We start from the raw sequence: 57,671 nt of genomic DNA on the forward strand, positions 1-57,671 counted from the left end.
GGGCACTGTTTATCGCCCTGCACCTTGGCATTCAGGCTCAGTGCTACGCTGTGCCCTCGCCGAAAAATATGCTGACGGTGCGCATGCGTGAGGTCGGTGCACGTCTTGGCGCGCTGGTAGATTTGTACCTCCTCAAGCGTGAACCGCGCTTCCTCGGGCCTCTGGTGCCCATTCCCGCCGTACATGATGTGCCGGAGGATGCGCAAAGCTATCCTGCTGTCACCCCTGAGCAACTGCTGGAACTGGAACAAAAGCGCCATCAGTAAGCCGCCTTTGTCTGGCTGACAGCCCGCTGACCCTGGCGTGAAGATAGACTGTGAGAACGGATGATAACGCCGGCGCGGCAGGCTCCGCCTTTCTGACAGGAGTGCATCGCCGACGCGTAGCATCCTTGCTATGGCGAAACAAGGCTTAGCGCGGGACTTTGCGATGGCGACAGGGCTTATCACGCATCGTTACCAAGGATGACGGTCAGTCCAGCGCGGCGGATTTGCTGCTTCTTTACCTTACTGACCTGCTGACCTGCTGACCTGCTGACCTGCTGACCTGCTGACCTGCTGACCTGCTGACCTGCTGACTCAGGATTTTGCGTCCACAGGACAGCTTTCTGTTCCTGATTAAAGTCAATTCGAACGCGCACTCTCATAGCGGGCATCCTGCTGGCTCGCCGTGAATCCGCGTTCTTTCCTGCTTCCGGGCGCAGGCTGGCGGCTTCCGTGCCATAAAAAAAGCGGCCCGCAGGACGCTTAGCTTACATGATGACTTCTGCCGTTATTTTTTACGTGCGTACTTCAGCGAGTCGAGCGCCACAGCAAAAATAATGATGCCGCCCTTGATTATGTACTGCCAGTAAGGGTTAATGCCGATATAGGTCAAGCCGTAGTTGATGACGGTGAAGATCAACACACCGGTCACGACACCGGCCACCGTCCCCACACCACCGGCAAAAGACACACCACCGACGACGCAGGCCGCGATAGCATCCAGCTCGTACATAAAGCCAAGGTTGTTCGTTGCCGAGCCGATACGGCCCGCTTCCAACATACCGCCGAAAGCATAGAACACGCCTGAAAGGGCATAAATCAGAATCAGGTTCAGGTTGACGTTTACGCCGGAGACTTTTGCCGCTTCCGGGTTACCGCCGATGGCAAAAATGTTTTTACCGAAACGCGTTTTGTTCCACAGAATCCAGACGAACACGATCGCAATCACCGCATAGAAGGTGATGTAGGACAGCTTAAAATCCCCGAAACGCAGGAAGCCTTGCGTAAAGGTTGAGAAGCCGTCATAGAAGCCTGCAATCGGTGATGCGCCTACGAAGTCGTAATACAGCGAGTTGATACCGTAAACGATAATCATGGTACCCAACGTAGTGATAAACGGCGTCACTTTCAGGTAAGCAATAATCACGCCGTTCACCAGGCCAATAACGGCACCAATCGCACAAACAATCAGGATCACCACAGGAATCGGTACGGTTTCCAGATGTGGGAACACTTTGTTTGGGTTATCCATAGCCTGCAGCAGCGAAGCGGCCACGATAGCGGCGAGGCCAACCTGACGACCGGCTGACAGGTCTGTCCCCTGAGTCACAATCAGTCCCGCAACGCCCAGCGCAATGATAATACGCACCGAGGATTGGGTCAGAATGTTACTCAGATTCATTAAACTTAAGAACGTCGGATCCTGGAAAATAATAATCGCCAGCAGTACCAGTAGCACGACATAAATGCCACCCTCTTTCAGCCAGGTTAGCGCATTCTTTTTTGTAGTCGCTTTCATGTTAACAGCCCTTACTTCATTAAAGGTGTAATGACGCTAAACGCAATATTTCGTTCTGCGTAGTCGTTTTTGTATCAACAATGCCAGCGACCAGACCGTTACTCATGACCAGAATACGATCGGTGATGCCTAACAGCTCTGGCATTTCGGAAGAGATAATAATGATGCCCTTTTCTTTTTTTGCCAGCTCAGCCATCAGCTGGTAAATCTCGAATTTGGCCCCCACATCAATACCGCGAGTGGGTTCATCAAGCATCAATATTTCGGGCTGCGTCAGCAACCAGCGTCCAATAATCACCTTCTGTTGGTTACCACCTGAAAGCGAACCAATTTGGGTGTGGTGGCCTGGCGTTTTTACCCGCATGGAGTCGATAACCCATTGGGTATCACTCTTCATACGCTTATTATCCAGCAGACCAATGTTGTTCTTATATTTTTTGATATTGGAGATGAGAGAATTAAAACCAATATCCAGAAACGCATAAATACCGGTAGAGCGACGTTCTTCCGTCACAAGAGCAAAGCCATGATTGATGGCTTCGTTCGCCGTGTGATTATTAATCGTTTTACCGTGCAGTTTAATTGTGCCGCCCGATTTTTCGCGAATGCCAAACAGCGTTTCGACGATATCCGTACGTTTTGCACCGACCAACCCGGCAATACCGAGTATCTCCCCTTTACGCAAATCAAACGAAATATCACGAATAGAGGGCTGACGCAGAGAGGTTAAATTGCGCACCTCAAGAATGGTCTCGCCCGGCACATTTACGCGATCCGGGAAGCGCTGGCTTAATGAACGCCCCACCATCATGGCGATGATCTTATCCATGTCCAGCCCTTCGAGCGGCTGGGTTGCAATCCACTGACCGTCACGCAGAACCGTAATTTCATCACACAACTGGAAGATCTCTTCCATTTTGTGTGAAATATAAACAATGCCGCAGCCGCGATCTTTCAGCTTACGGATAATCGTGAACAGATGATTCACTTCTTTTTCCGTCAACGAGGATGTCGGTTCATCCATGATCACGATTTTGGCGTCATAAGAAAACGCTTTGGCAATCTCAATCATCTGCATTTGCGAGACGGAGAGATGCGCGACTTTGTCACGGGGATCGATGTTAATATCCAGCTCGTCAAAAATCGCTTTGGTATCACGGTACATTTTTTCCTGATCGACAAAGAAGCCTTTGCGTGGATAACGCCCAAGCCACATGTTGTCCATCACGGTACGCTGTAATACCAGGTTTAATTCCTGGTGAACCATTGACACGCCATTTTCCAGCGCCTCTTTGGAGCTTTTAAAATCTATTTCCTGCCCTTGAAAAAGAATACTTCCGGTATCTTTTTTGTAGATACCAAATAAACATTTTAACAACGTTGATTTACCAGCGCCGTTTTCACCCATCAGTGCATGAACGGAGTGAGGCCGCACTTTTAAATTTACGTTGTCGAGAGCTTTAACGCCGGGAAATGATTTACTGACGTTGGTCATTTCCAGCAGATATTCGCGCTGCGCGGTCGTATTATCACTGGCCATAATTTACCTGGCTAAAAAACGGTGATGACATAAAAAAGGCGCAGCAGCCGCCGCGCCCGTTTGCACATAATTATTTCTGGAACTGAGACAGGTTTTCCTGATCAACCGGTACATAGGGTACGCGTACGATCTTATCGACCATCTTGAAGTTGGTGCCTTCGGTGGCCGGTTTACCATCGGCAAGGTTCTTCGCCATATCGATGGTGGCTTTCGCCTGGTTTTCCGCATCGTTCAGCACCGTACCGGCCATCGCGCCAGATTTAACCAGCGCCAGCGCCTCAGGTAAGGCATCCACACCAAATACCGGGATAGAAGACATGTTGTGTGCCTTCAGCGCTTCAACAGCCCCCATCGCCATCGCATCGTTGTTCGCGATTACCACTTCGATTTTCTTGGCGTTAGGGCCTGACAGCCAGGCGTCCATTTTGTCTTTAGCCTGTGCGGTATCCCACATCGCCGTATCCATCGCTAACTGCTGGGTTTTCACACCATCTTTGTTCAGCGTATCGATAACATATTTGGTACGCGCTTCAGCATCAGGATGGCCTGGTTCGCCTTTCAGCAGCACATACTGGATCACACCGTCTTTGTTCAGATCCCAGGCCGGGGTCGCTTTCCAGTGTTTCTCAATCAGTTTGCCCTGAATCACGCCAGACTCTTTCGAATCGGTACCGACGTAGTAGGCTTTATCGTAGCTGGCCAGCACTTTGGCGTTAGGTTCTTTGTTGAAGAACACAACCGGGATATCGTTCGCACGGGCTTTCTGTACCACGACAGCCGCTGCAGCCGGGTCGACCAGGTTGATGGCTAACGCTTTCACGCCTTTTGCCATCAGCACGTCAATTTGATCGTTTTGTTTTGACTGATCGTTCTGTGAGTCATTCATCAGCAGTTGGATGCCGCCCAGCGTTTTGGCTTCTTTCTCGATGTCTTTACGTACCATCGACATAAAGTTGTCGTCGTACTTATAAATAGTCACGCCGATACGGGTATCAGCGGCGTGGGCTACTGCACCAAACATCATGCTGGCAACCAGTGCTGTGAGCGTGAAAACCTTCTTATTCATGGTATCTCCGGTTTTTCTGTAGGGTCTTTTTATGTTCTGCTGCGTCAAGCCGCGGAAGAACATCGGGTAAGAATTATCCGGCGAGGCAAGATGCGCTCTAAATCAGACTGAGCCACTGCTGTGCCGTGCCAAACTCGACTTCCATGTAGGTCAATGCGTCCGTAAAGCGTGTGTTATAAGCCTGAACCAACGATGCTGTCGGTGCCCTCAACGGGAGAGTGGCGTTACATAATGTTTCAGTACTGTAAGACGTTGCCATCATAGTGATAGCAATGTTAATTAACTGTGAATACAATCACAGATTGAAAACGGTTACATCGCGGAATCGCCTGAATTAGTGACGGACTCCACACTTTGCTTTTGCGCGACGGAATGGCGGCGAACGAGGGTGGGCATAAAGATATGTTTCGCCGTAGTGTCAAGACAGCCTGCCGCGCCCTGCAGGGCCAGTTCAGTGGCAAGTTTTGCCATAGAAACAATAGGATAACGGACTGTGGTAAGTTGAGGATCGGTGTACCGCGAAACCGGAATATCATCGAAGCCGACGACAGAAAAATGGTGCGGCACCTGAATGCCATTGTCTTTCAGAGCGGTAAGGGCACCGGCCGCCATACCATCGTTATAGGCGAAAATGGCGCTGAGATTCAGATTGCGTCCCAGCAGTTCCACCATTGCGGCTTCGCCCCCTTGCATATCCGGCTCTGCGCTGGCTATCCAGCTTTCCTGTGGGCGGATTCCCTGCTCTGCCATCGCCTGTAACCAGCCTTCACGCCGTTGATCCACATCTTCAATGGGATGACTGGAACAGAGATAGCCGATGCGGGAATGCCCCTGTTGCAGCAGCATGCGTGAGGCCATTAAGGCCCCGGTCACATTATCCAGACTGACGCAACGGGCCTCATAACCCGGTATACTGCGGTTGATAACCACCATACCTGGCACCTGACTCATAAAGCCCGCCAGCTCTGCGTCTGAAAGCGTTTTCGCATGGACCACCAGCGCATTGCACCGTTGCCGTATCAACACTTCGATAGCGTGACGCTCTTTTTCTTCCTGATGCCAGGAGTTGCTGATCAGTACATGTTTCTGGACGCGCTGTGCCACGGTATCCACCGCTTTGACCAGCGCGCCAAAAAAGGGATCGGAGACATCCATGACGACGACGCCGATCGTATCGCTCACCTGGGTTGCCAGCGCCTGAGCATTGGCATTTGGGCGATAGCCCAGAGCGTCAACCGCCTGTAACACGACGTCACGTGTTTCAGCGGTGACCGCGCTGCTGTTATTTAGTACGCGCGAGACAGTCGCTACGGACACGCCCGCCTGACGCGCAACATCTCGAATGGTTATCATGCAGCACTTCCAGAGAAAAGGCATTACGCCGGTTATGGCACCGGCGCTATTCTGTCAGGGAAGTGCATGGGACAGCGTGAATTGCGTCACATCAATGAAAACGGTTACATACAATTCTGCAACCTTTGTGATGACCGTCATTATCTTTCTGAGGATGACGTGGGGTGCGGCGTGGCAAGAAAGCGTGTCAGACGACGCCAGATCCATTCCACCGGCCCCTGCGGGAAATAGCGTAGCCACAGCACGGAAAACAGCAGGTTAATACACCATATGCCTGGCACCATCATGACCAGTTGCCAGCGCGTAAAGTGCATAAAAAGCCCGAAGCGGTAGAACAGCGTAGTGCCGATCAGGGACTGCAGCAGATAGTTACTGAGCGCCATACGGCCCACGCACTGGATAGCATAACTCATCCGCCAGCGCTGAATGGCTGGCCAAAATCCAAAGCACAGTGCGGCATAGCCGATACTGATTAACGGGCTGGCAAGATCACGCGGCAGTTGTAAATAGAACGCACTCCAGCGTGCATCCCAGTCCACAAACCATTGCGCGGCCACACCTGCCGTCGCTATCCCCAGCCCAATCGGCAGTAACATCCGCGCAACGCGCCGGTAATGGGACACGGGAAACGTTCCTTTCAGCCAGCCGCTACGTAACAAGGCCGCGCCCAGCAGCATCAGTCCGGCCAGTTGCCAGCCATACTGCGCCACTAGTGCCATTAAACTGGAGGAGAGGTTATCCAGGCGGATGCGTACCGCCGCCAGCCCGCCGTTGACCTTCCAGAACTGTTCATACTGAATGTCTGCGGCGCCGGGCAACCACGAGCGTGACGGCTCGGCGCTGCTAATCAGGGCAAAGATCAGCAACAGCGCACAGCCCACCAGATAAAGTAAAATCCCGGTATTGATTAGCCCACGCGTGGACGGCGCATCGCGCAGCATCCGCCAGACGATCAGGCCGATAATGCCGTAATCCAGCAGGATATCGCCTTCCCAGATAAAAATGCTGTGAAGAAACCCCAGCAGCACCAGTAATGACAGACGGGCGGACAGCCAGCGACTTCCGCGCGGCAGCTGCAGTTGCAACCCCGCGCCAAACAGCAGCGCAAAGAGCGTCAGAAATTTAAGCTGCGCGAAGATATCGGACAGCGCCCATGTCCACGCATCAGACAAGGTGACGCTGCCCTGCCAGGCAGGATTGAGATAGGCCGCAGAAGGTAAGCCAAAACCAATAATATTCAGCAACAGGATGCCGAGAATGGCACAGCCGCGAATAAAATCCAGCGCAAGGTAGCGTTGCATAGCGGCTCCTGACGGACCCGGCAGGCGCATCTGCGCCCACCTGTCGATATTAACTGTGACGCACCGCGCGCAGAAATTCCTGACGGGTATTCTGGCTGGATTTAAACAGACCGCCCAGGGAAGTGGTCGTGGTGGCACTGGTGGCATCCTTCACACCGCGTGCTTTTACACAGTAGTGGACGGCATCAATGGAAACAGCAACGTTATTGGTGCCTAACAATGTTTGCAGCGCCAGCAGCACCTGCTGGGTCAGACGCTCCTGCACCTGAGGTCGCTGGGCAAAAAACTGCACGATGCGGTTAATTTTGGATAAACCAATCACTTTGTCTTTGGGAATATAGGCGACGGTGGCTTTACCATCGATAATCACAAAGTGATGTTCACAGGTGCTGGTCAGCGTAATGTCGCGTACCGTGACCATCTCGTCCACCTTCATCTTGTTTTCGATAAGGGTGATTTTGGGGAAATTGGCGTAATCGAGACCGGAAAAGACCTCATCGACATACATTTTAGCGATGCGGTGCGGGGTTTCCATCAGGCTGTCATCTTCAAGATCCAGATTCAGCAACTGCATGATTTCCGTCATATGGCCTGCAATCAGGCTTTTGCGCGTTTCATCGTCCATTTCACGCGTAGGTGCACGCAGCGGCGTTTCCAGCCCACGCGCCAGCAGCGCTTCGTGAACCAGTGCAGCTTCCTGACTTAAGGTACTCATCTTACTCTTCTCCGGCAGGTGTTGCGCCCGCAGTCTGTTACCTGCGGGTCATATTACTGAGCGCGTATTGTGAAACTTTCTGTGCAGGGAATCCAGCAATCAATCTGATTGGAGATGAAAGCTTTTCACGCGGCCCGCCGCCACACTAACAGGCCCGCCCAGACCAGGCTGGCGCCTGCTACCCATAACGCAGGCTCAAGGTGGTGCAGAAACAGGGTTGAAAGCGAGGAAAGTAAGGGGCCAGCCAGTTGCCCAATCGCATAGCCGGTGGTCAGTAAGCCCGCCATATAGCGCGTATGCTGCGGAGCCAGTTCACGCGCGCAAAGCAGCGACAACTGCACGACACTCAAAAAGCCCCCGCCCACCAGCAGCGCACCGAGTAACAAACCACCGAACCCCGGCAACAAGGCGGCCGCCAGCACGCCCAGCGCCTGGGCCCAGAGCGTGATGGCCAGGCGGGCATGCGCCTGCCCCATTCGACGCGTCACAATACCGATGACGATGCCCAGCATCGCCGCCCCGCCAAATACCGGCCAGACCAGCTGCGCCAGCGCACTGCCCGGAAAACGGGCTGCCGCCATTTGCGACAAAAAGGTGGCAGGCAAAATATAGCCAAACCCCGCCAGGCTGTAGCTCAGGACCAGCCGCCGCAGGTTGGGCGTCAGCGTCAGCGGCGCTGGTACCTGCCCTGCCCGGTGCAGCGCCCCCGTACGCGGCAGGTTGCGGCAGATGGCCGCCACCAGCACGGCGGCCAGCACAGCGTAAATGCCCCACGCCAGCGTCACAGAGACCTGTAAACTGTGTAAGATGACCGCCAGCAGGCCGCTGATGAAAATGCCAGCGCCGGGACCGGCAAAGACCGCCGCCGACAGACCAGGACGACCGTAGTGATGCAGTTGCTCATTGCTCCACGCGGCCACCAGCACCATGGCCCAGCCGCTGGCCCAGCCAATCACAAAGCGAATGATCCCGTGCAGCCAGGGGCCCCCGGCACAGGCTGACAACGCGGTTAACACCACCGCGCCCCAAACCCCCAGATGCAGGCGCCACTCCACACGCTGCTGCGCGCGCATCGCGTCAAAGGAACCGCACAGGTAACCCAGATAGTTTAATGCTGCGACCACACTGGCACTGGTCAGGGTTAACTGATCAGCCTGAATCAGTAAAGGCACCTGGGGCGTAAACGCAAAACGGCCGATGCCCATGACGACAAACAAGGTCAAAAACGCACTTATCGCGACGCGAAATGCCATTGGGCACCTCAGTTTTTTTAAATTGAAACTTGCGTACAGCATGAACGATGCTTAGAATCACGAAAAGTGAATAATATTAACCAACTTGTTTACAGGAAGAGAACACATGGATTTAGTCCAGCTACGTATGTTCTGTTCCGTGGCAGAGAGCGGTTCTCTTGCCCGTGCTGCGGAACAACTGCATCGGGTGCCTTCTAACCTCACCACGCGCCTGCGCCAGTTGGAAGAGGAACTGGGTGCCGATCTGTTCATTCGGGAAAAACAGCGTATTCGCTTATCCCCGATGGGCCATAACTTTCTTAACTATGCGCAGCGCATTCTGGCCCTGAGCGATGAAGCCTTAAGTATGGCGCGCACCGGTAAGCCTGGCGGGAATTTTGCGCTGGGCTCGATGGAAAGTACGGCGGCAACGCGCCTGCCTGGTCTGCTGGCTGCCTATCATCAGCGTTTTCCGGCGGTCGCCTTATCGCTGATCACCGGCACCTCCGGTGAAATTATCGATCGGGTTCGCGAAGGAACACTGGCCGCGGCGTTGGTCGACGGGCCGGTTCAGCATGACGATCTGAATGGCTGTATTGCGTTCCGTGAAGAGATGGTGCTCATCACTGACCTTGACCATATCCCGGTGACGAGCGCACGCGATACTCAGGAAGATACGTTGTTTGCGTTCCGCAACAGCTGCTCTTACCGGGTGAAACTGGAAGCCTGGTATCGCGACAGCCAGGCCGCGCCAAACAGCGTCATGGAGATTCAGTCTTATCATGCCATGCTGGCCTGTGTCGCAGGCGGTGCAGGCGTGGCGATGATTCCGGCGTCGGTCCTGAAACAGATGCCAGAGCGCGCACGGGTTCAGGTACACAGCCTGCCGGCGAAGTATCGTGATACTGCGACCTGGCTGATGTGGCGACGGGACGCCTTTACGCCCAATGTTGAGGCACTCAAGTACCTTATTATCGAACAGTTTCACGATCGTCCGCTCAACGATGAGCTGATGCATCCTTTACAGGCGGCGGAATAAGATTTCCGCGCTATTTTTAATGAATCACGACCATCCAGACGCCATAACGCGTCACAATCTGACTGGAAGAGGGATTGCATGAACATGATCAAAACCCGTGCCGCTGTCGCCTGGGCCGCTGGCGAACCACTGAAAATTGAAGAAGTGGATTTAATGCCGCCGCAAAAAGGGGAAGTGCTGGTCCGTATCGTTGCCACTGGCGTTTGTCATACGGATGCTTATACGCTGTCAGGTAGCGATCCGGAAGGCGTGTTCCCGGCGATTCTGGGTCACGAAGGCGGCGGTATCGTTGAAGCGGTCGGCGAAGGCGTCACCAGCGTGGAAGTGGGCGATCATGTTATCCCGCTTTACACGCCGGAATGTGGTAAATGTAAGTTCTGTCTGTCAGGCAAAACCAATCTGTGCCAGGCCATCCGCACCACACAAGGTAAAGGCCTGATGCCTGACGGCACGACGCGTTTCTTTAAAGACGGTAAACCCATTTTTCACTATATGGGCACGTCAACCTTCTCCGAATACACCGTCGTCCCGGAAATCTCTCTGGCGAAAATCAGTAAAGAAGCGCCACTGGAAGAAGTGTGCCTGCTGGGCTGCGGCGTAACCACCGGTATGGGCGCGGTGATGAACACCGCTAAAGTTAAAGAAGGCGATACCGTTGCCATCTTTGGTCTGGGCGGCATTGGTTTGTCAGCGATTATCGGCGCGAAAATGGCGAAGGCCGGCCGCATCATTGGTATTGATATCAATACCAGCAAATTCGACCTGGCCCGTAAACTTGGTGCGACCGATCTGATCAACCCTAAGGATTACGATAAACCTATCCAGGACGTGATTGTTGAACTCACCGACGGCGGCGTGGATTTCTCCTTTGAATGTATCGGTAACGTCAACGTGATGCGTTCTGCCCTGGAGTGCTGCCATAAAGGCTGGGGCGAGTCGGTGATCATTGGTGTCGCCGGTGCAGGCCAGGAAATCTCTACGCGTCCGTTCCAGTTAGTCACAGGGCGCGTCTGGCGTGGCTCTGCGTTTGGTGGCGTGAAAGGTCGCTCGCAGCTGCCTGGGATTGTGCAGGATTACCTCGATGGTAAATTTGCGTTGAACGACTTCATTACGCATACCATGCCGCTGGAAGAGATAAACGACGCCTTTGATTTGATGCACGAAGGGAAGTCGATCCGCTCCGTCGTTCACTTCAATAAGTAATCGGGGGCGCTATGACATCTTCTCTTGAGTTACTGGAAGAACACCGTATTTTTGGCGGCTGGCAGCAGCGCTGGCGTCATCCCTCCCAGGTGCTGAACTGCCCGATGACGTTCAGCATCTATTTGCCCCGTCCGCGCGGGGATTCGCCCCCACCGGTGGTGTGGTTTCTGGCAGGCCTGACCTGCAATGATGAAAACTTTACCACCAAAGCGGGTGCGCAGCGCGTCGCCGCTGAACTGGGGCTGGTGCTGATCATGCCCGATACCAGCCCGCGCGGTGAGGCGGTGGCCAATGACGAGGGCTATGATCTGGGCCAGGGCGCGGGCTTTTATCTCAATGCGACGCAGCAGCCCTGGGCGAGCCACTATCGGATGTTCGACTACCTTAGTGAGGAGCTGCCTGCGCTGATTGCCGATAACTTTAAGGTCAGTGAACGTCAGTCGATCATGGGGCACTCTATGGGCGGACACGGCGCGCTGATGCTGGCGTTACGCCTGGCAAACCGCTTTGCCTCCGCCTCCGCCTTTGCGCCGATTGTGAATCCCGCCGATGTGCCCTGGGGACAAAAGGCGTTCACCGCTTATCTGGGAGAGGATCGCCAGGCCTGGCGGGCATACGACAGCTGTCAGCTGATGCGCGAGGTTCAGCATCGCCTGCCGTTATTGATCGATCAGGGCGACAGCGATCAGTTTTTGGCGGATCAGCTTCAGCCGGAGCGATTAGAGGCAGTGGCGCAGGAGATGGATTTCCCGTTAACTCTGCGTATTCAGCCAGGCTACGATCACAGTTACTTCTTTATCGCCAGCTTCGTGGAAGATCATCTGCGCTTTCATGCGCAGCACTTGTTGGTGGGATAACACAACCGGGGATGGCGTGCGCCATCCCCGTTTTTTTACATCAGCCCTTCCCGGACTAATCCGTCAATCATGACCTGCGGCATTCCGCGGGAACAGTGCTCAATGCGGCCCTGCACGCCATAAACCTGCGCCAGCGTAGTGGGCGTGATCACGCTATCCGGTGCGCCTTCTGCGATTAACTGTCCCGCTTTGAGCATCAGCGCATGCTGCGCGTGACGTAAAGCGATATTGATATCGTGGACCACGACCACCGTCACCATATTGCGCAGCGCCGTCTCACGCCGCACTAAATCCATAACGTGAAACTGGTAGTTTAAATCCAGCGCACTCAGCGGTTCATCCAGCAGTAACAGCGCAGGCCGGCGAATCAACGACTGGGCCAGGCCAACAAGCTGCTTTTGTCCACCCGAGAGCTGATCCAGATACCGCATTGCCAGATGGGCAATGCCCAGTTGATCCAGCAGTTTCATGACATCGGCTTCACTGGCGGGACTGTGCAGGCCCGATGACGCACGCTGCGCGACAATAATGGACTCCAGCACATGCATATGCACCCCCGCAGGCAACGATTGCGGCAGGTACACAACCTGTCTGGCCCGGCGGGCAAACGGCTGAGTCATCAGATCTTCGCCGTTTAACCACAGTTCGCCCTGCCCTTTATTCAGCCCGGCCAGCGCACGCAGTAAGGTGGATTTACCGCAGCCGTTCGGTCCCAGCAGGACCGTGATTTCGCCACGCGGTAACGGCTCGACGTGAAGGTTATCAATGACCTGACGTTTAGGATAACCGGTGGTGAAGCCGCGCAGGCGTAATCCCTGTTCCATTACACATGCCCTCGGTGACGCAAAATGATACTCAGGAAAAACGGCACCCCAATGAGCGAGGTCACAATCCCGACCGGGATAATGGCTCCGGGAATCAGGTTTTTGGAAGCCACTGAAGCCAGCGACAGCACAAGGGCACCGGTCAGCGCACTGGCCGGTAGATAGAAGCGATGATCTTCGCCGAACATCATACGGGCGATGTGCGGTGCGACCAGGCCAATAAAACCAATCGGGCCGACAAAGGCGACCGCTAAGGCGGATAGCACACTAATACGCAGCAAAGTCGCCAGGCGCAGACGGCGCACGTCGATACCAAAACTCACGGCCCGGTCTTCCCCCAGGCGCAGTGCGGTCAGTTTCCAGCTACTGAGCAGGGAAAACGGCACCAACAGCACAAAAGCCGCGCTCAGTACGCCCAGTTTTTCCCAGGACGCACGCGCCAGGCTGCCCATGGTCCAGAACACCAGCCCCTGTAACGTATCTTCACTGGCGATAAACTGCATCATCGACACCAGCGCATTAAAGGTAAACACCAGGGCAATACCAAATAACACCACGCCAGATGACGAGACCTGCGTCCAGCGCGTAATGCCGTCCAGCATTAAGGCGGCCAGCAGAGCAAAGATAAACGCATTGGCTGAGATAAACCACTGACCGGAGATCCCCGGAATCCCTACGCCTAAAATAATGGCCAGTGCGGCGCCGAACGCCGCCGCCGAGGAAACGCCCAGCGTAAACGGACTGGCAAGCGGGTTATTAAGGATGGTTTGCATTTCTGCACCGGCAAGGCCCAGTGCAAGGCCGACCACGATGGCCATGAGCGCATAAGGCAGGCGGATATCCCAGACAATGACGCGCGTGCCTGCATCAACGCTCTCGGGTGAGAGCAGCGTGTGCCACAACGTCGATAGCGAAAGTCCGGCCGGGCCGAGCGTAAAGTCCAGAACCAGTGACGCAAGGATCGCCACCAGCAACGCCCCTATCCAGAACAGGCGGCGGCGCAAAACCTGATGATAATTTTTCAGTATGGGCTGATGGCCTGCTTCAGCACCAATCAACGAGGATTCCGTTGTCATGGTTCAATCCAGTAATGGCTCCAAAATTAAAAACGCAGCCACAATAGTGCAGGTGATAATAATTATCAATTCATGGAATGTTAATAGTGATGACGTAACGTAAAAGCGCACGGCGTTTACCGTGCGCTTTTAACCCGTTATGAGCGGGGAAATTCCATCTCACTGTATTTCACAATGCGTCCGCCCCGCACCAGCCTGTAACCCAGCCAGATCAGCAGGAACAAAGGCAGGCCAATATAGGTCGCTGCAACGCTGTACCAGTCAATGGTGTCCTGCAGGAAGGCCTGGTAATTCTGACCGAGCGTAATAATCAGACAGAGTACAAAGGCAAAAATGGGCCCCAGTGGGAAGAAGCCTGAGCGGTACGGCAAGTCGCTCAGATCGCGCCCCTGAGCCACATAACCGCGACGGAAACGATAGTGACTGATGGCAATCCCTAACCAGGCGATAAAGCCTGTCATCCCGGAGGTATTCAGCAGCCAGAGATAGACTTCCTGATTACCAAATTTTGAGGTTAAAAAGCACAAACCCGCGACGACGGTGGTGGCCCATAACGCATTACGCGGTACGCCGCCTTTTGACAGTCGGGCAAAAATGCGCGGCGCTTTACCTTCACACGCCAGGTTATACAACATGCGCGTTGAGGCATACATCCCGGAGTTACCGGCCGACAGTACCGCCGTTAAAATCACCGCGTTCATGACCGCCGCCGCAGACAGCAGGCCGGCATTCTGGAACACCAGGGTAAACGGACTCACGCTGATATCTTTAATATCATTGTGCAGCAGTTGCGGATCGGTATAGGGCAGAATCAGACTGATAATCAGAATGGCCAGCACATAAAACAGCAGGATGCGCCAGAACACCTGACGCACGGCGCGCGGAATGTTTTTCGCCGGATCTTCAGATTCACCCGCCGCTATGCCGATGAGTTCAGTCCCCTGGAAAGAAAAGCCGACAATCATCGCAACACCGATCATCGCCGCAAAACCTCCGGCAAACGGCGCATCGCCTACCTGCCAGTTATGCCAGCCTGCATTTTCCGCGCCACGCATAATGCCCACAATCATCAACACGCCCACCACGATAAAGATCACGACGGTGGCGACTTTGATCAAGGAGAACCAGTATTCGGTCTCGCCAAAGCCTTTGACTGAAATGTAATTGATCAGGAACATCAGGCTCAGGAACAGTGCGCTCCAGATCCAGCCCGGCGTGTCGGGAAACCAGTAATTCATAACCAGTTGCGATGCCACCAGGTCGACAGCAATGGTGACCGCCCAGTTGTACCAGTAATTCCAGCCCAGGGCGAAACCAAAGCCCTCTTCCACGTATTTGGCACCGTAGGTGGCGAAGGAGCCGGAAACCGGCATAAACGCGGCCAGTTCGCCGAGGCTGGTCATCAGGAAATAGACCATTAAGCCAATTAAGGCATATGAGAGTAATGCCCCGCCGGGGCCAGCTTGAGAGATGGTGGCACCGGATGCCACAAACAGACCTGTACCGATTGATCCGCCAATGGCGATCATGGTGAGATGGCGTGCTTTTAGATCGCGTCGTAACGCAGGTTGTTGTGTTGTATTTGTGTCATTATGCATGTGTAAACATTACGCTGGGTAAAAATAAGGCGCGATTGTAGCAGCAAAGGCCACGCTGTATAGCGAATGCTACGCTGTTATTAGTTACCTTCATGATTGGCGCGAAATTATTAGCGGCGCCGCCTGTTTCCCTGAAATTCAAGGGGTTGAACCGCTGATTAAACCACCATTCATCGGGCGTTTACGTTTCCCGGCAGTACGATAAAAACCGCGACAGGGCCTTTGAGATGTGTTTTTGTCGATGGTGGATGCGATAAAGCGTGCGCGTCAGATTCGGCAAAGGCGTTTTCAGCTCAATCAGCGTCCCGGCGCTCAACTGCTCGGCAATCACCCGACGTGATAAGCAACTGATGCCCATCCCGTGCCGCACGGCATGCTTTATCGCTTCGGAGTTGCCCAGCTCCATGCCCAACTGAAATGTCGGCAAATGGGACAACAGCAGATAATCGACAATCTCGCGCGTACCTGAGCCGCGCTCGCGGAGAATCCAGGTGGCCTCAGCCAGCGAGGTCAGCGTGACGGGCTGCTGCAAAATGGCGGCGTCCGGTGCGGCAAAGACCACCAGTTCATCTTCCAGCCAGGGCTCGCTGACCAGTTCTGTCATATGGCACGGCCCCTCAATTAATCCCACATCGACGCGAAAATCGGAAACGGCTGTGATCACGTCCTGACTGTTTCCCACGCTCAGCTCTAAAGGCAACGTGGGGAAATCACGGCGGTAACCGGCAATCATCCCCGGCAGCAGATAATTCCCGATGGTGCTGCTGGCATAAATACGAATAGCCCCGTTATCTTCTTTAAATAACTGTTCGATTTCTGTGGCCTGTTCGAGCAGGCCAACGGCACGGGGATAAAGTAACCGGCCATGTTCGTTGAGCACTAGCCGCTTTCCTACCCGATCGAAAAGCTGCACACCTAACTGGTTTTCCAGATCAGCCAGGGCGGCACTGACAGCAGACTGGGAGAGCGCCAGCACCTGAGAAGCCTGGGTGGTAGAGCCGCTTTTAAGCACCTCGGTAAACACTTCAATTTGTCGCAGGGTAATATGCATGAAAACTCCGGAATCACTTAGCGCGCGACAAGGTAAACGATCAGGGCGATCCACAGCAGAAAAATCACACCCAGTACACCCAATACTTTTTTACCGCGTGCACGCTGTTGCTGCGCACGCGCGACGCTGCGGGCCCGAACCTCGCGCGGCAGCATTTTCAGCAGTAACATGACACCGGCAGGGATAATGACGGCATCGTCTACTAGTCCCACAACCGGGATAACATCCGGAATCAAATCGATCGGACTTATGCCGTACGCCAGCAACCCGGCGGCCAGGCCTTTACACCACAGCGGTGTTTGAGGATCGCGACAGGCAAAGGCGAGCGTCAGCACATCGCGTTTGATGAGCGTGATTAAGCGTTTCAGTCGTGCAAACAGCATAGTTCCTGCCTTATCACTTATAGCGGTAGATTATAAATATATAATCAATTTCACTTTTAACAAGCCCCGCATGATGATGAGCGCTCAACCAGGAGCGTAATCATGGCAGACATCACCCTTTCAAAAAATCCTTTCGTTCAGCAGTGGCTACCCGGCCTGTTGTTATGCGGCCTGATCGCCAGCGTGACTGCCGCTGTGGCCCAGGTGCCAGGCATCGCTCGTCTGGGTCTGGGCTCATTAACTCTGGCGATTATGCTGGGCATCATCGTCGGTAACAGCGTTTACTCGCCTCTTGCCGGCCAGTGTGACGCGGGCGTGCAGCTGGCAAAACAAAAACTGCTCAGGCTCGGTGTGATTCTGTTTGGCTTTCGCATCACCTTGCAGCAAATCACCGACGTGGGATTAAGCGGCCTGCTGATTGATGTGCTGACCCTGAGCAGTACGTTCTTTGTGACCTGCCTGCTGGGCCGACGTCTGCTGAAGCTTGACCGCGAAACTGTATGGTTAATTGGTGCAGGCAGCAGCATCTGTGGCGCCGCGGCGGTGCTGGCCACGGAACCGGTGGTCAAAGCGGCGCCGTCAAAAGTGGCCGTTGCCGTCGCTACGGTGGTGCTGTTTGGTACCCTGGCGATTTTTATTTATCCCGTTTTGTGGCCACTGGTGCATGACTTTTTTCCCCGTGTCACGCTGACGCAGTTTGGCATTTTTACCGGTTCAACCATTCATGAGGTGGCGCAGGTCGTTGCTGCCGGACACAGCATTGCGCCCGAAACCGAAAGCAGCGCCGTTATCGCGAAAATGCTGCGCGTCATGCTGCTGGCGCCGTTTTTACTGTTGCTGAGCGGCGCCCTGCGACGTGAGCAGGCAGAACAGCAGAGCGCAAAGCCGGTGACGTTTCCATGGTTTGCCCTGATGTTTGTCGTTGTCGCCTTGTTCAACTCGCTGCACTGGCTGCCGGCCGGATGGGTGAATATGTTCAACACGCTGGGAGGAATATTGCTGACCATGGCAATGGCGGCACTGGGTCTGACCACCCGTTTCACTGCTCTTCGTGCAGCGGGCTATAAACCTGTGCTGTTGGGGGCACTGGTCTTTGGCTGGCTGGTGCTGGGCGGCGGCACGATTAACCTGCTGGTTCAGCGTTTTATCGCGTAAGGCACGTTCATGCCTTCATCAAACCGGCCGCATGCAGGCCGGTTAGCCCGTTTGCTCGCGTACTGAAGGTGTTCATCTCACCCAACGTTGCGAGAAGCGCCGTAAATTAAACCATTGTTATTAGGTAAGATCCTCCCGTAGCTCTATTGTAGACCGGTGATTTTTACGAGCCGGAACTGATGAAGAGAACGTCCCCAACACCGACACCTCACGACGCGCTGTTCCGACAGTTTCTGACCGAGCCGGACGTGGCACGGGATTTTATGGCGATCCACCTGCCACAAGCGTTGCGCGCCCTGTGCGATCTGACCACGCTTAAGCTGGAATCGGGTTCTTTTGTCGAGGACGACCTGCGGCAGTACTATAGCGATGTGCTGTACAGCGTGAAAACCGCGTCCGGCGAAGGCTATATCCACGTCCTTATTGAACACCAGTCTGGTCCGGATAAACACATGGCCTTCAGGTTAATGCGCTATGCGGTGGCCGCCATGCATCGCCATCTGCAAGCCGGACATCAAACGCTGCCGTTAGTCATTCCCGTCTTGTTCTATACCGGTAAACGTAGCCCCTATCCCTATTCTCTCTGCTGGCTGGATGGCTTTGCGTTACCGGATCAGGCGGGCAAACTTTACACGGCGGCTTTCCCTTTGGTTGACGTAACGCGTATCCCTGACGACGAGATCCTGCACCACCGCCGTATGGCCGCCTTAACGTTACTTCAGAAGCACATCCATCAGCGTAATCTGACCGTGATGCTTGACAGGCTGGTAGCTATTCTCACAAATGAATATCTCTCTTCATCACAGGTTATCTCGCTGGTAAACTACATGGTGCAGGCGGGCGAGGTGTCGGATGCGCACGCCTTAATCCATAAGCTGGCACAGCGGGTGCCGCAACACGGAGACGCACTGATGACCATTGCAGAACAGCTGGAACAAAAAGGGATTGAGAAAGGTATCCGTTTGGGCGAACAGCGTGGTCTTGAGAAAGGCAGAAAGGAAGAAGCGCTGAAGATTGCCCGGGTCATGTTAACTAACGGCTTTGACCGCCCTACCGTCATCAAAATGACCGGCCTGAGCGAAAAAGATATCGCGCAACTCCGCCACTGACAGGTTTGCCCAACCTTTTTAGTCCCCGCATCATTCTGTTGCAGACGCTCGCCAGCTCGCCATGCTGGCAGCCTGTCCTTTCTGACGCCGCTCTGTTCTGCGGGGCAGCAGATATTATCCTGTCGCGCTGCTGTTTGCCTGCCTAATCCGGGTGTAAAAATTTCCGCCGCGCTGCGTTTTGCCCCAGTGTCATCGTGTATCATGCCGTTCAGACTGAGTTGAACCCTTCAGGAGAACGGCATGAAGTATATTGGCGCGCACGTCAGCGCATCGGGTGGTGTGGATCAGGCAGTGATCCGCGCGCATGAACTGGAAGCCACGGCGTTTGCGCTGTTCACCAAAAATCAGCGCCAGTGGAAAGCCGCCCCGCTCTCGGATGAGACTATTGCTGCCTTTCGCGCTGCCTGCGAGAAATACCACTTTTCATCAGATCAGATTCTGCCTCATGACAGCTATCTGATTAATCTGGGGCATCCGGTTATGGAAGCCCTGCAGAAATCCCGCGATGCCTTCGTGGATGAAATGCAGCGTGCAGAGCAACTGGGCCTGACACTGTTAAATTTTCATCCGGGTAGCCATTTACAGCAGATTGACGAGCTGACCTGTTTAAAACGTATCGCTGAGTCCATCAATATCGCACTGGATCAGACCCGCAACGTCACCGCCGTGATTGAAAACACCGCCGGACAGGGCAGTAATCTGGGCTTTCGCTTTGAGCATCTCGCGACCATTATCGAACACGTTGAAGATAAATCTCGCGTAGGTGTTTGTATTGATACCTGCCATGCTTTCGCCGGCGGATATGACCTGTGCAGCGAAGCAGCCTGTACTGAAACCTTTGCCGAGTTTGATCGCATAGTCGGATTTAATTATCTGCGTGGCATGCACCTGAATGATGCCAAAAGTACGCTGGGCAGCCGGGTTGACCGTCACCACAGCCTGGGAGAAGGCAATATCGGTAAAACCGTGTTTAGCTGGATAATGAAGGATTCGCGCTTCGATGGTATTCCGCTGATTCTGGAGACCATCAATCCGGATATCTGGAAAGATGAAATAGCCTGGCTCAAATCAGAGCAACGTTAAAAAAAGGAGCCTGGCGGCTCCTTTTTCCTTTTAAGATCAGGCTTTCGCCAGTTCTTCTTCCGGGCGTTTCAGCACCGCATACCCTAATCCGGCAATGGCTGTGCCGATAACAATCGACAGCAGGTAACCCAGTACCGGGGTAATTGCACCTGGAATTAACAGCACGAACAGGCCGCCGTGCGGTGCCATCAGTTTGGCACCAATCGCCATAGAAGTGGCACCGGTCACCGCACCGCCGACGATACAGCATGGCAGGACGCGCATGGGGTCACGAGCAGCAAACGGAATCGCACCTTCTGAGATAAAGCACAGGCCCAGAACCAGCGCGGCTTTACCTCCTTCCTGCTGACCTTTATTGAATTTACGACGGGCAACCAGCGTCGCCAGCCCCATTGCCAGGGGTGGCACCATACCCGCAGCCATAATGGCGGCCATCGGTGCATAGGTTTGTGAACTCAGCAGACCGACACCGAAAGCGTAGGCAACTTTGTTAACAGGACCACCCATGTCGGTACACATCATACCGCCGAGAATAGCACCCAGCAGGATAGCGTTAGCCGTTCCCATGTGAGCCAGCCAGCTGGTCAAACCGCTCATGATGCCCGCGACGGGTTTACCGACCACATAGATCATCAGCAAGCCGGTGATCAGGCTGGCAAACAGCGGAATAATCAGGATAGGTTTTAACGCTTCCATACTTTGTGGCAGCTTCACTTTGCCGCTAATGAGTTTGGCTGCATACCCCGCAATAAAGCCCGCGATGATGCCGCCAAGGAAGCCCGCGTTGATGCTGGTGGCGATCATCCCGCCAATCAGGCCCGGCGTCAGGCCCGGACGGTCCGCGATAGAGAACGCGATAAAACCCGCCAGTACCGGCACCATCAGGGCAAACGCGCTACCGCCACCGATTTGCATCAGCGCAGCCGCCAGCGTACCCGGCTCTTTAAACGCCGTAATACCAAACGCAAACGACAGCGCGATACTCAGACCACCAGCCACCACCATCGGCAGCATGTAAGACACGCCTGTTAACAGATGACGGTAAGCGCCTGCACCGCCCTCTTTTTTCTCTTCCTGATTGCTGTTTTGCGCGCCGGACGGTTTAAACGGCTTCGCTTCAGCAACGGCTTTATCCAGTTCCTGAGCGGTCTTCTTCAGCGCCAGGCCGGTTGAGGTACGGTACATCGGCTTACCCGCAAACTTCGCCAGGTCCACTTCGATATCCGCCGCCACGATCACCAGATCGGCCGCCGCCACTTCTTCTGGCGTAATCGCGTTACCTGCACCAACAGAGCCACGGGTTTCAACTTTTACCCACCAGCCGCGTTTGGTCGCTTCAGCCTGAATAGCTTCAGCCGCCATAAACGTATGTGCTACGCCCGTTGGACAGGCCGTTACGGCAACCACGCGTTTTGGTCCGTTAGCTGACGCTGTTGCAGGGGTTGCAGCCGGAGCGGCTGCGCGGGCCTGCCAGGGTTTCGCTTCGGCTTTCGCACGGTTCAGGAACTGTTCTGGCTCACTGACCGCCTGTTGAACATCGCCCAGCCAGACGGATTTTCCGTTCAGCGCAGCATCGTCAGGCACATGTTGACCGGTGACAATCACCAGTTCGGCTTCTGCCGGGTTTTCTGTTAGCGTCAAACCCGCCTGCGCAGCCGCAGCAGCCAGACGTTGTTTTGCCATGTAGGCAGAGGCCAGTCCTGTTGAAGGATCTTTTATCAGCAGCGTTTTCACTATCGCTCTCCTGCTGTTAGTTAACGGGTTGTAAGTCGACGCGCGCCATCATTGCGGCCAACTGGGTACGATCGGTAACGCCAACGTTGCTCTGGCTCACGGCCATCGCGGCTACCGCAGTAGCCAGACGTAACGTATGTTCACTGGATTCACGCATTAACAGGCCATAAATCAGGCCACCTACCATGGAGTCACCTGCCCCAACGGTGCTGACAACCTCGCACACCGGCGGTTTAGCAATCCATTCACCTGAGGCATTGACCCAAAGTGCGCCTTCTGCACCCAGAGAAATCACCACATGTGCAATGCCCTGCTCACGCAACTCGTGCGCTGCGTTAATCACATCCTGCAACGTAGGGAGTTTACGTCCCGCCCAGATTTCCAGCTCGCGACGGTTGGGTTTGACGAGCCATGGTGCGGCCTTCAGGCCTGCGACCAGCGCTTCACGGCTGCTGTCGAAGATAATGCAAGGGCAATGGGTGCGCAGTTCGGTCATCCAGCGGGTAAAGGCGTCAGGATCGACACCTTCCGGCAGGCTGCCGCTGACGCAAACCATGTCGAACTGACCCAGCCAGGTTAATGAATCGCTGGTAAAACGATCCCAGTCCTGCGCGGTCACCCTGAAGCCGGAAAAGTTGAGATCGGTAACGTCCCCGTTTTGCTCGGTGAGCTTGACGTTGATGCGGGTACGGCCATTGACAACCTGAAAGCGGTTAGCAATCCCCAGTTCACTGAACAGCTGTTGGAAACCATCCTGGTTATCTTTCCCCAGAAAGCCCCCTACGGTGACATCAATCCCCAGATCTTTCAGCACCTTGGCAACATTGATGCCTTTACCGGCAGCATGCAATCCGGTGGTTTTCACCAGGTTCACTTCACCGCGCTCAATTTCAGGCGTATAGCCGACCAAGTCGTACGCAGGATTCAACGTGATAGTTGCCACACGTCTGGTCATGCTGCCCCCTCACCTAATCCGCTGTTGATTGCTTCTTCGATGGCATCTAATGCCTGCTGTGCATCATCACCACTGGCAGTGAAACGCAGGCGATGGCCTTTTTTCACGCCCAGCGCGACCACTTTCATCAGGCTGCGTCCGTTCGCCGGTTTGCCGCTGCCGTCGAGGTTCGTAATCGTGATCTCACTGTTAAACTGCTTGATAACGCTCACCAGTGCCGTACCCGGACGCGCATGTAAGCCATGCTCGTTGCGGATCGTGAATTCTGCAGTCAGTTGGTCCGCCTGCTCGTCGACTTCGCTGGTCAGCAGGGCATAAACACCTGCCGCATCCGCTTTTAATAAACGATCGGCCTTATTACTCTGCAGCAACGCGCTGAGGTAGCCCAGCACGTCCAGAGGACGCTCATCAACGGCTGCCACGCTTATCAGCATGTTGACCGGTTCGCCTTGGTGCTCAAACGCGCTCGCTGCGCGGCTGACGGCTACGCCGCTTTGCAGATTGCCTTTACCGCTGTCACTGAGCCAGATGCCCTGTCCCAGACTCAGAGGATGGCGGGACACCACATCCGCGACATAGCTGGCATCAACCACGCCCGCCGCCTGTAAACGCCCGGCATTTAAGGCCTGCAACGTCATCAAATCACGTGCATTGACGTCGAGGGTAATCAGGGAGGTGTCAAAGCTGAACGCCGCGGGCTGCTTCTCACCCATCAGCAGCGCACGCAGATCTTCCGCTGAGGCCGTTTTAAGCTGTTCGGCAACAGAGTCATCACTCAGCACATGCGTAAGCTGACGTAACAAGGCCAGGTGTTCATCGGATTTGGCCGCAATACCAATCGCGACATAGGCGGTCTGATCGTCGCCCCAGGCAATGCCCTGCGGAAACTGAAAGACCTGCACGCCGGTTTTCAGCACCAGATCGCGCGTGTCGGTGGTGCCATGAGGAATGGCAATACCACTCCCCAGAAAGGTAGAGGTCTGCTGCTCACGTGCCAGCATACCGTTGACATAACCTTCCGCCACATTACCTGCAGCAGTAAGTGCCGCCGCAACCTGACGAATCGCATCTTCTTTATTTTGGGCGCTGGCTCCGGTATGGATGGCCTGCAATTCGAGCTGGAACATAATTCTCCTCGCTTGCTGATTGAATCGTTTCAGCTAACTGGTGTTTAAAAATGCTGTTAGCGGCAACGAAGGTTGCCAGAGCAACGCTGAAACGTTTCAAGAATTGTGATGGAGTGACGTGCCGCAGGCAAGAAAATGCGTTAACGACGTAACAGATCTTTGACATTACGCACAATTCAGTGAGGTCGAAGGAGAATCTTAAAAAAGCGTGCTGAAGTCTGGACGACATCAGGTCGATTTACAGTAGGGAATTTCAGCAGCGTCAGCTTTTCAGAGAGAAGTGCGATTGACGAACAACGGAAACGATGCGCCAGCGCGTCCTGCCCGTTTAAGCGCTGGCAAATCTGCACAGACTGTTGCTAACACCCTTACGTTGGCATTCAGGGATGAATAAGAACAGCCAGCCAAAGGGAAAACAGCATCGATAATAACGTTGCCAGTAATCCGGGAACAAAAAAAGGATGATCAATTATCCGGCGTCCTAGCTGTGTCGATCCGGTGTCGTCCAGCGTGACGGCAGCCAGTAGCGTGGGGTAATTGGGCAGGATAAACAGAGAAGCAGTGGCCGGAAAGCAGGCGATGAGCGCTGCCGGTGCAATACCCATGCTTAGCGCCATTGGAAACAAAATTTTGGTTGAGGCGGCCTGAGAATAGAGAAAACAGGAGACGAGCATAATGATGAGTGCCAGTAGCACAACAGAGTCCGTAAAATAGCTGGCGACGATGTCCTGTATAAAGATGCGATTGCTGTTCATAAAAGTCGTGCCCAGCCAGGCCACACCCAGTATGCAAATACAGGAAGTCATGCCGGTTTTAAAGACGGAAGAATCAGGAATGGTGTGCACATTGACCCGGCATAACATCACAATGGCCATGGCGACAGCGAGCATTACGGTAATTCGGGCCTCGCCGCTATTTAAAACTGGCTCTGAAATGATCCCCACCCTGGGGCTGCTAAAAATGGCATAACACAGGATGACAATAAGCCCGGTAACAAAGATCAGGACTGAACGTTTAGCAAAAGGGGACAATTCATGATGGGATATTTTTTTATTACAGAGAGTCCGGGTGTCCAGTTTATCGCTGTTACGTAGGCGATCCCAGCACAGGTAGAAAAGTGACGTGCACATGAGTGCCATGAAGGTGGCAGGAATCATAACGGTAATCAGGTCAATATAACCCCATCCCAGTTGGGTTTGCTCCAGAATACCCGAGAAAAAAATCACCGCCGCTGAAATGGGCGAGGCGACGATCCCCAGCAATGACGCCACCACCGACAGAGCCAGTGCTCGCGTTGGTCGAAGGCAATGATCTTTCGCCACACCCACAATAACGGGCATACAGGCAAAGGAAACCTGGCCTGTGCTGGCCATCATCGTCAATAGCCAGGTTGACAGAGGTGCCGTCACGACCAGCAGACGAGGATAACGACGAAGAACTCGCTCGGTAAGTTGCACCAGATAATCAATGCCCCCGGCTTGCTGCATGGCCGATATCGCAACGATGACGACCATGATAAACACCATAACCAGCATTGGCAGCTCTCCGGGCGTCGCCCCTAATGCGCACAGCACAACGACACCGGCTCCGCCTGCGAACCCCACGCCAATGCCACCGATTCGCATCCCTAAAAACAGGAAAAAAAGTACGGTAATAAACTGGAGTAAGAGCATGTAGTCTTTCCTTTTTTACGTGCGGCCCCTTACCTGCTCACCTGCCCTGCAGGTCTTCACGAATATGCTTTCGCGACAAACGGGAAGACGTTGTGGAAACAGATTTTACCAGGCCCCCCGTCAGATTAAGTCAAGGGTTTCCTGTGAGGGTTGAACAACGCTGTTATTGCCCGTAAAAGTGCGCGTTCCCTGCTGACTGAGGAAGTATTTCATTGAAAGCGTTGTTGCGAGATACGTAACCGCTGAGAGCCTTCGGTGTTAAGCCAGGCAGCGCCCGAAGGATGAGCACCGCCTGTTTGCGTGCCAGTCAGCCGTTAACCTTACCCAGTTCAGCCGAACGCATTGCAGCATGAATTTCTTCTGCCGCCCCTTCGCCTAAGGGCAGTAAAGGTGAGCGAACCGTCGCATGTTCCAGAATCCCACGCGCGACCAGTGCATGTTTAAGCGCAACAGTTCCTTCCATATGTGAACCGCGATGGTACACCGCCTTAGTCACCGGCATGAGGCGATCGTGAATCGCACGTGCCTTTTTATAGTCCTGTGCTTTACCTGCATTAATCATCTCAATTAGCGGCTCAGGCGCGATATTGCCGTATCCGACTAAAAAGCCGTCGACGTCAAAGATGGTATGAAGCAGATATTCATCGTGGCAGGTTAATACTTGCAGATCAGGGCGTTCCCGTCTGATCACTGGGATCTCAGTATCCCAGCGCCGCATGTTACGCACCCCGTTCTTCATTGCAAATACGCCAGGTTGCGCAGCGATATCAAGTAACGTCTTCAGGTTATAGGTGGCTTTAGTGACATCAGGATACTGAAAGAGAATGAGCGGTAATCCACTCTCCTCATAGACTACGCGATAACGATCCTGAGGCGCGCCCTCCTGGTATCCAAAGCGCAACCAGCCATGTGAAGGATAAAGCAATCCGGCAGCTGCACCCGCTTCGACAGCCCGTTTTGCTTCCCGTGCTGCAACCTCTGTGCCCTCCCCCGTGATACCCGCAATCACAGGTATTTTGCCCTCAACAGATTTAACAAAAGCTCGAATTACAGCGGCCTGCTCATCCTGAGTCAGGAAAGTCCCCTCACCCGCATGGCCCAATACGACAAGCCCTTTCACACCGTCGATACTGCCCAGCCAGCTTCCAAGGCGCTGGATGGCTGGGAAATCAATATGGCCTTCACGTGTAAAAGGCGTAACGGGCGCCGGTGTTAATCCCCTGAGATCGATATTGATCATCTTAAACTCCTTAATATTTAGATAATTAAATCTGTAACATAGAAATTAAGATCGAATGAAATCGTTTGTGCAATCGTTTTCACTTAAGGGTAAATCTGAACCGTCCCCGGTGCGCCGTCAATATTCATGCGGATAAAAATGCAGCAATCATCACAAAAAAACAGCGAGGAGAATAACTGCTGCGATCTGGATCTCGGATTCGCTTTCAGGATTTGTTGTCATGACGATACCTGATACAGGCTATCTCAGCTATCGGGCGAAGCCGTCGATTTACGCGGTATAAGTGTGGGAATAACAGTGCGGAGGGTCGACGCATTTTTGCCATTTATCAGCATATCAACTGCATTACTGGCAATGTGCTCCAGCGGCGTTCTTACAGAGGTTAATGCCACAGGCAACCGGCTTACCAAAGGGATATCGTTGTAGCCGACAAGTGACAATGCCTTACCTATCGTAATATTCAGTTGGTGTGCGGCGGCCATGACGCCGATAGCAATCTCATCGTTCACAGCAAAAATGGCACTGGGCCGTGAGGGACTGTTCAATATGGCTTTTCCCACGTCTTCGCCAGACTGGATATTAAAGTCTGACGAACGGCACCATTCAGGTCGCACCGTTAAGCCTGCCTCGTTCATCGCGCGTTCAAAGCCTTTGCGACGATTCAAGGCATTAGAAGCAAAGTCAGGCCCCCCAATCATGCCTATTTTTTTATGACCCAAATCAATGAGATGGCGCGTGGCCAGGTACCCTCCCATTTCATCATCGCCTACGGAAGAAGGGCTGATTTCATCGGTGCGTAATACCAGCACATGGGGAATATCACGCTCACGTAACGTAAGAGGAAGCGGGTCACCCAAACGGCAGGTCGAGAGAATCAAGCCATCTACGCGTCGGTCCAGCAAAGATTCTACCGCGGCGCTTTCCTGACTGGAGTCATCACCACAGGTCGCGACAATCGCAAAATAGCCGCGTCGTGCGGCTGCGGTGGCGATTTCCTCGTAGAGCATCGCGGTGACGGCATCGGTCATTCGGGGAACCAGCACACCCAGCGTCCCGGTGTCCCCTCTGCGTAAACTTGATGCAACGTAATCTCGCCTGTAACCCAGCTCACGTGCAACCTGGCGAACTTTTTCAGCTGAGGCGCTTTTTGACTGTGGCAGCCTTTCATCCAAAATCCGTGATACGGTCGAAATGCTGACGCCTGCCGCATTAGCAACATCGCGCATCGTGATAAGTCGCTTATCTGACGGGTCCTTTTCCTGGCTTTCCTGATCCACAATTGACTCCAAGTAATAATCTGAGTAGCAAATAACTGTCTACAAACTGTAGCTGCTGCCTGTCGGGACGAAATAGCCTGTTCGCTTGCCGCAAGCGCACCTCAGCGTAATCATGATTCACATTATGCGACTGGCTTTTGATTGCGTTCCCGGCTAGCACCGCACCGGTAAAGCTTACGTTATGCATTTGGAGGAAATCTCAACCAAACGCTGCCTGATATTATGCGTCCGTTCACGCTTTTTTAATGACATGCCTCTGGAGTGTGAAGTCACTCGCAATTAATTGCACCGCTGAATTGACGCAAACGCATACAGGACAAAGGATAAACCTATGTGAAAACGATTGCATTAACGTTATCACAGCTTATTTTCTCTCTATAAAGATGTGCAATAACCGTAAGTAAAGGGCCTGAAATTTGATGTCTGTCCTTTCGCTTTCTTACGTTTATGCCCCATGTTACAGGGTATAACTATGACTATTCAGGTTATCGCGTCACGTACGGCTAGCGAGAGTCATTCTGCGGCGCACTCTACTGCGTTACTGGCACGACTAGAGCGCTTACCTATTACGCGACGCTTAAAGCTCATCCGTATCGTTGTTGGATTATCAACGTTTTTCGACGCTTACACGATTATTGCTATTGCATTTGCCCTGCCGCAATTGACCCAGGAATGGGGACTGACGCCAACATTTGTCGGACTGATCATTGCGGCAAGCTACGTCGGGCAGCTGTTTGGCGCATTATTTTTCGGCACCCTGGCGGAGAAGATAGGCAGAATCGGCGTATTACGAATCACCATTATCCTGTTCGTTATCATGGATGCCGCCTGCCTGTTTGCCTGGAATGGTTGGTCAATACTGATTATTCGCTTTTTACAGGGGCTGGGTATTGGTGCGGAAGTGCCTGTCGCCAGTGCCTATATCAATGAATTTGTCGGAGCCAAAAAGCGCGGTCGCTTCTTTTTGCTGTACGAAGTAATTTTTCCTGTCGGTATGATGTGTGCCGGGTTGATCGGTTTTTTCCTGGTACCGGTTTATGGCTGGAAAATCATGTTTTTTATTGGCCTGATTCCCTCGGCACTGGCTGCGCCATTACGTTGGCTGATGCCAGAATCACCGCGCTGGTTAGTGGTGAAAGGACGTCACCAGGAAGCCGAAAACGTGGTGAGTTCGTTTGAAGCAGAAGCCCTTCGCCGCGGCATGGTGTTGCCTGAACCCGTCATAACACCCGTTGTCCCTGCTGCCGTATCATCAGGTGGTGTCAAAGCGCTTTTTTCAGGAATCTATAAGTCGCGTACCTTTATGCTCTGGGGCCTGTGGCTTACGGTTTACACCATTAACAACGGGATGATTACGTGGTTTCCAACCCTGTACCGGACCTTATTCCATCTGTCGCTGGAAACCAGCCTGGCCTATGGATGGATCACATCTGCGTGCGGCGTCATCGCTTCTGTTGTCTGTGCGTTCAATATCGATAAAGTAGGAAGAAAGCGCTGGTATAGTTGGGCGTTCATGCTGGCGATTATTCCGTTAGCCGCGCTCTGGGTATCGGGCGCAACAGCCCCTTTGCAGGTACTAATCTTTGGCAGTATCACCTATGCAATATTGCAAACTATCGCTTTCTCGCTGTATCTCTATTCGGCGGAACTGTATCCAACCCGACTACGGGCGGTTGGCACCGCCTTTTCCAGCGCCTGGCTGCGCGCCGGATCGTCACTGGGTCCCCTGATGGTAGGATTTATCGTGTCCGGTTTCGGCATCAGATTTGTTTTCATCATGTTTGCCGTTATTGCACTCATTGGCAGTGTGGTAACACTGCTGTTTGCTGTTGAAACAAAAGGAAAATCGCTGGAAGAACTCTCGCCCTGAGCTGCTTATCCCGGTGTTTACCGGACGGGAAAATAGTGGGGTTACTGCCAGAACCATTAAGTTTATGGACGTGGAGTGCGTTTATGAATTCAGGCGGACTCTGTGTAACCGGGGATAACAAACCTTCCGGGTTATAACGCCATAAACGTGGATGATCATCTGTAGAGACTAAGGTGCGGTGCTTTGCTCAAGATGAATCAGATAATCCATCGCATAATGACGGTTACTACCGCACATCTCAACCGATGGCTGTAGTCCGGCGCACACTTTCGGACGCAGAGGCGATCCAAAAATTTTACAGAGGTTATTATCCGCAAGCTGAACGCACCGGGTATTAGCGGGTTTGCCCTGTGGCATTCCCGGAATGGGCGAGGAAATGCTCGGGGCAATACAACATGCGCCACAGTCTGTACGACATTCCATCTTTTACCTCCTCGAACCGCTAAAGCGCGCACGATAACAGAACGTGCCTTACCCTGACATCACCTTTACAGAGAAACAGGCCAGGCGCCGATCGCCGGGCATGCTGTGATGTCGCCTTTGCAACGCCAACGACGTCATGATCCATGATGTATACTGAGGTGGCTTTATCCTGTTAGTCGCCATCAGGCACAAAATTTTTCGCGCTGTCTTGCCTGTTCACGTCCGCGCGAGTAACGTTGCGCGCAATATCACTTTGACAGCGAGAACCGCAATGCCAAAAGCGAACGAAATCAAAAAAGGAATGGCCGTCACCCATAACGGCAAACTGCTGCTGGTGAAAGACATTGATGTCCAGAGCCCAAGCGCCCGGGGCGCGGCAACGCTGTATAAAATGCGCTTTACCGATGTGCGCACCGGCATGAAAGTAGAAGAACGCTTCAAAGGCGATGAAATTATTGATGCCATTTCGCTGAGCCGCCGCAGCGTCACCTTCTCTTATATTGATGGTGATGAATACGTCTTCATGGACGATGAAGATTACACGCCTTACGCCTTCAAAAAAGAACAAATAGAAGAAGAACTGCTGTTTATCCCTGAAGGGGGCATTCCCGGTATCCAGGTGCTCACCATGGACGGACAGGTGCTGGCGCTTGAACTACCTCAGACGGTTGACATGGAAATTGTGGACACCTCGCCCGGAATTAAAGGCGCGTCGGCCAGCGCACGCACAAAGCCTGCCGGGATGAGTACAGGCCTGGTCGTGCAGGTGCCCGAATATCTCAGTAACGGTGAGCGCATTCGCATCCATGTGGCAGAGCGCCGCTATATGGGACGCGCCGACTGATCCAGACTGGCGCGTGCGGCAGGCGAATATTGTTATACTATAACAATATTCGCATAATGCTTTGCAGGAGCTTCAGGCATGACACGTGTTAACCTCCTTACCGGATTTTTAGGCAGCGGAAAGACCACTACGCTGCTTCACTTGTTAGCGCATAAGCCCGCCGGGGAAAACTGGGCTGTACTGGTCAATGAATTCGGTGAGATAGGTATTGATGGCGCATTACTTGCCAACCGCGGCGCCACGCTAAAAGAGATTCCCGGCGGCTGTATGTGTTGCGTTAACGGACTGCCCATGCAGATTGGGTTGAACAGGCTGTTAAAGCAGACTAAACCCGACCGTTTATTAATCGAACCCACTGGACTCGGCCATCCCCGCCAGCTCCTGACCATGCTGACCTCGCCTGCCTATGAGCGCTGGCTCACGCTTCAGGCGACGCTGACGCTGCTGGATGCGCGCCAGCTTGCCGACCCACGTATCCTCAATAATGAAAACTTTCGCGATCAACTCCTCGCCGCCGACATCATCATTGGCAATAAACGCGATCGCTGGAGTGACCATGATAAGCAGCGCCTGGCACAATGGCGGGAAGCGCATCAGGCCGATCGGCCGTTTGTGGCTACGGAATTTGGCCGTATCCCTCCAGCCTTGCTGGACAAACCGCGAGGCGCGCCGCGCGACATTCCGCATCCTGCACATCACTCTCATTCAACGCCCCCGGGCAGTGGTATTGCGGCAATGCGTCTTGACGGTCAGAGCGCGTGGCGTCGGGCGCTCAATCAGGGCCAGGGTTATGTCGCCTGCGGCTGGCTTTTTGACAATGAAACGGTGTTTGACGCTCAGCCTCTGCTTGAATGGGCGAGGCTTGCCCCTGTAGATCGGGTCAAAGGCTTCCTGCGAATAAAGGAAGGCTCAGTCAGTATCAATCGTCAGGGGGAGGATTTTCATTATGCATTGCTGGACACAACGCCGCCAGACAGCCGTGTTGAGATGATTCATTCCGCACCTGCCGACTGGAATAGTTTACAATCCGCCTTGTTGAAGATTCGTTTAAGCTGACATGGTTATGGTCGGCGGTTATTTTTTTACTGGGGCAGATTTATGCACGCAACACGTCTTGTCACCATCCTCCTGCTTAATGCACTGGGGATGATGCTGTTTTTTTCTTGGTACTTACCGCCTCATCACGGGTTTTGGTTTGAAATTGATAAAGGGATTTTTTTCGCCTTCAATAATGAGATGGTTGCTCACCCGGCGTTTGCCCTGCTGGTTGCCATCACTAATTTTCGCGGCTTTGATGCCGTGTCCTTGCTGGCAATGGGCTTGCTCTATCTGTGGCTGTGGTACCGCGAAACGCCCACCGGTCGACGTCGTATGCTGGCCATTGGCATTACCATGCTTGTGACCGCGGTCGTTCTGAATCAGGCCGGCCATCTGTTGCCGGTCAAACACGCCAGCCCGACGCTGTTTTTTGACGGCGTGCATCGTGTCAGTGAGCTGACCGGCATTCCCGCTAAAGATGCGTCAAAGGACAGTTTTCCCGGCGATCATGGCATGATGCTGATGATCTTTGCGGCATTTATGTGGCGTTATTTTGGCTTTCGCCCGTTTTTAGTCGGCGTGGTTATTGTCGTTTTATTCGCTTTGCCGCGCGTGATGGCTGGCGCGCACTGGTTTACGGATATTACGGTAGGTTCGCTTTCTGTTGTTCTGGTGGGATTGAGCTGGTGGTTATTAACACCGGCAAGTGATTATCTGGTTAATTGGTTTTATCACAAATTACCGGGCAAAAATAAACCCCAAGGGTAATTAATTAGCGAGGGCGGGTTAATGATTAAATTTTAAACCGCCCTTACTTATAAAAAACTCAAAGTAACAATTAGCACGCTAACAAAAAATCACGCTGAAGCCGATGATATTACAGGATTTATCCTGTCTGATGAAAGCCAGCCGCGCCGCCGCCCTCCCCGCAACCCGCACTATGCCTGGAATTAGCGTCTGTTTTCCCCTTTCATCCTGTTATTACACTTGCATTCCTGTTGATAAAGTGAACAAGTCATTTAAGTTTGATAAGTATCAAAAAAACCTATCAGAATTTGATTAAAAGCACTCGCCACGGCCTCGGGAATCGGTTAATCTCGGTCGCAGTGAGAAAGAAGTCGCGGTATTAAGCATTCTTTAACAGATAAATTGTGGTGATTTACACATTTTTATAATTAAAGCGTTGTCTTGTTCTGGCTGGCTTATTAATCTCATTCCGTTTTGTCATCTGGCTGGCGACAATCTTGTCGTAAGGACTTCGAAGGAAAACCCGAATAATGGTCAAGTCTCAACCAATACTGAGATATATCTGGCGGATAGCGCCCGCTCTGGCGCTGGCAACACTCCTCTCAGCTTGTAGCAGTACCCATAACGCAAAAATCGAGAATCATGAAGTTAACAACCAGAATGGTTTTTTACTTCAAGCGTCTCAGGATGAGTTCGAAGAGATGGTGCGTAATGTCGATGTTAAGACACGCATCATGGATCAATACGCGAGCTGGAAAGGTGTACGTTACCGTCTCGGCGGTGATACTAAACGCGGCATTGATTGTTCCGCTTTCGTACAGCGTACTTTTCGTGAACAATTTGGATTAGATCTTCCTCGTTCGACCTCCGAACAGCAGGGAACAGGGAAAGAAATCGCACGCAGCAGACTGCGCCCGGGTGACTTAGTCCTCTTCCGTGCAGGTTCCACCGGCCGTCATGTTGGTATCTATCTTGGCAACGACAACTTTGTTCATGCCTCGACCAGCAACGGCGTGATGATCTCCAGCCTTAATGAAGATTACTGGAAAAAACGTTATCGCGAAGCACGTCGGGTATTAAGTCGAAATCCGAGCTAGTGTAGAACGAACGTCCTCTCAGCCAGAGAAAAAAGAACGCTGCCTATGCAGCGTTTTTTTTTCTGAATCCAGCGAATCAACGTAAAAAAATACTTGTTTATCAAAATAATAACGAGACATTACTAACTGACTCGTTATATTCTCAAACGCGAAAATGTGTGCGATTGTGCATCATTTAGTTTTGTATTTTGATCAGGGGAAGCACTTCATGCCATTGTCGCGGGCGCTGATACGCCAGGCAACTTATCCTCGTCGCATCGCGTGGAAGAGCGCGATTGTTGGTAGTTTGTTTTTCTTGTTGTTAACGTCTGTTTTGCTTATTCAGACCCAGCACCATCGCAAGCAACAACACAAGCAGTTGCTCATCGACAGCAGCACCGATTTTCAGCACAGCGTGAACGCCCTTATTTCAGATACACTCATTCCGCTGCTTCCCTTAGTTAAGTCTGAATGCTACATCGTTAATCACGAATTAACCGCGCGTGCAGCCTTTGCGGGTGACATACGCGCCATTATCCTGGTTAAAGACGGTAATGCCTTTTGCTCCTCGGCGACGGGCAGTTTCTTTCAGCCGCTCAGCGCGCTCTCACCGCGCACCGATCCTACACGTGAACGGGATATTCGTTTACTGCCCGGAACGCCAATGCAGCCAACAAAACCGGCGCTGGCCATCTGGATCAAACAACCTGGCACCCAGCAGTCAGGCCTGTTTGTCACGCTGAATGTCAGCCTGTCACCTTATCAACTCAAAGCGTCATCTCACCCCGAAATTACCGGTATCGCGTTACTTGCGCATAATACTGCCCTGACAAGCTGGCAGCCCACGCTGGTGCGAAATCACCTGATCCCCTCACCCCTTATGCAGACGCCAATGGACGGATTGCCGTTTCAGTTTGCACTTTATGGTTCAACCTTATCGGCGAGCGACTACCAAACGATCATGCTGATTAGCCTGTTGTTTGCGTTAATTGTCAGCGGGATGAGCTGGGTGTTACTGTCCCGGGTGCGCCGTCCCGGTAAAGAAATCACGATGGGCATTCGACGTGGCGAGTTTCATGTTGAATATCAGCCCATCATCACAGCAGCAGACAGGCAATCGTACGGCATTGAGGCGCTGCTTCGCTGGACGCACCCTTCAGGCGAAGCAATCTCACCCGACATTTTTATCAGTTATGCCGAAGCGCAAAACCAAATCATTCCCCTGACCCGGCACCTTTTTGAGCTGGTTGCACGTGATGCACATCTACTGCGCCACACGCTGCCGAAAGGAACCTGCATCAGTCTGAATATTTCGCCGCTGCATCTGGGTGCCTGCAGCTTTCGCGATGATGTGCTGTACTGGCAGGACAGCATGCCGCACGATCACTTTCAGTACGTTTTTGAGATTACTGAACGTGCTGTGGTGGAAAACAGTAACGCGGCCGCACTGTTTAACTGGCTTCATCAGCGCGGAATTAAAATTGCGGTGGATGATTTCGGTACCGGGCACAGTGCATTAATCTATCTTGAAAAGTATGCGTTTGATTATCTGAAGATTGACCGTGGGTTTGTTCAAAGTATTGGCACCGAAACGATTACCTCGCCCGTACTGGATACAGTCTTACAGCTGTCAAAGAAACTGAATTTGATGAGCGTGGCGGAAGGCGTTGAGACGGATGAGCAGGCAAGCTGGCTGATCAACCGTGGCGTGACACATTTGCAGGGCTATCTGTTTAGCCGCCCGCTACCGCCCGAACAGGTCAAGGCGTTCTTTCTGCGCCAGACCAGCCAGTCCATCAGCCTGTAACACCGCTGCGGTGTCAAAACGTTCAGGAGACCGCCCTCTTTATGCCGTTCCGCTATGTTGTTTTGCTGCTGTGCTGCTGGTTGACCAGCCCGCTGCACGCCAGCCCGGTGCAGGTCAGTTACACGTTTGCTCAGTTGGGCACGCCGAAGTATGCCGTGGACTTTCATCATTACGACTATGTGAACCCTGACGCGCCGAAGGGCGGCAAAATTGTTCAGGCTGTGCCCGGCACCTATGACAATTTCAACCGCTACGCATCGCGCGGCAATCCGGCGGCGGGCACCGGCACACTGTATGACAGCTTATTTACCACGTCGGATGATGAACCCGGCAGTTACTATCCGCTGATTGCCGAATCCGCCCGTCATCCCGCTGATTTTCGCTGGATGGAGATCACCCTTAACCCGCGTGCGCGATTTCACGATGGCTCTGCCATTACCGCTGAGGATGTCGCGTTTACGTTTCACACATTCATGACCGAAGGCGTGCCCCAGTTTCGTCTCTATTATCGCGGCGTGACGATGGAGGCGGTTAATCGTCTGACGGTGCGTATTACTTTACCGGCACCCGACAAAGATTTGATGCTGAGCTTACTATCGCTGCCGGTGATATCGCATACCTTCTGGCAGAATAAAAAGTTTAACGAACCGCTCAGTCAGCCTCCTCTGTCGAGCGGACCTTACCGCATCAGCCGCTGGAAGCTGGGCCAGTTTATTGAGTACAGTCGCGTGAAGGACTACTGGGCAGCTGATTTGCCGGTCAACCGCGGGCGCTTTAATTTTGACGTCATGCGTTACGACTATTACCTGGATGACAACGTGGCGTTTGAGGCGTTTAAGGCCGGCGCTTTCGACCTGCGAGAAGAGACGTCCGCGAAAAAATGGGCAACGCAGTACCGTGGCCGTCACTTTGACGATCAGCAGATTGTGAAAGAATCTATGCCCAATACCGCGTCAATTGATACGCGCTGGCTGGCGCTCAATAATCAAAAACCCCTGTTTCAGGATCGACGGGTACGCCAGGCGATGGCGCTGGCCTTTGATTTTGAATGGATGAATAAAACGCTGTTCTATCATGCCTTTAAACGTACCAGCAGCTATTTCCAGAATACAAACTATGCTGCAAAGGGCCAACCTGATGCCGCACAGCAACGGCTACTCACCCCTTTCCGTGCGCAGTTACCGCCGGACATCTTTACCGACACCTGGGCACCCCCGACAACCCATGGCAGCGGTTACGATCGCACGAACCTGCTTAAAGCCATGTCCCTGCTGAACCAGGCTGGCTGGCATGTTAAAAACCAACGCCTGGTGAACGATAAGAACGGAAAACCCTTTACGGCAGAGCTGCTGTTGCCCGGTGGCACCAACAGCGAATGGGCCCTTCCCTACCAGCATAACCTTTCCCGCCTGGGGATCACCTTAACGCTGCGTCAGATTGACAGCTCTCAGTATCTGCGTCGCCTGCGCAGCGGCGACTATGATATGGTCAGCACGGTGTATCTCGCGATGCCAACGCCCTCACGTAACCTGCAGGCTAGCTGGCAGTCGGACTATATTCAGTCCTCGTGGAACCACGCCAGGGTTCAGGATCCCGTCGTTGATCACTTCGTTAAAGCGATTGTCGACCATCAGGGTGACGCCGACGCCTTGCTGCCACTGGGGCAGGCGCTGGACCGCATTTTGCTGTGGAATGCGTACATGATCCCGATGTGGTACAGCGCCGACCAACGCCTTGCCTTTTGGAATAAATTTTCCCATCCTGCGAGGAAACCTGATTACAGTACGGGACTGGATAACTGGTGGTATGACGTCAGTAAAGCCGGCCGCCTGCCCGCTAACCGACGCTGAGGACATCCTGTGGCAATGTACTTTTTTCGCAGACTGTTACTGATCATTCCGACCTTGTGGGCCATTATCACACTCAACTTTTTCATTGTGCAGATCGCGCCCGGCGGCCCGGTTGATCAGGCGCTGGCGAACATTCAGTTTGGCCAGACCAGCGGCTTGCCCGGCGCAGGCGGCGCTGACAGCAGCGGAACGCGGGCCAGCCTGAATCGCTCAACGCCTGGCGATAATCAGTATCGCGGCGCACGTGGTCTGGACCCGGAAGTGATCGCCGAAATTGAAAAGCGTTACGGTTTCGACAAACCCATCGGGCAGCGCTATCTTTCGATGCTGTGGAACTACCTGCGCTTTGACTTTGGTGACAGCCTGTTTCGCAGTGCGTCTGTGTTGCAACTGATTAAAGAGAGTTTACCGGTATCCATCAGCCTCGGCCTGTGGAGCACACTGATTATCTATCTGGTGTCGATTCCGTTAGGGATAAAAAAGGCCGTGCGGAATGGTAGCCCGTTTGATATCTGGAGCAGCACGTTCATCATCATTGGCTACTCGGTGCCTGCTTTTCTGTTCGGTATTATGCTGATAGTCCTGTTTGCCGGCGGCAGCTATTTCGACTGGTTTCCCCTGCGCGGGCTGACCTCGCCGCAGTTTGCCACCCTGCCCTGGTACGGCAAGGTGGGGGATTATCTCTGGCATATTGCGCTTCCGGTGCTGGCTACGGTCATTGGCGGTTTTGCTACTTTAACCATGCTGACCAAAAATGCGTTTCTTGATGAGATTCGCAAACATTACGTCGTCACCGCCCGGGCTAAGGGGGTTTCCGAGCGCCGTATCCTGTACCACCACGTGTTCCGCAATGCGATGCTGCTGGTGATAGCCAGCTTCCCCGCCACCTTTATCAGTATGTTTTTTACCAGCTCGGTCCTGATTGAGGTGATGTTCTCGCTGAATGGTTTAGGTCTGCTGGGATTTGATGCCACCGTCCAGCGGGATTATCCGGTGATGTTTGGTACCCTGTATATTTTCACCCTGATTGGGTTGCTGATGAATATCCTGAGTGATTTGACCTACACGCTGGTTGATCCTCGTATCGATTTTGAGAGGCGATAATGCAGATTTCGCGTTTAAACCAGCAACGCTGGCAGCGCTTCCGGCATCATCGACGCGGCTACTGGTCGCTGTGGATTTTTCTGTTTATCTTCGTTCTTTCCCTGTGTGCCGAGCTGGTTGCCAACGACAAGCCGCTGCTGGTGCACTATCAGCATCGCTGGTACGCGCCTCTGTTTTTTAACTACAGCGAAACTGACTTCGGCGGCGACTTTGCGACGGCAGCCGATTATCAGGATCCCTGGCTGCAACAGCGGCTGGAAAAAGCGGGTTGGGCGCTCTGGGCACCCATTCGCTTTGGAGCCAATACCCTCAATTTTGCGTCACAGGTGCCTTTCCCTTCACCTCCCTCGCGACAAAACTGGCTGGGTACTGACGCCAACGGTGGCGACGTGCTGGCGCGGTTGCTGTACGGTCTGCGTATTTCGCTTCTGTTCGGTCTGCTGCTTACGCTGTTTTCCAGCGTCATCGGTATCGTCATTGGCGCAATACAGGGCTACTTTGGCGGCAGAACAGATCTGATAGGACAACGACTTACAGAAGTCTGGTCCGGTATGCCTTCGCTGTTTTTACTGATTCTGCTGTCGAGCGTGGTTCAGCCCAGCTTCTGGTGGCTGCTGCTGGTGACCGTGCTGTTTGGCTGGATGAGCCTGGTCAGCGTGGTCCGTGCCGAATTTTTGCGTACCCGCAACTTTGACTATATTCGCGCGGCGCAGGCGCTGGGCGTCAACGACACACGCATCATGCTGCGGCATATGCTGCCGAATGCGATGGTCGCTACGCTGACCTTTCTGCCTTTTATTCTGTGCGGTTCGATTACCACGCTGACGTCCCTCGATTTTCTAGGTTTTGGCTTGCCCATCGGTTCGCCTTCGCTGGGTGAACTGCTGCTGCAGGGAAAAAATAATTTGCAGGCACCGTGGCTGGGTTTATCTGGCTTTTTTACGCTGGCGATACTGCTGTCGCTGCTGATTTTCATTGGTGAAGCCGTACGCGACGCCTTCGATCCCAGTAAAGGAGTCTGAATGGACGCGCCACTGCTTGCCGTTAATCACCTTTCCATCGCCTTTCGTCAGGGCAAACAGCTGCATCAGGTCGTGAAGGATGTTTCACTGTGCGTTGAGGCGGGAGAAACGCTGGCGCTGGTAGGCGAATCCGGCTCAGGGAAAAGCGTCACGGCCCTGTCAGTCATGCGGCTCCTGCATGAGGCCGCCGTCGTCTATCCGCAGGGAGAGATTCTGTTCGCCGGTGAGAACCTGTTAACGGCATCAGAGCAGCGCCTTCGCGGACTGCGTGGCAATCAAATGGCGATGATTTTTCAGGAACCCATGGTTTCTCTCAATCCGCTGCACAGCATCGAAAAACAGCTGTACGAAGTTCTGTCTTTGCATCGCGGGCTGCGGCGGGAAGCGGCACGGGCAGAGATTATTCGCTGTCTGGATCGCGTCGGTATTCGCCAGCCCGCCTCGCGACTCAATGATTTTCCGCACCAGCTCTCCGGCGGTGAACGCCAGCGCGTCATGATCGCCATGGCGCTGCTCACCCAACCGAAGCTGTTGATTGCCGATGAACCGACGACCGCACTGGATGTCACGGTACAGGCGCAAATCCTTACCCTGCTGCGTGAACTGCAACAGGAACTGAATATGGGGATGCTGTTTATTACGCATAACCTGAACATCGTTCGTCAGCTGGCGGATAACGTGAGCGTCATGCGCGCCGGTCAGGTGGTGGAGCACAACCGCAGCGCGGTTCTGCTTCGTCAGCCGGAGCACGCTTACACTCAGCAACTCCTTGCGGCCAACCCGGAAGGCCGCGCCGTGCCGCTCGCGGCCGAATCTCCTGTGATGCTGAACGTGGCGCATTTGCGCGTCACTTTCCCCCTGCATCAGGGGCTGTTTAAGCGTAAAACGGGCGAAAAGATTGCCGTCAACTCGATCAGTTTTCGCCTTAAACGCGGGGAAAGCCTGGGGCTGGTGGGCGAATCCGGTTCGGGGAAAAGCACCACCGGGCTGGCCCTGCTGCGACTGATAGCCGCTCAGGGCGAAGTCTGGTTTGATCATCAACCGCTGCATCAACTGTCACGTAAACAGCTGTTGCCGCTTCGCCGCCGTATTCAGGTAGTGTTTCAGGATCCTGACTCTGCGCTTAATCCGCGCATGACCGTCCTGCAAATTATCGCCGAAGGGCTGGCGGTGCATTTTCCGCAGTTGAGTGCGGCACAGCAGGAAGAGCGGGTTATCGCGGTGATGGCAGAAGTCGGGCTGGACACGGAGAGCCGCCATCGTTATCCGGCAGAGTTTTCGGGCGGACAGCGGCAGCGAATCGCTATTGCACGCGCACTGATTCTGGAGCCTGAACTGCTGTTGCTGGATGAACCCACATCATCGCTGGATCGCTCGGTCCAAAAACAGATTCTGGATCTGCTGCGTGGGCTGCAACAGCAACGTCAGCTCAGCTATGTGTTTATCAGCCACGATCTGGAAGTGGTTCGCTCGCTCTGCCATCAGCTGATCGTCCTGCGACAGGGAGAGGTGGTGGAACAAGGTGACTGTGAAACGTTATTCGCCGCCCCACAGCAAGCCTATACTCGCGAGCTGCTCAGGTCAGTGGCGCTCAGCGACCAATAAAGGTCTCCGCAATCGCAACGCCCTGGTTTTTCAGACAGCAGTTAGTGGCGCTTTCATCACAACGGCGGATAAAAAGACAGGGTTGCCCTTCGCACTCGGCAATTTTGCCATCGACCTGAATGGCGGTCAGCATGTCTTTCAGTTCATGCAAAATCTCCCAGGCGGGCACGCCATCATGGCTTATCAGACGAAGCGCGATAACATCGTGCTCTTCTGAATCCGTATCGTCAGTCTCAATCACGCTATGACGATCGCTCAACCAGCGAAACCGCTGGGGTAAACGATGCACCACCGAAAGTTGCAACATAGTGATCAGTATCTCCAGAGAATGCAGCCAATTCACCACCAACGGTATCAGCATCGCGCGCCGAACCTGTCATGCGCGTTATCAGCCAAATTGCGAGTTGAATCTCATTTTGGGCTATATGTACCGCGTTTAATGATAACTAACAATCATTTTAGACCCAATGTGATTACTTTATTTGCTATTTTTTTTCACAAATAAGAAACATTATTGTCTTTGCAGGTCAGGACAGGCGACAGCGAAGGCTGCCGCCTGCTTAGCGGGCGGCAGAATGCGGACGTGACGCGTAGAGAAAGAGCGCAACGGAGAGCGTTGCACAGAGCGCAATGGTGCCCACCATAGGCCAGGCACTGTTAAAGCTGAACAGGGAGAGCAGCGCACCGGCCAGTGCGCCTACGCCGAAACGTAGCGTGCCCGCCAGTGAAGACGCCGTACCGGCCATGTGCGGAAATTCATCCAGAATTACCGCCATGGCATTTGATGACACCATGGACACACAGCCGATAAACATGGCGATACCGAAGACCAGCGGCAAGAACCCCAGATCAAACGCGCTGACCACCAGCAACCAGATGCCCATCGCAAACTGCACCAGTAACCCAAAACGGAACAGGGTGACAGGGCCAAAACGGCGCACCGCGCGGCTGTTAATCAGGGTCATGATGAACAAAAACACGATATTCAGGCCAAAATAATAGCCAAAGCTTTGCGGCGAAATATGATTGAGCTCGATGTAAACAAACGGGCCCGCATTGAGAAAGGTAAACAGTCCCGCAAAGGAGAACCCGCTCGACAACATATAGCTGAACGCCCGTTTATGGCGAAATAAAGCCACAAAATTCCCTAGCGTCGTGCGCAGATGAAAACGCTGGCGCTGCGCAGGCTTCAGCGTTTCCCGAATCTGGGTCGCGACCAGAACGGTGGTAATCAGCGCGGCTATCGAGAGTGTCCAGAAAATGGCGTGCCAGCTCCAGAGCAACAGCAGCCAGCCACCGATAATGGGGGCCAGCAGTGGCGCAATGGTGGTGATTAACATCACGAAGGACATCATGCGCGAAAACTCCTCTTTCGAGTAGCTGTCGCGCATCAGGGCATTAATCACGACACTGGCAGCCGCAGCGGACAGGCCGTGCAAAAAACGCATCGCGATAAGCTGTTCTATTGACTGAGAAAGCGCGCAGGCTGCCGCCGCACAGGCAAATATCAGGGTGCCCAGCGTTATCACCGGTTTGCGACCATAGCTGTCGGCCAGCGGACCGTAGATCAACTGCCCAATGGCAAACCCCAGAATATAAAGATTGAGCGTCATCTGTACGCTGCCTGCGGATACCGCAAACTGACGCGCAATTTGTGGCATGGCAGGCAGATACATATCTATCGACAATGGCATCAACATCGCTAACAGGCCGAGAATGATCACCAACCCCATTGGCGAATTTTTTTCCTTGCGCACCGGCTTTCTCGCTATTTCTGTTTCAGTTCGTCAGGCAAGCCAATGCTGGCTATCTCTTCTTCTGTTAACGGGCGGTATTCTCCCGGTTCCAGGTCCTCGTCCAGGACGATGGCGCCAATGCGCTCACGGTGTAACTCCACCACCCGATTCCCCACGGCGGCGAACATGCGTTTGACCTGGTGATAGCGCCCTTCGCTGATCGTCAGCAGGACTTCCGTCGGTGTGATGATCTCAAGCTGTGCGGGTTTGGTCAGGCTCTTTTCGTTATGCAGTTGTACGCCTGCGCTGAACTGCGCAGCGGTATCGTCGCTTACCGGCGCTTCAAGCGTCACACGGTAGGTTTTCTCACAATGGTGACGCGGTGAAGTGATACGGTGCGACCACTGTCCGTCGTCCGTCAGCAGCACTAATCCGGTCGTATCAATATCCAACCGGCCTGCGGCGTGCAGTTTGAATGCCATCGGTTCTTCGATGAAATAGACGATGGTAGGATGATCGGGATCGTCCGTGGAGCAGACATAGCCCTGCGGTTTATTCAGCATGAAATAGCGCGGCCCGGTCTGCATCTGAAGCACGTTGCCGTCATACTCGACCTCGTGATCGGGCTGGAGTTTGAACGCGGTATCGCGCACCACCTCACCATTAACGGTGACACGTTGACCACGGATTTCGCGTCCGGCGATAGCACGGCTGATTTCCAGTTGCTGAGAAATGAATTTGTCGAGTCGCATGAATGTGTTTTGCCTGTTACTGCGGAGGGAAACTAAAACGGCGTTATTAACCGTTGAAAAAGTCTGGGAAGTATAGCCTGAACGGCGTCTCTCTGACAGCGCGTTTATAGACGATTCGTGGCATAATTGCAGCAGGTTTTCCAAAAGTGAGCAGCATGTCTTTTACTTTACGTCCCTATCAACAGGAAGCGGTGGATGCCACCGTCGCCCACTTCCGTCGTCATCATGAACCTGCAGTGATAGTGCTGCCCACCGGGGCAGGAAAAAGCCTGGTGATCGCGGAACTGGCACGCCTGGCCCGCGGCCGGGTGCTGGTGCTGGCGCATGTCAAAGAGCTGGTGGCGCAAAATCACAGCAAATATCAGGCTTACGGCCTGGAGGCTGATATCTTTGCGGCAGGCTTACAGCGTAAAGAGAGTCAGCGAAAAGTCGTGTTTGGCAGCGTGCAGTCCGTTGCGCGAAACCTCAGCCTGTTTGACAGCGCCTTTTCGCTGGTGATCGTGGATGAGTGTCACCGCATTGGTGACGACAAAGAGAGCCAGTATCAACAGATTTTTACGCATCTGCGTCAGCATAATCCTAACCTGCGTTTACTGGGCTTAACGGCCACACCGTTCCGTCTGGGCAAGGGCTGGATCTACCGTTTTCATTATCACGGAATGGTGCGTGGCGACGAAAAAGCCCTGTTCCGCGACTGCATTTATGAACTGCCCCTGCGCTATATGATTAAGCACCAGTTTCTGGTGCCCCCTGAACGGCTGGATATGCCGGTCGTGCAGTATGATTTCAGCCGCCTGACCGCGCAGGCGAATGGCCTGTTTAGCGAAGCCGATCTGAACCGGGAACTTAAACAGCAGCAGCGTATTACCCCACAGATCATTCGTCAGGTTGTGGAATTTGCCGACGATCGCCAGGGCGTGATGATTTTTGCTTCCACGGTCGAACACGCACGGGAAATTCTGAGCCTGCTGCCGGAAAACAGCGCGCTGGTCTCGGCGGAAACCCATGCCAAAGACCGCGATGCCCTGATCGCCGCCTTTAAAGCCCAGCAGCTTAAATTTCTGGTGAACGTCGCCGTGTTAACGACCGGCTTCGATGCGCCGCATGTGGACCTGATTGCCATCCTGCGTCCCACGGAATCGGTCAGCCTGTATCAACAGATTGTGGGGCGTGGTCTGCGCTTGTCTCCCGGCAAGAAGGACTGCCTGATTCTGGACTATGCCGGTAATCCCCACGATTTGTTTACGCCCGAAGTGGGGACGCCAAAAGGGAAAAGCGACAATCAGCCCGTGCAGGTGTTTTGCCCTGCCTGCGGTTTCGCCAACACCTTCTGGGGCAAAGCCACAAGCGATGGCATGGTGATTGAGCACTTCGGCCGGCGATGCCAGGGCGTTTTAGAGGACGACGAGGGCGAGCGTGAACAGTGCGACTACCGTTTCCGCTTTAAAAACTGCCCGGAGTGCAACGCAGAGAACGACATTGCCGCGCGTCGCTGCCGCGAATGCGACAAGATTCTGGTCGATCCTGACGATATGCTCAAAGCCGCCCTGAAACTGAAAGATGCCCGGGTTCTGCGCTGCGGTGGCATGACCCTGGAACAGGGCCGCGATGAAAAAGGCGAATGGCTCAACGCTACCTACTTCGATGAAGACGGCACCAGCGTCAGCGAGCGCTTTCGCCTGCAAACCCCTGCACAGCGCAAGGCCTTCGAACAGCTCTTTATGCGCCCGCACCAGCGCGCACCCGGCGTGCCGCTGGGCTGGCAAACCGCCGCCGATGTGCTGGCCTTACAGCCGCTGCTGCGTCATCCCGATTTTGTTGTGGCGCGCGCCAAAGGCCGCTTCTGGCAGATTCGCGAGAAGCTGTTTGACTATCAGGGCCGTTTCCGCCGGGCCAATGAACTCCGCTAGGTCGTATTAACGTTTGCCCCGGTGGGGGATTACGGCTATAATGCCGCCCGCTTTTGCATGTGCATCAGCGGTGTTGAATAACCCTTCTGTTACTGGGTCGCCTGTAGCAGAAATTATAAAGAGACGTATTAATGTTCACTATCAATGCAGTAGAACGTAAAGAGCAGGGTAAGGGTGCGAGCCGCCGCCTGCGCGCAGCAAACCGTTTCCCGGCCATCATCTATGGTGGTTCAGAAGCGGCTGTTTCTATCGACCTTGACCACGACCAGGTAATGAACCTGCAAGCGAAGCCAGGCTTCTACGAAGAAGTTCTGACGCTGGTTGTTGATGGTAAAGAAACCAAAGTTAAAGTGCAGGCTGTTCAGCGTCACCCGTTCAAGCCAAAACTGCACCACATCGACTTCGTTCGCGCTTAATCGCCGGGTGAGTTGAAAGTAGAAGGGCCGGTTGCGAAACCGGCCCTTTTATTTTGTCTGCGGTCAGCCGGAACGCCGTGTCCGGCTCGCCATTATTTACTGCTGGTACGGCGCTGTAGCTGTTCGCGCAGGTTGGGCGGCGTGCCCTTGATGGTCAGGGTATCCGTCACCGGGTCCCAGAAAATGCGCTCGCCAAGCAGCATGGCATCAAAATTTAGCGTCAGCCCCCCGCCGCTCCCGGCAAATTTGGTTAACTGACGTAAGGTGCTGCGGTCGGCCGGGAAATGTTCTTCCAGTTCATAGCCCTGCTCCTGGGTAAAGGCTTCAAACGTTTTATCCCCCAGCGGTGGCAGTTCGCCAGACAGCGCCTTCAGCGCAATCTCTTCGCCTGCCTGAAGTTGCTCATTACAGTAGCTGTAAACCTGCTGGCGATAATTTTGCCGCTCATTTTTATCCAGATTCGACTCGTCACAGTAATCATCTACCGCCTGTAACAGGCCACGGTTTTGTGCTTTGGTATCCAGGCCGACTTCCGCGCCCAGGAAATCCATAAAGAAATCGGCCACTTTGCGCCCGACCCGGCCGCGCAAAAAAGTCAGGTAACGGGTGGATTCCGGATTGGTTTCCCATTCGGTGAGATCGATACGTGCCACGATATCCGCATGATTGATATCCAGATAGTGTGTGCTACTGATATCCATTTGTTCGTTGACGCGCATACTGGACTGGCTGTTCAATACCGCCACCAGTAAATACTCTACCGCCAGGTAACGATACTGAATAAACAGCACCACGCCGCCTTCTGCAAAGGGATATTTTGCCAGTTCATCACGCAGGCGTCCGGTCGCCGCCCGGCTGAAGGCGAGGAAATCATCATGTCCTTTGCGGCAGTTACGCAGCGCCTCGGCCAGTTCGCTTTCCGCATTAAACAGCCCGTAAGCTTTACTCTTCGCACTGTAAACACGGTGCAACTCTTCCGCCATTGCTTCGACCGTGCTGGTGGCCGGCAGTAACGAATCACGCAACACCAGCTCTAGCTGATTTTCATCACGTTTAATTAACTGATGCAAGGCAATCTGGTCGATATCCAGACTCATGGTAAACTCCTCCTGGTAGCACAGGCGCGTATTCAAACACCGCCAGCAGCAGCTTTCAACTCTCTGCATAACGCAGACCGGATGCTTTCGATAAATTTGCGGAAAAAAGTGCGTTGTTCCGGTACTATATCGCCTTTTGAGACGAGATAAGTTTTCGCTATGCCACAATCATCCCGTTACAGCGACCAACGCGTTGAACAACTCCTCGCGGAAATGGCGCAGGTTTTGCAAAAAGACCAGGCTCCCACCGATCTCTCCCTGATGGTTCTGGGGAACATGGTAACCAACCTGATTAACAGCGATGTTGCGCCTGCGCAACGCCGCGCTCTGGCTCGTTCTTTTGCTGATGCGCTACAGGCGTCGGTAGACGACAGTACTCATTAATTTGCCGGTCTGACGTAAAACTATGGTAACCAACCGACAGCGCTACCGCGAAAAAGTCTCCCAGATGATTAGCTGGGGACACTGGTTTGCTCTGTTTAATATCTTTTTCGCGCTCATTTTGGGTAGCCGCTATTTGTTGGTTGCCGACTGGCCTGCCTCCCTGGCGGGACGTATCTATGCGTACAGCAGTTGGATTGGCCACTTCAGCTTTATTGTCTTTGCCGCCTATTTACTGATTATTTTTCCGCTGACGTTCGTCGTTATGTCGCAACGTCTGATGCGGGTCCTGTCGTCGGTGGTGGCCACGGCAGGGCTGACACTGCTGATGGTCGACAGCGCGGTATTTAACCGTTTCCATCTTCACCTTAATCCGGTGGTATGGGAACTGGTGATCAATCCTGATCAAAGTGAGATGGCGCGCGACTGGCAGTTGATGTTTATCGGCGTGCCGCTGATTTTTCTGGTGGAAATTTTGTTTGCCACCTGGAGCTGGCAGAAGCTACGTAGCCTGAACCGCCGCTCTTTTGGCAAACCGCTGGCGGCCCTGTTTATCTGCGCCTTCTTTGCCAGCCACCTGATGTATATCTGGGCGGACGCCAACTTCTACCGCCCTATTACTATGCAACGCGCCAATCTGCCGCTCTCCTACCCGATGACCGCGCGACGTTTCCTGGAGCGCCACGGCTTACTGGATGCGCAGGAATATCAACGCCGCCTGGTACAGCAAGGCGATCCCGAAGCGGCGGCCGTGCAGTATCCGCTGAGCGATATCACCTTTGCGGATAAAGGTACGCGCGATAACCTGTTAGTGATCACGGTGGATGGCCTGAACAGCGCCAACACCGACACGGCGCTGCCCGCGCTAGGCGCGTTTGCCCGTCAGAACGTGCGTTTCACGCAGCACTTCAGCGCAGGGGATAACGCTGAAAGGGGGCTGTTTGGCCTGTTCTACGGTATTTCACCCAGTTATATGAACGGCGTGCTGGCGCAACGTACGCCTTCTGCCCTGCTGACGGCGCTGAGTACGCAGGGCTATCAGTTTGGTTTGTTCTCTTCTGACGGCTTCAACCAGCCGTTGTACCGTCAGGCGCTGTTGTCAGATTACTCGCTGCCTGCCAGCGGCGATCAGCCCAATGCCAGCACCGTATCGCAATGGCAAAACTGGCTGAGCACGCAAAAAGTTGACGGCACGCCATGGTTCTCCTGGCTGGCCCTGAACGGACCGGATATCAGCGGCAACAATGACAAAACCCGCCAGCGCAGCTATCTGCGCCAGGCACCGGCACTAAATGAACAGATTCAGGCGATCCTCACTACGCTACAGCAGCGTGATTTGCTGAAAAACACCGTGGTCGTGATTACTGCACAGCACGGTATCGCGCTGGAGGGCGATCCGGATAACGAGGGAAATCGCCAAAACCTGCAGGTGCCGCTGGTGATTCACTGGCCGGACACGCCCGCACAGACGGTGGCGCGCCTTTCCGATCATCAGGACGTGATGGTGACGCTGATGCAGCGCTTGCTGCATGTGCGAACGAATCCGGTGAATTATGCGCAGGGTGAAGATCTGTTTGCGGCACAGCGCCGTCATGACTGGGTGACCAGTAGCGAAGACAATAAGCTGGTCATCACCACGCCGAAAGTCACGCTGGTGCTCAACAATAACGGTAGCTATCGCGCCTACGACGCAGACGGCAATACGTTGAAGGATCATAAACCCGAGCTGGCGCTGTTGTTGCAGGTGCTCACAGAAGAGAAGCGTTTTATCGCTAACTGATTAATAATAAGGCAGTTAGGCGTTGGAACGCTTGCATTCGTGCTGATAATCAGTAGACTAGCTCTCCAAAGTTCGGCACGTAGCGCAGCCTGGTAGCGCACTGTCATGGGGTGTCAGGGGTCGGAGGTTCAAATCCTCTCGTGCCGACCAAATTACCCTTAAAAAGCAGCCTTTTACGGCTGCTTTTTTATTGCCTGCGATTTGCAATGGTAAAACAATGGTAAAATGATGGTAAAACTCGCCCTCATTTCACCACTGGCAGGTCTGCAAAGCGGGTCGTGTAAGCAGGTGAAAGCATCTCACGCTTCATTTCCCAAGACTTCTCTATTCCCTGCCCCGCAAAAAATAAATTAGCCTTGCCGCTCTGGTTGAGCCCATCAACAACACGCATTAAAGCTTCGCTATTGGGCTGCGGGCGGTATTCATCAAAAAGGTTGAGCTGAGATACTCCCTGGCTGAAAAAGTCGCCCAGCATCACTCCTGCTTTCATATAGCGATGACCGTCGAGCCATATCTGATCCAGAGCGTCCATAGCCACCCTGATAATGTCGCGGGTATCGTTAGAAGGTGTCAGTAACTTTCCAGCGGCCTGATTGCCATAAAATTCTTCTCCCTCTGCGTGTGGGCTGGTTCGCACAAATACAGCTATCTGTTTACAGTACTGCCTTTCCTTCCTCAGCTTTTCAGCAGCGCGTTCTGCAAAAGCGCAGACGGCCTGACGCATATCCATGTATTCGGTGATACGTGATCCAAATGAACGTGAGCACACTATCTGCTGTTTGGTCGGTGCAAATTCTTCCAGCTCTAAACAGGGCTCTCCACGAAGCTCCCTGACGGTACGCTCAAGCACTACGTTGAAGTGTTTTCGGATGATGTATGCACTCTGCTCAGCGAGGTCTTTGGCTGTAGTGATACCCATGGCATTAAGTTTTTTACTGATGCGCCGCCCAACGCCCCATACGTCCTCCACCGGTACCAGAGCGAGTAATTTTTTCCGACGGTCGATATTCGAAAGATCGAGGACACCGCCTGTCTTGGTCCATTTTTTGGCCGCATGGTTTGCCAGCTTTGCCAGCGTTTTGGTCTGCGCGATGCCAACGCCAACCGTCAGGTGAGTTTCCTGTTTAACCCTGGCGCGCACCTTTCGCCCTAAATCTTCAAGTGATGTCAGGCGCTGCATGCCATCCAGGCACATGAACGCCTCATCAATTGAATAAATCTCTACAGCCGGGCACATGTCCTCCAGTGTCGTCATGACGCGGTTACTCATATCGGCGTAGAGCGCATAATTGGAACTGAAAACCTGCACGCCATGATGTCTGAACTCATTCTTCAGCTTGAAATAAGGTGCTCCCATGGGTATCTGCAATGCTTTTGCTTCCGCTGAACGGGCAATCACACAACCATCGTTGTTGCTCAGAACCACTACTGGCTTTCCACGCAGGTCAGGCCTGAAAACCGTTTCGCAACTGGCGTAAAAAGAATTAACGTCAACAAGGGCGAACATCAGAAGCCACCGTTTGGATTGAAAACCTGAAACACGCGGTCCTCACCTTCAGACGTTGAGATGTCACGAAAAGTGGTTGTGTGGGTTTCGATCCACTTATTGGCGGCGCGAAGCGTATAGTGCCAGTTAAGGCGGTCAAGCTCGCGTACAAAGTCGAGTGTGCTGAGTGTGTAACGCCCCTGGCTGTCACGCTTAATAGCCTGGCGAAAGGCAATCATGATTTCATAGTCACGGGGCATTGACATACCCTCCGATTTTTACTGTATATAATTACAGTAATATCAACATATGAATTTGATCAAGCCGCTGCGGTTGAGATATTTGTAAAGTTACTGGCGGGAAAGGGATTTTATTTTGAAGGGGACTCGGCGGGTGACTAAGCTTTAATCACCCACCCCGTAAACCTGCTCAGAGAGGAACGGAAATTTTATTGCCCGGTCGCCCGGGCTTTTTTCAGGCATCCAGTCCGTCAATCGCCTTCATCCTTTTCTGAAGTTCAGAGATTACACTGTCCTGCATGCTCACTTTTGCACTGAGTTCTTTGACGGCCTCTATCAGCAACGCAACCGGTCCCGCATAATCAACAGTGAGATAAGATTCTTCAGTTGATTTTCCAGTGGGTAACCAGTTCTCATCCAGAATCGGAGTTAATTTTGTGTTTTTCGTGACTACATCGGGAAGTACTTCGATAAGCTCCTGTGCAATGACACCAGCAGACGTGGTCTGACTGTCGTTAAGTACAAATGTATAGCCATTGATTTGCTGAACTTTGGCTAAAGCACCATCAATCTTTTTGATTTTTGACTTCTTGTTTCTGTCTGACGTCTGATTAAGCGCTACACAGGTAACGTTGCCCGGCACAGCAAAATCGCCATTTGACGCAAAGGTTGAGTATTTGGGAGTTCCGTTAACGTTTGTGGCGATTGTAATTGAGCCAGAATTTTCCTGATAAACACGCGCAAAGGGAACATTATTACCCTGCCCGGCCATAAAAGTGAGAAAAGCAGGCCAGCCGCCAGACGGGTTTGTCGAACGGATATTGAGATTATTTCCCTCTATGCTCACGCCACCAGTAATTACGCCCCCCGTCTTTCCGTCTACAGTACTAAATCTGGAGTCTGTCTGAGATGCTACAGATTTGCCAACATCACCACTTTTAAGCGTGCTCGAATACTGTTTTGCCATGTATCCCCAGCTCGGGCCGGTGAACGTCGTTCTGTCCGGGCGAATCACATCAACTGACTGTGCATCACTGTAAATCTTCTGCCAGTTCTGGAAGTCCAGAATGCGGCCACGCGCTACGCTTGCAAAGTCATTGAGGATTTTTTGGGTGATAGCCACCTTCAAAGATGCCGGTACTGCATTCCAGGCTAATCCGCTGGTTGTCGGGCCGTCGAACGCTACGGCAAGGGTAAGTTGAGTATCCGAAGTTATGTTAGCAGCCACCAGCGTATAGGGAGCGCCACCTACCGTGACGTAAACGAAATCGCCCGTCTTTAGCTCTGTAGTAAAGCTGGTACCGCTCCCGTTTACTGTGATTGAATTGTTGGTTAATGCAATAGTACCTGCTGACATAATGATCTCCGGGCATAAAAAACCGGCTCAATGTCCGGTTTTATTTGATAAATGATTTTCAGAAGTAATAGTTGGCATCAATACAGGGCAACTGACAGGCAATCTGCATTGCTTTTGGGTATGTGTAGAGAGGGATATCTGAACCGGTGCTTTTTGCTCTTGATGTAGTGACAGAGTTACCTGACATCATCATCCCAGACAAAAGCATCTTCCGGTATTGGTAATTACCGCCTGACCTCGTGTTATCTCCGCGCTGAGTTCCAAGAACACACAACGGAACCATTGGGCTCGTGACATTGCCTGTCGGGTTTATCCATGCCTGCCTGTCTCCCGTAGAATCTGAAGTGTCAAAATAGCTGCCAAATTCATAATAAGCATCTGACCACATCACAGGTGGATATTTGCTGGAATAGGTAATGGCACCGGAAGTATTTCTGATAACCAGCCCATAACCTGACGCAGGCAGTGCAGGTGAGAAGCCGCTACTGACTATGACAATCTGCACGCCACTCACCAGCCCTCCCTGCTCGGAACCATTCACAGAACTAAACGCGCCGTAAGTACGTATAGAGTTGGTATCCTTGTCCAGAAATAATGGCGTTCCGGTATTGCTCCATCTGGCAAAAACGATGTAGTTGCCGCCCAAATTCAGAACACTGTCGGGAATATTCCACTGTCCGTTAATATCTACTACGCCACGAAAAGTCACAAAACCAGATAGAGAAGCGTCCGTTATTTCCATAAAGTTAGCGCCGTTTGTGATCCTCAACCCATACTGCGCTGAAGGGTTGGCTGCATACTGAATGCTGTATACGTCAACAGAACCGATATCTAAGGCACTTGTCTGATTTGCTTTGATGGTGCCGATGCCAATATTAAGACTTCCGTCAAAGCTCATTGATGATATGTAATTAACAGGCGGGCCACTCTGATCGCCTACGCCAACTCTGACGACATTACGAGGAAGGATCAGCACTTTACTGTTGGCAGGCTGAGGCTTGAAACCTCCATAGGAGGCACTGGCTGCCTTTACAGCAGCCGTACCCAGGTAAGATGCATAGCGTGTCGATGCATCAAGAATTAACGGTTTACCGCCGTCATCAGGAACAATACGCAATCCATAAATGTCAGCCATTACCAAGCCACCCCAGAGTCACCACTTCAACACCTGTCGCTGTGAAACAGTGAACGCCGTTTCCGTCATAAACTGTTCCTCCTCGCCCGCCGCTACCTGTAATAATTTGCAATCCTCCATTTTTATCCAGCCGCCAGCTTGCCTGACCGGAACCCCAGTTATTTGACTGGATGTAATTACCAATCATGCCATTAGTGATCCAGCCCTCACCTATAAAAGCCTGGCTGATAAGCACCTGTCCGTCTTTAATAATGAAGGGTGAATAGACGTTATTGCCGCTGCCACTGATAACGACGAACTGGTTAGCATTAACCGCAAAACGCGTGTTGACCTGAGAGCCGTTGATGGTCACGGCAACAGACATACCCGCGTCATAGTTCACACCGCCATAGCTGATACCGGCTTTCAGCGTGTATATGGCCGAACCGCCACTGGCATCAGCATAAGCGGTCATTTTCTGCTGAATGGCTGCGGAGTTAGCCGAAATGGCCTGATTGGTGGATTTGAATCCGGCCGTAACGGTGGTGTTTAGTTCAGCAACGGAACTCTGCGCATCAGCCGCAACCTTTCTGGCCTCAATGATTCCGGCGCGGTTATCTCCGTAGTTCGCCCACTGCTGCTCAACATCGTCATAGCTGGCGAGGATGCTTTCAGCAAGTGCGCTCGGTTCGGTAATCAGCGGTGTCAGCAGCGCCTTGCCGTCTTCAGACTGAAGATATTCTTCAACCACGCTGCCTATCAGATCATCAGCGTTTGAATTAGTCGCCCCCCATGAAAAGCCCGTCCAGTCGCCCACGTTGCCAATCCTGTCAACCAGACGTGCGCGATACCAGCGCCTGACCCCGGCAGGCATCGGCCCGTGCTGATAGCTGACACCGGGATAAGGCACATAAGCCAGAAACTGCGGGTTCTGACCATCTGCGGTCGTGGATACCTGAATTTCGGTGTAAGCCGTATCGCCAGCGCCATCCGGGAAGCCCCATGTCACATCAATAGCCCAGACCACATCAATACTGGCGACGAGGTTTACAGGCGTGCCGGGCTTACCGACCTTACCGCTGATTGATGTGCTCTCTGAATATCCCCAGGGCGATGACACTTCGGCTGCATTAACAGCCCTTACGCGAACGTCATAAACACCGCTGTAAACGCCCCGGATGCTGAAACTCTGTGCGCTGGTCTGACTGACGTTAACCCAGTCGCCTTTGTCCTTGCGCCACTGAGCAACATAATTCAGCGCGCCCTCAACCCTGTCCCACGTCACTTGCATGGATGCAACGGACATTCCCTGCTCAACAAAGCTGACCTGAGAAAGCTTTATATTTGCCGGAGCCTTGAGAGCGCTTATCGGGGTGACGGTGATGGGTGCAGGCTCAATCCGCACGCCATCATCAATGTAACGGTACTTGTTAGGGTCGTGCTGGACACCCGCGACAGTAAAGGTGCCGTCGTCATTGCCGGAAATGGAGGTGACACGGAAGTACTGGATAGCCAGACTGTCGCTGTCTATCGCCCATACTGCCCCCGCAACAGGGTCAATTTTAAATGAAGTCGCTACCGTTACCGTTTTTTTGTCCGCGCTGACGGCGGATATGGTGCGTGTCTGTGCCGTTCCGTCTGGCAGATTCACCACAAGCCTGTCGCCCGCGGCGTAATCAATGGCACGGTCCAGCCCGAAACTGCGTCCGTTGACTGAACTCAGCCGCCCGCCGTTTTGCCTGCCGCTTCGGAACGGGTCAGCAACGCCAATGATTTCAGCCGGAACCGGAATATAACCGTCCAGGCCAACACCAAATGAAACCGTGCCGTCTTTGGCGTTGGACAGAATAGCCCAGCGGCCACGGCGGTGCGCTTCACTCTGTGACGTACAGCCAATGGCCGTCAGGCTCATTTCCCGGACGTCATAGCGCTGTACCAGCTCTGAATCGTACACGCCCTCAACCGTATCGGAATAATGGTTTACCGGGTCTGACCAGCTCACCTGACAGGATGAATAGCGGTTTTTGTAACTGCCCCCGGCGTAGCTGAACATGCCGTCGATGACGTTTGCAGCGTGATAAACAAAGTCCACATCAACATTGCCGCCGGAGTCCACCTGCGGCACGTCTGCGTTGATGAATATCTGGTTATTACCCCAGAAAGTGATACCACGGAAAATTGCGGCAATGTCCTTCAGAACGGTGTAGGCGTCCTGCTGGCTCTGGATGAATACGTTGCAGGTAAAGCGCGGCTCAGTGCCGCCCGCGCCATTTGAAACCGGCTCATCGCAGTACTGCGCGATGCTGTAAAGCTCCCATTTATCAATCATGGACGCATCAACGCGGTTTCCCATCCCGTAAATCTTATCCAGCACCAGGTCATAGAAAATCCACGCAGGGTTGTTGGTATAGGCGTATTTGAAATCGCCGGACCAGCTACCGCTGTAAGTGCGGCTTACCGGGTCATACGTGGTCGGAACGCGCACCAGCTTGCCTTTAGGCTTGCAGGTGATTTTCGGAGCCTGACCGTTAAACTGCTGCGCATTGACTTCAATATAAAGCAGGGCGGTATTGGGATAGCGCAGTTTGCTGTCGATGACCTCAGCGAATGAAAAGACTTTGAAGGCGTTAATGAGCTTTGAGGAATTCGAATCTGCGGTGATCCGGCGCACGCGCACTGACCAGCCGCTTGTTGCACGCGGAAGGGTGATGCGGTGATCGCGCTGGTATTCGGACGTGGTTTTGCCGCTGAAACGACCGTCCACAACCTGCACCCATGAACCACCATCGGTTGACAGGTCAATTGCATACTGCGTCACCGTGCCGACCATATCGCCGTTGTCTTTATACTGATACTGCACGGGCAGGCTGAGTTTAATGCGCACGGCATCCAGCGACAGGTTATTATACTGGCGTGTCCAGGGTACAGACTGCGTGACAGTCACACCAACGGACAGCTCATTATCCACTTCAGGCATGCCCGGAATATAGGTCTGGTCCTGCGTGCCCTTCCTCCAGTCCCACACCACGCCAGTGAAATTATAGGTGCCGTCATCATTGGCAAGCTGCGTGTCGTTCAGGTAAATCTGCTGCGCCGTTAAGTCTCCCTGAATTTCGCCTTCAGAGATTGCAACCAGCAGTTTTAATTTGGCGACGGAAAGCAGGTCGTCTGGCTGCTCAACGGGCGTGTACGCTTCACCGCCGCCACCGCCCTTGTTACCGTGGTATATGATTTCGCCGTCAAGAAGCCGCATATTTCACCCATAAAAAAAGCCACCCGAAGGTGGCCTGATGAATTTTAAAATTTAGCTAAGAACCATTTCTAACAAAATTTTTGAAGGCAACAACTGCTTGACTTATGTCAGGCTGACAACCAAACATATTGTCACAGTATGGCTTGATAAAAATTTGTGATGAGCCGTCATCGTGGGGCATTTTACTAGCTTGATATGCTAGTAAAGGGCTGTATGGTGCTGGATTATATGTAGAAATTAAAGTATCTGTAGCCGTTTGAATTTTCCAAGATGAATTGTTTGCTATCCAAAACTGTGAGCGTTTCCAGTAAGTATCACACTGCTTCTCATCTTTACATATTAAAGGCTTCATTACTTCCGCCTGAAGAGCCGGGTCCACCTTCTTTGCACA

The 57,671-nt window shown here is 53.2% G+C and carries 51 protein-coding genes and 1 tRNA gene (2 of these 52 cut by a window edge); 22 read left to right on the forward strand and 30 right to left on the reverse strand.

Annotated features, from left to right (window positions below; all coding sequences use genetic code 11):
- Positions 1 to 266, forward strand: the end of a protein-coding gene (gene sanA / locus C1N64_RS16100; protein ID WP_006119925.1) for an outer membrane permeability protein SanA. It extends 454 nt beyond the left edge of the window; the window shows 266 of its 720 coding nt (coding positions 455-720); its start codon lies off the left edge, out of view; it ends in the stop codon at positions 264 to 266.
- 179 nt (positions 267 to 445) lie between these two features.
- On the opposite strand, the gene C1N64_RS16105 is transcribed toward sanA, so the two are convergent.
- From C1N64_RS16105 to C1N64_RS16140, 8 genes are all read right to left on the reverse strand, one after another.
- Entirely contained in the window at positions 446 to 646 is a 201-nt protein-coding gene (locus C1N64_RS16105; RefSeq protein WP_324030311.1) for a hypothetical protein, read from the reverse strand.
- Positions 647 to 771: 125 nt separating this feature from the next.
- Positions 772 to 1,782 (reverse strand): galactose/methyl galactoside ABC transporter permease MglC, encoded by a 1,011-nt coding sequence (mglC, locus tag C1N64_RS16110; protein ID WP_006119926.1) that lies wholly within the window; start codon positions 1,780 to 1,782, stop codon positions 772 to 774.
- 19 nt (positions 1,783 to 1,801) lie between these two features.
- Positions 1,802 to 3,322 carry a galactose/methyl galactoside ABC transporter ATP-binding protein MglA gene (mglA, locus tag C1N64_RS16115; RefSeq protein WP_006119927.1) on the reverse strand — a complete coding sequence of 507 codons (1,521 nt, stop codon included), beginning with the start codon at positions 3,320 to 3,322 and terminating at the stop codon, positions 1,802 to 1,804.
- A 70-nt stretch (positions 3,323 to 3,392) separates the two neighbouring features.
- A complete protein-coding gene (mglB, locus tag C1N64_RS16120; RefSeq protein ID WP_033740552.1) occupies positions 3,393 to 4,388 on the reverse strand; it encodes a galactose/glucose ABC transporter substrate-binding protein MglB in 996 nt (331 codons plus the stop codon).
- A gap of 312 nt (positions 4,389 to 4,700) precedes the next feature.
- Positions 4,701 to 5,741 (reverse strand): HTH-type transcriptional regulator GalS, encoded by a 1,041-nt coding sequence (gene galS / locus C1N64_RS16125; protein ID WP_110268213.1) that lies wholly within the window; start codon positions 5,739 to 5,741, stop codon positions 4,701 to 4,703.
- Positions 5,742 to 5,881: 140 nt separating this feature from the next.
- Positions 5,882 to 7,042: a DUF418 domain-containing protein YeiB gene (gene yeiB, locus C1N64_RS16130; protein WP_058702636.1), complete on the reverse strand. Its 1,161-nt coding sequence runs from the start codon at positions 7,040 to 7,042 to the stop codon at positions 5,882 to 5,884.
- A gap of 49 nt (positions 7,043 to 7,091) precedes the next feature.
- Positions 7,092 to 7,757 carry a GTP cyclohydrolase I FolE gene (gene folE, locus C1N64_RS16135; protein ID WP_006119934.1) on the reverse strand — a complete coding sequence of 222 codons (666 nt, stop codon included), beginning with the start codon at positions 7,755 to 7,757 and terminating at the stop codon, positions 7,092 to 7,094.
- A gap of 125 nt (positions 7,758 to 7,882) precedes the next feature.
- Positions 7,883 to 9,010, reverse strand: a complete 1,128-nt coding sequence (locus C1N64_RS16140; protein ID WP_133745372.1) for a YbfB/YjiJ family MFS transporter — start codon at positions 9,008 to 9,010, stop codon at positions 7,883 to 7,885.
- Positions 9,011 to 9,116: 106 nt separating this feature from the next.
- Between C1N64_RS16140 and C1N64_RS16145 the strand changes: the two genes are divergently transcribed.
- From C1N64_RS16145 to fghA, 3 genes are all read left to right on the forward strand, one after another.
- Positions 9,117 to 10,028, forward strand: coding sequence for a putrescine utilization regulator PtrR (locus C1N64_RS16145; RefSeq protein ID WP_033740559.1), 912 nt, complete (start codon positions 9,117 to 9,119; stop codon positions 10,026 to 10,028).
- Between the two features lie 78 nt (positions 10,029 to 10,106).
- Positions 10,107 to 11,231: an S-(hydroxymethyl)glutathione dehydrogenase/class III alcohol dehydrogenase gene (locus C1N64_RS16150; protein ID WP_033740561.1), complete on the forward strand. Its 1,125-nt coding sequence runs from the start codon at positions 10,107 to 10,109 to the stop codon at positions 11,229 to 11,231.
- An 11-nt stretch (positions 11,232 to 11,242) separates the two neighbouring features.
- Positions 11,243 to 12,088, forward strand: a complete 846-nt coding sequence (gene fghA / locus C1N64_RS16155) for an S-formylglutathione hydrolase (protein ID WP_006119939.1) — start codon at positions 11,243 to 11,245, stop codon at positions 12,086 to 12,088.
- Between the two features lie 35 nt (positions 12,089 to 12,123).
- Here fghA and C1N64_RS16160 read toward each other — a convergent pair whose 3' ends face one another.
- The 5 genes from C1N64_RS16160 to C1N64_RS16180 all read right to left on the reverse strand — a co-directional run bounded on the left by C1N64_RS16160 (position 12,124) and on the right by C1N64_RS16180 (position 17,020).
- Entirely contained in the window at positions 12,124 to 12,912 is a 789-nt protein-coding gene (locus C1N64_RS16160) for an ABC transporter ATP-binding protein (protein WP_394514960.1), read from the reverse strand.
- Entirely contained in the window at positions 12,912 to 13,988 is a 1,077-nt protein-coding gene (locus C1N64_RS16165; RefSeq protein WP_054633448.1) for a FecCD family ABC transporter permease, read from the reverse strand. The genes C1N64_RS16160 and C1N64_RS16165 overlap by 1 nt, the downstream gene beginning before the upstream one ends.
- Positions 13,989 to 14,125: 137 nt before the next feature.
- A complete protein-coding gene (locus tag C1N64_RS16170) occupies positions 14,126 to 15,586 on the reverse strand; it encodes an amino acid permease (RefSeq protein ID WP_033740564.1) in 1,461 nt (486 codons plus the stop codon).
- 181 nt (positions 15,587 to 15,767) lie between these two features.
- The gene (gene yieE / locus C1N64_RS16175) at positions 15,768 to 16,637 is read right to left on the reverse strand and encodes a DNA-binding transcriptional regulator YeiE (RefSeq protein WP_033740566.1); all 870 of its coding nucleotides are present in this window, start codon (positions 16,635 to 16,637) and stop codon (positions 15,768 to 15,770) included.
- A 17-nt stretch (positions 16,638 to 16,654) separates the two neighbouring features.
- Positions 16,655 to 17,020: a YkvA family protein gene (locus C1N64_RS16180; protein WP_006119946.1), complete on the reverse strand. Its 366-nt coding sequence runs from the start codon at positions 17,018 to 17,020 to the stop codon at positions 16,655 to 16,657.
- Between the two features lie 102 nt (positions 17,021 to 17,122).
- Here C1N64_RS16180 and C1N64_RS16185 point away from each other — a divergent pair, with 102 nt between their 5' ends.
- The 3 genes from C1N64_RS16185 (at position 17,123) to nfo (ending at position 20,367) form a co-directional block, all read left to right on the forward strand.
- Positions 17,123 to 18,175: a YeiH family protein gene (locus C1N64_RS16185; protein ID WP_039338166.1), complete on the forward strand. Its 1,053-nt coding sequence runs from the start codon at positions 17,123 to 17,125 to the stop codon at positions 18,173 to 18,175.
- A 179-nt stretch (positions 18,176 to 18,354) separates the two neighbouring features.
- Positions 18,355 to 19,284, forward strand: a complete 930-nt coding sequence (locus tag C1N64_RS16190) for an Rpn family recombination-promoting nuclease/putative transposase (RefSeq protein ID WP_033740571.1) — start codon at positions 18,355 to 18,357, stop codon at positions 19,282 to 19,284.
- Between the two features lie 240 nt (positions 19,285 to 19,524).
- Positions 19,525 to 20,367 (forward strand): deoxyribonuclease IV, encoded by an 843-nt coding sequence (gene nfo, locus C1N64_RS16195; protein WP_033740573.1) that lies wholly within the window; start codon positions 19,525 to 19,527, stop codon positions 20,365 to 20,367.
- Positions 20,368 to 20,403: 36 nt separating this feature from the next.
- On the opposite strand, the gene fruA is transcribed toward nfo, so the two are convergent.
- The 6 genes from fruA to C1N64_RS16225 all read right to left on the reverse strand — a co-directional run bounded on the left by fruA (position 20,404) and on the right by C1N64_RS16225 (position 28,373).
- Positions 20,404 to 22,101, reverse strand: coding sequence for a PTS fructose transporter subunit IIBC (fruA, locus tag C1N64_RS16200; RefSeq protein ID WP_006119954.1), 1,698 nt, complete (start codon positions 22,099 to 22,101; stop codon positions 20,404 to 20,406).
- A gap of 16 nt (positions 22,102 to 22,117) precedes the next feature.
- Positions 22,118 to 23,056, reverse strand: coding sequence for a 1-phosphofructokinase (fruK, locus tag C1N64_RS16205; protein ID WP_006119955.1), 939 nt, complete (start codon positions 23,054 to 23,056; stop codon positions 22,118 to 22,120).
- Positions 23,053 to 24,183 (reverse strand): fused PTS fructose transporter subunit IIA/HPr protein, encoded by a 1,131-nt coding sequence (fruB, locus tag C1N64_RS16210; protein WP_054633443.1) that lies wholly within the window; start codon positions 24,181 to 24,183, stop codon positions 23,053 to 23,055. Before fruB ends, fruK begins: the two co-directional genes overlap by 4 nt.
- Before the next feature lie 380 nt (positions 24,184 to 24,563).
- A complete protein-coding gene (locus tag C1N64_RS16215) occupies positions 24,564 to 25,856 on the reverse strand; it encodes an anaerobic C4-dicarboxylate transporter family protein (RefSeq protein WP_054633442.1) in 1,293 nt (430 codons plus the stop codon).
- A 307-nt stretch (positions 25,857 to 26,163) separates the two neighbouring features.
- Positions 26,164 to 27,096, reverse strand: a complete 933-nt coding sequence (locus C1N64_RS16220; protein ID WP_394514961.1) for a dihydrodipicolinate synthase family protein — start codon at positions 27,094 to 27,096, stop codon at positions 26,164 to 26,166.
- Positions 27,097 to 27,341: 245 nt separating this feature from the next.
- Entirely contained in the window at positions 27,342 to 28,373 is a 1,032-nt protein-coding gene (locus C1N64_RS16225; protein WP_394514962.1) for a LacI family DNA-binding transcriptional regulator, read from the reverse strand.
- A gap of 472 nt (positions 28,374 to 28,845) precedes the next feature.
- On the opposite strand from C1N64_RS16225, the gene C1N64_RS16230 reads away from it, so the two are divergent.
- On the forward strand, positions 28,846 to 30,243 hold the full coding sequence (locus tag C1N64_RS16230) for an MFS transporter (protein ID WP_367143840.1): 1,398 nt from the start codon (positions 28,846 to 28,848) through the stop codon (positions 30,241 to 30,243).
- Between the two features lie 168 nt (positions 30,244 to 30,411).
- On the opposite strand, the gene C1N64_RS16235 is transcribed toward C1N64_RS16230, so the two are convergent.
- Complete coding sequence (locus C1N64_RS16235; protein ID WP_006119957.1) at positions 30,412 to 30,666, reverse strand: YkgJ family cysteine cluster protein; 255 nt, start codon at positions 30,664 to 30,666, stop codon at positions 30,412 to 30,414.
- 271 nt (positions 30,667 to 30,937) lie between these two features.
- On the opposite strand from C1N64_RS16235, the gene yeiP reads away from it, so the two are divergent.
- The 9 genes from yeiP (at position 30,938) to yejF (ending at position 41,759) form a co-directional block, all read left to right on the forward strand.
- The gene (gene yeiP, locus C1N64_RS16240) at positions 30,938 to 31,510 is read left to right on the forward strand and encodes an elongation factor P-like protein YeiP (RefSeq protein ID WP_006119958.1); all 573 of its coding nucleotides are present in this window, start codon (positions 30,938 to 30,940) and stop codon (positions 31,508 to 31,510) included.
- Positions 31,511 to 31,588: 78 nt separating this feature from the next.
- Positions 31,589 to 32,566, forward strand: coding sequence for a CobW family GTP-binding protein (locus C1N64_RS16245; RefSeq protein WP_394514963.1), 978 nt, complete (start codon positions 31,589 to 31,591; stop codon positions 32,564 to 32,566).
- A gap of 42 nt (positions 32,567 to 32,608) precedes the next feature.
- Positions 32,609 to 33,316: a phosphatase PAP2 family protein gene (locus C1N64_RS16250; protein WP_006119960.1), complete on the forward strand. Its 708-nt coding sequence runs from the start codon at positions 32,609 to 32,611 to the stop codon at positions 33,314 to 33,316.
- 509 nt (positions 33,317 to 33,825) lie between these two features.
- Positions 33,826 to 34,392, forward strand: coding sequence for a bifunctional murein DD-endopeptidase/murein LD-carboxypeptidase (gene mepS, locus C1N64_RS16255; protein WP_006119961.1), 567 nt, complete (start codon positions 33,826 to 33,828; stop codon positions 34,390 to 34,392).
- A 208-nt stretch (positions 34,393 to 34,600) separates the two neighbouring features.
- On the forward strand, positions 34,601 to 36,178 hold the full coding sequence (locus C1N64_RS16260) for a cyclic di-GMP phosphodiesterase (RefSeq protein ID WP_033740578.1): 1,578 nt from the start codon (positions 34,601 to 34,603) through the stop codon (positions 36,176 to 36,178).
- Between the two features lie 41 nt (positions 36,179 to 36,219).
- Complete coding sequence (locus tag C1N64_RS16265; protein ID WP_263757812.1) at positions 36,220 to 38,028, forward strand: extracellular solute-binding protein; 1,809 nt, start codon at positions 36,220 to 36,222, stop codon at positions 38,026 to 38,028.
- A gap of 9 nt (positions 38,029 to 38,037) precedes the next feature.
- Positions 38,038 to 39,132, forward strand: a complete 1,095-nt coding sequence (locus C1N64_RS16270) for a microcin C ABC transporter permease YejB (protein WP_205958641.1) — start codon at positions 38,038 to 38,040, stop codon at positions 39,130 to 39,132.
- Entirely contained in the window at positions 39,132 to 40,154 is a 1,023-nt protein-coding gene (locus C1N64_RS16275; protein WP_033740584.1) for an ABC transporter permease, read from the forward strand. Before C1N64_RS16270 ends, C1N64_RS16275 begins: the two co-directional genes overlap by 1 nt.
- The gene (gene yejF, locus C1N64_RS16280; protein ID WP_205956646.1) at positions 40,155 to 41,759 is read left to right on the forward strand and encodes a microcin C ABC transporter ATP-binding protein YejF; all 1,605 of its coding nucleotides are present in this window, start codon (positions 40,155 to 40,157) and stop codon (positions 41,757 to 41,759) included.
- Here the strand turns inward: yejF and C1N64_RS16285 are convergent.
- From C1N64_RS16285 to rsuA, 3 genes are all read right to left on the reverse strand, one after another.
- A complete protein-coding gene (locus C1N64_RS16285) occupies positions 41,746 to 42,066 on the reverse strand; it encodes a YejG family protein (protein ID WP_033740957.1) in 321 nt (106 codons plus the stop codon). The genes yejF and C1N64_RS16285 overlap by 14 nt on opposite strands.
- A gap of 253 nt (positions 42,067 to 42,319) precedes the next feature.
- On the reverse strand, positions 42,320 to 43,516 hold the full coding sequence (locus tag C1N64_RS16290; protein WP_006119971.1) for a Bcr/CflA family multidrug efflux MFS transporter: 1,197 nt from the start codon (positions 43,514 to 43,516) through the stop codon (positions 42,320 to 42,322).
- Between the two features lie 11 nt (positions 43,517 to 43,527).
- A complete protein-coding gene (rsuA, locus tag C1N64_RS16295) occupies positions 43,528 to 44,247 on the reverse strand; it encodes a 16S rRNA pseudouridine(516) synthase RsuA (protein WP_033740587.1) in 720 nt (239 codons plus the stop codon).
- A 155-nt stretch (positions 44,248 to 44,402) separates the two neighbouring features.
- Between rsuA and C1N64_RS16300 the strand changes: the two genes are divergently transcribed.
- Both C1N64_RS16300 and rplY read left to right on the forward strand, forming a co-directional pair.
- On the forward strand, positions 44,403 to 46,157 hold the full coding sequence (locus C1N64_RS16300; protein WP_205950537.1) for a DEAD/DEAH box helicase: 1,755 nt from the start codon (positions 44,403 to 44,405) through the stop codon (positions 46,155 to 46,157).
- 131 nt (positions 46,158 to 46,288) lie between these two features.
- A complete protein-coding gene (rplY, locus tag C1N64_RS16305) occupies positions 46,289 to 46,573 on the forward strand; it encodes a 50S ribosomal protein L25 (RefSeq protein ID WP_006119974.1) in 285 nt (94 codons plus the stop codon).
- Positions 46,574 to 46,665: 92 nt separating this feature from the next.
- Here the strand turns inward: rplY and yejK are convergent, their stop codons facing one another.
- The gene (gene yejK / locus C1N64_RS16310) at positions 46,666 to 47,670 is read right to left on the reverse strand and encodes a nucleoid-associated protein YejK (protein ID WP_033740589.1); all 1,005 of its coding nucleotides are present in this window, start codon (positions 47,668 to 47,670) and stop codon (positions 46,666 to 46,668) included.
- Between the two features lie 159 nt (positions 47,671 to 47,829).
- Between yejK and C1N64_RS16315 the strand changes: the two genes are divergently transcribed.
- The 3 genes from C1N64_RS16315 (at position 47,830) to C1N64_RS16325 (ending at position 49,981) form a co-directional block, all read left to right on the forward strand.
- Positions 47,830 to 48,054, forward strand: a complete 225-nt coding sequence (locus tag C1N64_RS16315) for a YejL family protein (RefSeq protein WP_006119976.1) — start codon at positions 47,830 to 47,832, stop codon at positions 48,052 to 48,054.
- 22 nt (positions 48,055 to 48,076) lie between these two features.
- On the forward strand, positions 48,077 to 49,831 hold the full coding sequence (yejM, locus tag C1N64_RS16320; RefSeq protein WP_375096440.1) for an LPS biosynthesis-modulating metalloenzyme YejM: 1,755 nt from the start codon (positions 48,077 to 48,079) through the stop codon (positions 49,829 to 49,831).
- Positions 49,832 to 49,904: 73 nt separating this feature from the next.
- Positions 49,905 to 49,981, forward strand: a tRNA-Pro gene (locus C1N64_RS16325).
- 94 nt (positions 49,982 to 50,075) lie between these two features.
- On the opposite strand, the gene umuC is transcribed toward C1N64_RS16325, so the two are convergent.
- From umuC to C1N64_RS16355, 6 genes are all read right to left on the reverse strand, one after another.
- On the reverse strand, positions 50,076 to 51,338 hold the full coding sequence (gene umuC / locus C1N64_RS16330) for a translesion error-prone DNA polymerase V subunit UmuC (RefSeq protein WP_394514964.1): 1,263 nt from the start codon (positions 51,336 to 51,338) through the stop codon (positions 50,076 to 50,078).
- Complete coding sequence (locus C1N64_RS16335) at positions 51,338 to 51,577, reverse strand: DNA polymerase V (protein ID WP_164482251.1); 240 nt, start codon at positions 51,575 to 51,577, stop codon at positions 51,338 to 51,340. The genes umuC and C1N64_RS16335 overlap by 1 nt, the downstream gene beginning before the upstream one ends.
- A 214-nt stretch (positions 51,578 to 51,791) precedes the next feature.
- On the reverse strand, positions 51,792 to 52,913 hold the full coding sequence (locus C1N64_RS16340; RefSeq protein ID WP_394514965.1) for a tail fiber domain-containing protein: 1,122 nt from the start codon (positions 52,911 to 52,913) through the stop codon (positions 51,792 to 51,794).
- Between the two features lie 58 nt (positions 52,914 to 52,971).
- Entirely contained in the window at positions 52,972 to 54,048 is a 1,077-nt protein-coding gene (locus tag C1N64_RS16345) for a DUF6453 family protein (RefSeq protein WP_394514966.1), read from the reverse strand.
- On the reverse strand, positions 54,041 to 57,280 hold the full coding sequence (locus C1N64_RS16350; RefSeq protein WP_394514967.1) for a host specificity protein J: 3,240 nt from the start codon (positions 57,278 to 57,280) through the stop codon (positions 54,041 to 54,043). The genes C1N64_RS16345 and C1N64_RS16350 overlap by 8 nt, the downstream gene beginning before the upstream one ends.
- A 55-nt stretch (positions 57,281 to 57,335) precedes the next feature.
- Positions 57,336 to 57,671, reverse strand: the 3' portion of a protein-coding gene (locus C1N64_RS16355; protein ID WP_394514968.1) for a hypothetical protein. Its footprint extends 48 nt past the window's final position; only the last 336 of its 384 coding nucleotides appear in the window; the start codon falls outside the window, past its right edge; it ends in the stop codon at positions 57,336 to 57,338.

Source organism: Pantoea sp. SGAir0215 (genome assembly GCF_043543215.1).

Bases quoted from the DNA above. Each gene is read 5' to 3' on its own strand.
- nfo (WP_033740573.1), top strand. From the start codon at position 19,525: ATGAAGTATATTGGCGCGCACGTCAGCGCATCGGGTGGTGTGGATCAG.
- C1N64_RS16215 (WP_054633442.1), bottom strand. From the start codon at position 25,856: ATGCTCTTACTCCAGTTTATTACCGTACTTTTTTTCCTGTTTTTAGGG.
- C1N64_RS16220 (WP_394514961.1), bottom strand. From the start codon at position 27,096: ATGATCAATATCGATCTCAGGGGATTAACACCGGCGCCCGTTACGCCT.
- mepS (WP_006119961.1), top strand. From the start codon at position 33,826: ATGGTCAAGTCTCAACCAATACTGAGATATATCTGGCGGATAGCGCCC.
- C1N64_RS16230 (WP_367143840.1), top strand. From the start codon at position 28,846: ATGACTATTCAGGTTATCGCGTCACGTACGGCTAGCGAGAGTCATTCT.
- C1N64_RS16340 (WP_394514965.1), bottom strand. From the start codon at position 52,913: ATGTCAGCAGGTACTATTGCATTAACCAACAATTCAATCACAGTAAAC.
- umuC (WP_394514964.1), bottom strand. From the start codon at position 51,338: ATGTTCGCCCTTGTTGACGTTAATTCTTTTTACGCCAGTTGCGAAACG.
- C1N64_RS16160 (WP_394514960.1), bottom strand. From the start codon at position 12,912: ATGGAACAGGGATTACGCCTGCGCGGCTTCACCACCGGTTATCCTAAA.
- galS (WP_110268213.1), bottom strand. From the start codon at position 5,741: ATGATAACCATTCGAGATGTTGCGCGTCAGGCGGGCGTGTCCGTAGCG.
- folE (WP_006119934.1), bottom strand. From the start codon at position 7,757: ATGAGTACCTTAAGTCAGGAAGCTGCACTGGTTCACGAAGCGCTGCTG.
- C1N64_RS16350 (WP_394514967.1), bottom strand. From the start codon at position 57,280: ATGCGGCTTCTTGACGGCGAAATCATATACCACGGTAACAAGGGCGGT.
- C1N64_RS16150 (WP_033740561.1), top strand. From the start codon at position 10,107: ATGAACATGATCAAAACCCGTGCCGCTGTCGCCTGGGCCGCTGGCGAA.
- C1N64_RS16265 (WP_263757812.1), top strand. From the start codon at position 36,220: ATGCCGTTCCGCTATGTTGTTTTGCTGCTGTGCTGCTGGTTGACCAGC.
- yejM (WP_375096440.1), top strand. From the start codon at position 48,077: ATGGTAACCAACCGACAGCGCTACCGCGAAAAAGTCTCCCAGATGATT.
- yejF (WP_205956646.1), top strand. From the start codon at position 40,155: ATGGACGCGCCACTGCTTGCCGTTAATCACCTTTCCATCGCCTTTCGT.
- C1N64_RS16275 (WP_033740584.1), top strand. From the start codon at position 39,132: ATGCAGATTTCGCGTTTAAACCAGCAACGCTGGCAGCGCTTCCGGCAT.
- C1N64_RS16260 (WP_033740578.1), top strand. From the start codon at position 34,601: ATGCCATTGTCGCGGGCGCTGATACGCCAGGCAACTTATCCTCGTCGC.
- C1N64_RS16235 (WP_006119957.1), bottom strand. From the start codon at position 30,666: ATGGAATGTCGTACAGACTGTGGCGCATGTTGTATTGCCCCGAGCATT.
- C1N64_RS16345 (WP_394514966.1), bottom strand. From the start codon at position 54,048: ATGGCTGACATTTATGGATTGCGTATTGTTCCTGATGACGGCGGTAAA.
- rplY (WP_006119974.1), top strand. From the start codon at position 46,289: ATGTTCACTATCAATGCAGTAGAACGTAAAGAGCAGGGTAAGGGTGCG.
- C1N64_RS16185 (WP_039338166.1), top strand. From the start codon at position 17,123: ATGGCAGACATCACCCTTTCAAAAAATCCTTTCGTTCAGCAGTGGCTA.
- C1N64_RS16165 (WP_054633448.1), bottom strand. From the start codon at position 13,988: ATGACAACGGAATCCTCGTTGATTGGTGCTGAAGCAGGCCATCAGCCC.
- yeiB (WP_058702636.1), bottom strand. From the start codon at position 7,042: ATGCAACGCTACCTTGCGCTGGATTTTATTCGCGGCTGTGCCATTCTC.
- mglA (WP_006119927.1), bottom strand. From the start codon at position 3,322: ATGGCCAGTGATAATACGACCGCGCAGCGCGAATATCTGCTGGAAATG.
- mglC (WP_006119926.1), bottom strand. From the start codon at position 1,782: ATGAAAGCGACTACAAAAAAGAATGCGCTAACCTGGCTGAAAGAGGGT.
- C1N64_RS16145 (WP_033740559.1), top strand. From the start codon at position 9,117: ATGGATTTAGTCCAGCTACGTATGTTCTGTTCCGTGGCAGAGAGCGGT.
- C1N64_RS16180 (WP_006119946.1), bottom strand. From the start codon at position 17,020: ATGCTGTTTGCACGACTGAAACGCTTAATCACGCTCATCAAACGCGAT.
- C1N64_RS16335 (WP_164482251.1), bottom strand. From the start codon at position 51,577: ATGCCCCGTGACTATGAAATCATGATTGCCTTTCGCCAGGCTATTAAG.
- fghA (WP_006119939.1), top strand. From the start codon at position 11,243: ATGACATCTTCTCTTGAGTTACTGGAAGAACACCGTATTTTTGGCGGC.
- C1N64_RS16190 (WP_033740571.1), top strand. From the start codon at position 18,355: ATGAAGAGAACGTCCCCAACACCGACACCTCACGACGCGCTGTTCCGA.
- C1N64_RS16285 (WP_033740957.1), bottom strand. From the start codon at position 42,066: ATGTTGCAACTTTCGGTGGTGCATCGTTTACCCCAGCGGTTTCGCTGG.
- C1N64_RS16245 (WP_394514963.1), top strand. From the start codon at position 31,589: ATGACACGTGTTAACCTCCTTACCGGATTTTTAGGCAGCGGAAAGACC.
- C1N64_RS16170 (WP_033740564.1), bottom strand. From the start codon at position 15,586: ATGCATAATGACACAAATACAACACAACAACCTGCGTTACGACGCGAT.
- C1N64_RS16250 (WP_006119960.1), top strand. From the start codon at position 32,609: ATGCACGCAACACGTCTTGTCACCATCCTCCTGCTTAATGCACTGGGG.
- fruB (WP_054633443.1), bottom strand. From the start codon at position 24,183: ATGTTCCAGCTCGAATTGCAGGCCATCCATACCGGAGCCAGCGCCCAA.
- C1N64_RS16300 (WP_205950537.1), top strand. From the start codon at position 44,403: ATGTCTTTTACTTTACGTCCCTATCAACAGGAAGCGGTGGATGCCACC.
- C1N64_RS16315 (WP_006119976.1), top strand. From the start codon at position 47,830: ATGCCACAATCATCCCGTTACAGCGACCAACGCGTTGAACAACTCCTC.
- C1N64_RS16105 (WP_324030311.1), bottom strand. From the start codon at position 646: ATGAGAGTGCGCGTTCGAATTGACTTTAATCAGGAACAGAAAGCTGTC.
- fruK (WP_006119955.1), bottom strand. From the start codon at position 23,056: ATGACCAGACGTGTGGCAACTATCACGTTGAATCCTGCGTACGACTTG.
- mglB (WP_033740552.1), bottom strand. From the start codon at position 4,388: ATGAATAAGAAGGTTTTCACGCTCACAGCACTGGTTGCCAGCATGATG.
- yeiP (WP_006119958.1), top strand. From the start codon at position 30,938: ATGCCAAAAGCGAACGAAATCAAAAAAGGAATGGCCGTCACCCATAAC.
- rsuA (WP_033740587.1), bottom strand. From the start codon at position 44,247: ATGCGACTCGACAAATTCATTTCTCAGCAACTGGAAATCAGCCGTGCT.
- C1N64_RS16140 (WP_133745372.1), bottom strand. From the start codon at position 9,010: ATGGCATTTCGCGTCGCGATAAGTGCGTTTTTGACCTTGTTTGTCGTC.
- yejK (WP_033740589.1), bottom strand. From the start codon at position 47,670: ATGAGTCTGGATATCGACCAGATTGCCTTGCATCAGTTAATTAAACGT.
- yieE (WP_033740566.1), bottom strand. From the start codon at position 16,637: ATGCATATTACCCTGCGACAAATTGAAGTGTTTACCGAGGTGCTTAAA.